This window comes from Luteibacter sp. UNC138MFCol5.1 (assembly GCF_900110505.1).
Lineage (GTDB): Bacteria > Pseudomonadota > Gammaproteobacteria > Xanthomonadales > Rhodanobacteraceae > Luteibacter.
Genome location: NZ_FODZ01000002.1, coordinates 173335 through 231005 on the forward strand (window position 1 = coordinate 173335; position 57671 = coordinate 231005).

Here is a 57671-nt window from a genome sequence, read left to right on the forward strand (position 1 = left end):
CGGGGGTCAACAATTTCGACATCCAGTACGGGCAGAGCTGCATCCTGACGCCCAGCGACTTCCCCTTCGCGCGCGACGGCATCGCGGCGGATTCCACGCCGAACATCGAAACCGTCCTGTTCGCCGACCTGCGCCTCGAGAACCTCGCCCGCGCGCGCAACTCCGGCGCGGTGCAGAACCTCAAGGACCGTCGCTACGACCTCTACGAGGTGCGCTGGGCGCGCGGCGTCGCCAGCGAAGGCCAGCCATGACGGACGACACGCGCTGGGACCACCTGCTCGTCGACGTGAGCCTGGCGACGATGCGCGACGACGGCGCGCCCTGCGGCGCCATCGAAGGCGCCGCCATCGGCTGGCGTGACGACCGCATCGCCTTCGCCGGGCCGATGTCGGCCCTGCCCGGCGATCCGCATGCGCTCGCGCGTCATGTCGAATCGCTTCCCGGTACATGGGTGACGCCGGGCCTCATCGACTGCCACACGCACCTGGTCTTCGGCGGCGACCGCGCGACGGAGTTCGAGCGGCGCCTGGAGGGCGCCACGTACGAGGAGATCGCCCTCGCGGGCGGCGGCATCGTTTCCAGCGTGCGCGCGACCCGCGCCGCGAACGAGGACGAGCTGCTGCGCCAGTCGCTACCCCGCGCACGCGCGCTGCTGGCCGACGGCGTCACGACGCTGGAGATCAAGTCCGGCTACGGACTCGAGCCAGACGCCGAGCGCCGCATGCTGCGGGTGGCACGGCGGATCGGCGAGGTGCTCGGCGTCGACGTGCGCACCACGTTCCTCGGCCTGCACGCGCTTCCGCCGGAATACGCCGGACGACGCGACGAGTACGTCGCGCTGGTCTGCGACATCATGCTGCCGTCGCTCGCGGACGAGGAACTGGTCGACGCGGTCGACGCCTTCTGCGAAGGCATCGGCTTCACGCACGCCGAGACGCAGCGCCTGTTCGAGAAGGCGACCGCGCTGGGCCTGCCGGTCAAGCTCCACGCGGAGCAGCTGTCCGACCTGGGCGGCGCGGCGCTCGTGGCGCGATACAACGGGCTCTCCGCCGACCACCTCGAATGGACCAGCGAGGACGGCGTGCACGCCATGGCCGCGGCCGGCACCGTGGCGGTGCTGTTACCCGGGGCCTATTACGCGCTGCGCGACACGCGTCCGCCGCCAGTGGGCGCGTTCCGCGACCACGGCGTGGCGATGGCCGTGGCGACGGATCTCAACCCGGGCACCTCGCCGCTGCTGTCGCTGCGCCTGGCGATGAACATGGCCTGCACCCTGTTCCGCCTCACGCCCGAGGAGGCCCTCCGTGGCACGACGGTCAACGCCGCCCGCGCCCTCGGCCTCGACGATCGCGGCGTCCTCGCGCCGGGCAAGCGTGCCGACATCGCGGTGTGGAACGTGAAGCACCTCCCGGAACTCTGCTACTGGATCGGCGGGTCGCTGCTTCGGGACCTCTGGATCGCGGGCGAGCGCGTCGCGACCTGAGTCAAATCCGGCACTTTTTTCAGAAAACTTCCATCGATCCCGTCGGGCTCCGCCGCATAACATGGTCGGACGTCGCCTCTGGCGCCGTCCGACCATGGAACGTCCGCGCAAGGCCATCGCGCGGCCGGAGGAAGATCGTTGAAGGACCCATCGCCGCGCCCCGACCGGCGCCACATCCGCCGCATCCCCGTGGCGATCGCCGGATTCCTGGCGATGACGGTCGCGGCCTGCACGGACGCGGTCGATCACGAGGCCGAGCACGCACGCCGCGCGCGGCAGATGCGCGACGTCAACCGCATGCTCGATGCGATGGAGGGTTTCGGCCAGGTCGCGTCCGCGACGTCGGCGCCGCCGGCGCCCGCGCCCTCCGCCGCCGTCACCACAGCCGCATCCCGGGAGACTCCCGACCACGAACGGGCCCCGCGCTGGCGATGGTCGCCGTGGGCGTTGCTGGCCGGTGGCGGTGGTATCGGAGCGCTCGCCTTCGTTCTCGTTCGTCGTCGGCGACGTCCGGTCGCGTCGCCGGCCCCGAGCATCGCCGCGTTCTTCGTCGACCCAGCCGACGATGCGCCGGAGCAGGCCCCGGGCGAACCGTCCGCGCCGCCGCCGACCGACACGGCCCCGATATCCACGCCGTCACCGACCTGGATTTACCAGCCGTCACGCTACGAAGCGCCCGGCCTGCACATGGTGGCGCCGGCCGTCGATCTGCTCGTCCCGCCGCATGACGACAGACGCTCCGTACCCGAGACGACGTACCCGACGCTGCACACGGCGCTGGCGAACGCGGCGGGCGACGCCGGCCCGTTCCTGGTCGGCGACCCGACGTACCCGCGCCTGAGACTCGCCGACGCGTCATCCGAGGCCTTGCGTGCGTGGCGCGACCTCATCGCCGACCACCTCGACGACAGTGGTGACGACGAGCACCTCGCCCGCTGGCTCGCCCCCGCAATCGACGCCGCGCTCGCCCTCGAACTACCACCACGCGACGCGGCGCGACAGATGACCGACATCGTGGCCGACGTGGCACGCGTAAAGGCGTCGATGGCGGAAACCGATCGCCCGCACGCCGAAGCCCTTCTGGTCCGGCTGCATCTCGCGAACATCGAGCGCCTGAGCGGTGCGACCCGCCTCTTCGCGATCCGTGAACTCGCCGCAGGGCTCGCCGGCGCCGTCGATCCGCTTCTCATCGACGCGCGCATCGACGTACTGCTCGCGTGGGCGTCGTGGTCGCTGGGAGCCGCCGCCAGCGCGCGGCTCGACGAGGCCGACACCGCCTGTGACGCATTGGCCAGCGAGGGCGGCGAAGGCGGCGACCGCGCGCGCCGACGCCGTGGCGAGATCCTGCTCCATCGTGCCGCCCTGTGCCGGACCGATGCGCGCCTGGCGCGACTCGACGAGGCGCAACGCCTGCTCGACGAGGCCTACCGATGCCAGCCCGATGCGGAAACGGCCCTGCTCCTCGCGACCGCCGCGGAGCGACGCGCGGCGCTGCTGCCCGCACCCGCCGCCGAGAACGCGTGCACGCACGCGCTGGTGCACGCCTTCCTCGCCGAGGCATCCCCCGCGTGGCGAAGCGCCGCGCTCGCGCGACGCCGCGCCGTCCAGCGTCTCTACGAAAGCCTTCCCTCCCCCACGGAAACCGATCCGCCATGATGACCGCAAGCTCCACGGGCGATGCCCGCCAACCGTTCTGGACCACCCGCTACGGGATCGCCACGCCCGTCGCCACCGAGACGGCGGCGGCCCGCTCGCTGCAGCTCTACGGCGAGTGGGCCGAACAGGAAACCACGCTGCTCAGCGGCCTCGTCGACGAAGGGCACACCGTGCTCGAATTCGGCGGCGACTACGCCGCACACGCCCTCTGGATGGCGCAGGCGGTGGGACCGGCCGGCCAGGTCCACGTGGCCGAACCGCGCCGCATCCGCTTTCAGCAGACCTGCGCGAACGTCGCGATCAATGGACTGGACAACGTCTTCACCCATCCCGTCTGGCTCGGCAAGGGCAAGGGCCAGGTGTCGCTCGCGTCGATGCTGCCGGGCGCGCGCGCCGGCGACGAGAAAGTCCGCCTGGCCACCGTCGACAGCCTGCGCCTCGACGCCCTGCATCTGCTGAAGGTCAACCAGTCGCACGCGCTGGTCGACCTGCTGGCCGGTGCGGGCGACACGATCCGCACCCACCGTCCGCTGGTCTACGCGCGCCTGACGGGCATCGACGAAGCGCGTGCCGAGGTGGACGCGCTCAAGGCGCTGGGCTACCGCGTCTGGTCGCACGTGCCCTATCTCTTCAACGTCGACAACCACGCCGGCAACGACACCAACGTCTTTCCGGGCATGGTCCAGCAGAACGTCATCGCCGCGCCGGCGGACGGAACGTTCGAATTCGCGGACCGGCTGGAACTCTGAGCAAAAAAAATCCCGCCGAGGCGGGATTTTCTTCACGCGTGGCGAAGGCTCAGGCCTTCTTGCGCGGCGCGGCCTTCTTGGCGGCGGCGGGCTTGGCGGCGGCCGGCTTCGCGACGGCGGCGCCGGAGACGACGTCCACGTGCGGACGGGCCTTGCCATAGCTGGAACGGTAGATCTTGCCGCGACGGGTGCGGCGGTCGCCCTTGCCCATGGGAAACTCCTTGATTCGTAATGATGAAGAGGAACGGCCGGACATCGTATCAGCGGCCGCGTAAAGCGCAAGGGGAGCCCCTCAATGCGCGTGCGGGCCCGCCTTGCCGCAGCCCTCGAGTTCGTCGGGGCACGGGCCCGGATCGAACTGGACCGTGGCGTGATCGACGCGCCAGCGATCGCTGAGCAACGTCTTGATCGCCGTCAGGACGCGCGCCTGATCCGCCTGCTCCGCGCCGGGCGCGAGCTCGGCGTGCAGCGTGGCCATGCGCGAGCCGGCGGTGACCTGCCACACGTGCACGTGGTGGATGTCCACGATGATCGCGTCGACGGCGTGGAGCTCGCGCTGCACGTCCCCGAGATTGACGCCCTCGGGCGTGCCCTCCAGCAGGATGTGGCCCGAGCGACGGACGAGCGACCACGCGCTGCGCAGGATCAGCAGCGACACGAGGATCGAGAGCACCGGGTCGGCCCAGTTCCAGTCGAGCCAGCGCACGGCGAGTGCCGCGAGCACGGCCGCGACCGATCCGAGCAGGTCGCCCAGCACGTGCAGGCTCGCGCCGGCCATGTTCACGTCGTCGGGATCGTGGCCGTGCAGCGTGCGCAGCACCACGACGTTTGCCACGAGGCCGAGCACGGCGACGACGAGCATCACGCCCGAGAGGATCGGCTCCGGATGGAACAGGCGCTGCACCGCCTCGTAGACGATGAAGGCCACCAGCGCGAACTGGGTGAGCGCGTTGACGAAGCCCGCGAGGACTTCGATGCGGCCGTAGCCATAGGTGCGCCGCGAGTCGGCCGGACGCGCGGCGAAACGCGCCCCCAGGAACGCGAGCAGAAGCGCGAGCGCGTCGACCAGCATGTGGCCGGCGTCGGCCAGCAGCGCCAGCGATCCGGACACGATGCCGCCGGCCGCCTCGGCGACCAGCATGAGCAGCGTGAGCACGAAAGCGAACAGCAGCTTGCGCTCGCTACCGCCCTCGACGTGGCTGTGGTCGTGATCGTGGGCGTGCGCGTGCCCGTGCGAATGGGAGTGGTCGTGTGCCATGGGAAGGAAGGCTAGGCGCGAGCGACGCGGTTACACAATCACGGGTGCGCGCAGGACGGCCCGTGGATGTGTCCGGCGTGCTCGCCGCGGTCGACGCGCAGGTTGACGAAGTGCGCCGCGGCGACGAGGAAACCGCCGCACGTGACGAGGACGCTGTGCACAAACAGCGAGCCACCGTGCAGGAACGTCACGCCGAGGATCAGCAGGAGAAGCCCCGGCACCGCGAGCAGCAACGGCAGGCGGCGGCGGTGACGCCGGAAGCCGGAAACGAGCGCGACGCTGGCCAGCACGCAGGCGAAACCGACGAAACCGGCTTCGAAGCGGTGGTCGGCCAGGAACGAAAGCCCGATGAGCGGCAGCAGCGCGATCACGAACGGCAGCGCGGCGCAGTGGATGGCGCACAGGAAGGACGCCGTCGCGCCCAGGCGGTCGGCGGCGTGCCACCAGCGGCGCGGTACTTCGGGTTCGGCGGCGGAGTCGGTCATGGAAGACATAGCGTGACTAGTTGCACGGGTCGAGGCAAGCGATGATACTTTATAACATTGCAAAACCCAACTGGAGCTCCACCCGATGCGCAGAACCCTTATCGCCCTGGCCCTGGCCGCGAGTTTCGGCACGTCCCTGCCCGTGATGGCGGACGACGCCGCCCAGGACGGGACCCCGCCCTCGGTGGGGGCGACCGACGCCCAGGGCAAGAGCCGCAAGCACGTCGACAAGCTCGACGCCATCGTGGTCAACGCCGTGCCGGGCGGTCAGAAGGCCGATCAGATCGTGGCGCCCGTGGCGGTGCTGGCAGGCTCGGCGCTTGACGACGCCAAGGGCGTGTCGCTCGGCGAGACGGTGTCCTCCATCCCCGGCGTGCAGAGTTCCGCGCTCGGTACCGCGGTGGGCCGACCCGTGATCCGCGGCCTCGACGGCCCGCGCGTGGCGGTGCTCGAGAACGGCCTCTCGTCCCAGGACGTGTCGAACGTCAGCCAGGACCACGCGGTCACCCTCGAGCCGTTCCTCGCCGACCAGATCGAGGTGCTCAAGGGTCCGGCCACCCTGCTCTACGGCTCGGGCGCGATCGGCGGCGTCGTCAACGTCGTCGACGGGCGCGTTCCCGAAAAGGCCCCGGACAACGGCTTCGCCGGGCGCGCGGAAGTGCGCGGCGATTCCGTCTCGGATGGCAAGACCGGCCTGCTCCGCCTCGACGCGGGCAACGACCGGTTCGCCATCCACGTGGACGGCATGCACCGCGACAACGAGGACTACGACATTCCCGGCGGCACGCTGGCCAACAGCGCGGTGAAGACGACCTCGGGCTCGGTGGGCGCGTCGCTGCTCGGTTCGTGGGGCTTCGTCGGTCTGTCGGTGTCGCGCTTCCTCGACCTCTACGGCAGCCCGGCCGAGCCCGGCGATCCGGCCGAAGGCGAGGATCCGGTCCACATCAAGATGGCGCAGACCAACTACACCCTGAAGGGCGGCCTGGTGAAGCCGTTCGACGGCATCGCGAAGGTCGATTTCAGCCTGGGCCATGGCGCGTACCAGCACGTCGAGTACGAAGGCGACGTACCGGGCACCACCTTCACCACGAACAGCAACCAGGGCCGCCTCCTGGTCACGCACGAGCCGCTCGCCGGCTGGGAAGGCGCGTTCGGCGTGCAGACGCAGCACCGCCAGTTCGCGGCCGTCGGCGAGGAGACCTTCGTTCCGGCCACCACGACCAGCGGCGTCGGCGTGTTCCTGACCGAGCAGCGCGACTTCGGCCCGTTCAAGGTCGAGCTCGGCGCGCGCCACGACAGGCAGAGCGTCGATCCGGACGACGGTCCGAAGCGCGACTACAGCCCGAACAGTTTCTCCGCCGGTGTCGCCTGGCGTTTCGCGGAGCAGTGGCATCTGTCGCTGAACCTCGATCATGCCGAACGCGCGCCGTCCGAAGAGGAACTCTTCGCCAACGGGCCGCACGAGGCCTCGAACACGTTCGAGATCGGCAGCGACCTCACGAAGGAAAAGTCGAACCAGGCGGAACTCGGCCTGCATTTCCACGGCGAGTTCGTCGAAGGCAAGATCGCCGCGTACTACAACCGGTACAAGAACTTCATCTACCTCGCCGACACCGGCGAGATCGAGGACGACCTGCCGGTGCGCATCTGGTCGCAGAACGACGCGACGTTCCGCGGCGCCGAAGCCGAAGCGACCTTCCACCTCGCCAAGGGCCCGTCCGGCCACTGGGACCTGCGCGTCTTCGGGGACACCGTGCGCGCGACGCTCTCGGATGGCGCGGGCAACGTGCCGCGCATCCCCGCCGGTCGCGTCGGCAGCACGCTGAGCTGGAACACCGACGGCTTCCGCGCGAGCGTCGGCGCCGTGCGTTACATGAAGCAGGACAGGATCGCCGCGTTCGAAACGGACACGGCCGGCTACACGCTCGTCAACGCCCACTTCGCCTGGACCTTCGTCAATGACGAACGCAGCCAGTGGGAAGCCTTCGTGGACGGCAACAACCTGACCAACCAGACCGCCCGTCCGGCTACGTCGTTGTTCAAGGATGTCGCGCCGCTGCCGGGCCGGAACGTCTCGGTGGGTCTGCGCGCGTTCTTCTGACCATCGATGCCTTGGTTGTAGGAGCGGACCTGGCCGCGACAGCTCTTCGCGACAGACTGACAGGGCCTGTAGCGCTGTCGCGAAAAGATGTCGCGCGCAGGGCGCGCTCCTACCACCGCGGTGTCAGGACTCGAGGCAGTTCCGGCAGATGCCGTGCACTTCGAGGGTCTGGGCCTGCGGGCGGAAGCCGAGGGCTTTCGCCTGCGCCTCGATCAGTTCGGCGACGCGTTCGTCGCAGACTTCCTGCGCGCACTGGCAGGTATCGCAGATGAGGAACGGCACCTGGTGCGCCTCGGCCGGGTGATGGCACGAGACGAACGCGTTGATGGATTCCAGCTTGTGGATGAAGCCGTTCTCGAGGAGGAAATCGAGCGCGCGATAGACCGTGGGCGGCGCGGCGTTGCCGTGCTTCTCGCGGAGGCGATCGAGCAGGTCGTAAGCTTTTACGGGCTTCCCCGCACCGGCGACGAGTTCGAGCACCTCACGGCGCAACGGCGTGAGGCGCAGGCCGCGCTCGGTCGACGCGATCTCCACCGCCTCGACGAAGCCGCGGGCGTCGTCGTGGTGCTGGTGAGCGTGGTGGTGGGCGGCGTGCGTGGTCACATCGGTATCCTCGTGTCCGTCATCCTAACATGAGGACCTTTCAGCGCTTTTTCGACCCCGGCAACGGTGGCGGCGTGCGCCGCGGAAGGAACGGGAAGATCCAGCCGATCGGCCCCAGCACGAGCGAACCGATCACACCGGCCTTCACGCGTCCGCGCCAGTAGCCGAGCACCGCGCCGACCACCACGAACGCGATCTGCCAGAGCACGAGCTCCGTCCACGGCACGATCGCCATCAGGTTCATGAAGATCCGCACCGACGCGTCCGGCGCATCCGGATCGACGCCCTGCATGGCTCTGGCTAGCAGTTCGTCCATGGGCGCCTACCGTCGGGTGGGAGCGGCCTTGGCCGCGATGGGTGCTTGCGGCAAGCACCCATCGCGGCCAAGGCCGCTCCTACAAGGGTTTGGGCGGGTGCCGGACAAATCAGCCCTGCGCTCGCAACAGCGCCTCGTCGATGCGCGCGATCGCGCCCTCGCGCCCGGCGAGGTAGATGGTGTGTTCGATCGACGGGGAGACCTGCGTGCCCGTCATGGCGACGCGCAGCGGCGCGGCGACCTTGCCCATGCCCAGTTCCAGCGACGCGGCGACGCGTTCGACCGCGCCGTGCACCGCTTCGGGCGTCCATGCCGCGACCGCGGCGAGTTCGTTCTTCGCGGCGTTCAGCGCGGCGGGCGCGGTGTCCGCGCGCAGGTGCTTCTCGACCGCCTTCTCGTCCCACTCGACGATCGGCCCGTACCAGATCTTCGCTCGCTCGGCCATTTCCTTGAATGTCTGCACGCGATCGCGCAGCGCGACCACGACATCCGCGGGATCCGGACCCTGCGCGACGTCGATGCCGATCTTCGCCAGATGCCATGCGAGTTCGGGACCGAGCGTCTCGGGCGCGTCGGTCTTGAGGTAATGCTGGTTGAGCCACGAGAGCTTGGTGATGTCGAAGCGCGACGCCGCCTTGTTGACGTCGGCGACGTCGAACAGTTCGGTCATCTGCGCGACGGAGAAGATTTCCTGATCGCCGTGCGACCAGCCGAGGCGGACGAGGTAGTTGAGCAGCGCGTGCGGCAGGAAGCCGTCGTCGCGGTACTGCATCACGCTCACCGCGCCGTGGCGCTTCGACAGCTTCTGGCCATCGGGACCGAGGATCATCGGCAGGTGCGCGAACTCGGGCACCGGCGCGCCGAGCGCCTTGTAGATGTTGATCTGGCGCGGGGTGTTGTTGACGTGGTCGTCGCCGCGGATCACCTCGGTGATGCCCATGTCGATGTCGTCGACCACCACGGCGAAGTTGTAGGTCGGGAAACCGTCGGAACGGAAGATGACGAGGTCGTCCAGCTCCTCGTTCGACCATTCGATGCGCCCCTTGACCTTGTCGTCGAACACCACGCTGCCCGAGGTCGGGTTCTTGAAGCGGATGACGCGGTTCGGGTCGTCGCGCAGCGGCTCGTCACGGTCGCGGTAGTATCCGTTGTAGCGCGGCTTCACGCCCGCGGCCATGGCCGCGTTGCGCATCTCCTCGATCTCTTCCTTGGTCTCGTACGCGTAGTACGCCTTCCCTTCGCGCAGCAGCTGGTCGGCCACTTCGCGATAACGGTCCATGCGCTGCGTCTGGTAGTACGGACCTTCGTCGTGCGCGAGGCCCAGCCACGACATGCCGTCCAGGATCGCCTGCACGGCTTCCTGCGTCGAACGCTCGCGATCGGTGTCCTCGATGCGCAGCACGAACTCGCCGCCGCGACGGCGCGCCTCCAGCCAGCAATACAGCGCGGTGCGCGCGCCGCCGATGTGCAGGTAGCCGGTAGGACTGGGGGCGAAACGGGTGCGGACGGTCATGGGGGCGGTTGGGGTTTGTGGGCAATGGGGGAGTTTAGCGTGGGTGGGGGGTGGGCGGGAGTTGGGGGATGTCTTGGGGATGGGACTTGGGAATTGGGGGCGTTGAGTTCGGGAGTTGGGGGTTGGGAATTGGGGGCGCTGTTCACGGCGGACGCTCGAGGGGGCCGGCGGCGTGACACTCGCCTCGAGGCACGCCAAACGCTGCGGCCCCCTCGGGCGCTCGTTAGTGCGCCCCCAATTCCCAACTCCCAACCCCCACCCTCCCCTGTCATCCACCGGTCATATCGCGATAACCGCCCCGACACGGCGGCGGGCCACCATGCCCCAAGCCAGGCAACGAGGGGCACCGCCATGCGCATCGGCATCGTCACCGAAACCTACGCACCGGACGTCAACGGTGTCGCCCTGACCGTCCAGTCCCTCGCCCGCGGCATCGTCCGCCGCGGCCACAGCGTCGACCTCGTTCGCCCCATCCACCCCGCGACACCACCGCTGGCCGACGCGGGCATGGACGTCCTCGCGGTCGACGGGGCGTCGGTGCCTCGCTACGCGGGCCTGCGTTTCGGGCTGCCCGCACGGTTTCGTCTCGAACGCCGCTGGCGTTCCGACCGGCCGGATGCCATCTATGTGGCCACGGAAGGCCCCCTGGGCTGGAGCGCCGTCAGTGCCGCGCGCCGCCTGGGCATCCCGGTCGCCACGGGGTTCCACACCCGGTTCGATTTCTACGTCGGCCATTACGGCTTCGGCGCGCTGACTCCGCTCGTGCGGCACTATCTCGCGCGGTTCCACCGGCGCGCGCAGACGACGCTCGTGCCGACCGGCCAGCTCGCCGCCGAACTCAACGATCTCGGCGTGCACGACGTGCGCGTGCTGCGCCGCGCGGTCGATACGCTGCGCTTCCATCCGGAACGTCGCGACGACGCGCTGCGCGCCTCCTGGGGCGTGACGGACGACGCGCCGGTCGTCCTCAGCGTCGGACGCGTCGCGCCCGAGAAGAACCTGCACGTCGTCATCGACGCCTACCGCGCCCTCGCCCGCCGGGTGCCGGGCACGCGTTGCGTCATCGTGGGCGATGGTCCCGGCCGCGCCGCGCTGCAGGCCGCGCATCCGGATGTCATCTTCGCCGGCACGCGCCGCGGCGACGAACTCGCGGCGTACTACGCCAGCGCCGACCTGTTCGTCTTTCCAAGCCTCACCGAGACGTTCGGCAACGTGGTGCTCGAGGCCATGGCCTCCGGCGTTCCGGTGGTCGCGTACGCCGAGGCGGCCGCGCGTGAATTCATCCGCAACGGCCAGAACGGCATCCGGGTCGCGCCCGGCAACGAAGGCGGCCTGATCGAGCGCGCCGCCGCCCTCGGCGCCGACGCCACCGTGCGCGCCGCGATGGGTCGTGCCGCGCGCGCCTCGGTCGCCAGCCTTTCGCCGGAGTCGGTCGTCGCCGCCTTCGAATCGATCATGCAGTCACTGGCCGAGGAGCACGTCCATGAACGCAGCACCGCCGTCGCCGCGTAGGGCGAACCTGGACCGGCGCATGTGCGTCGCGGCCAACCGCTGGGGCGCGCGTCGCGCCATCGGCATCTTCTTCGGCGCCATCAGCCGGCTCGGCGATGGCGTGTTCTGGTATGCGCTGATGAGCGTCATCGCCGTCGTAGGCGGGTGGCACGGTGTCGCCGTCGCGGCGCAGATGGCCGTGACGGGCCTCACGGCCCTCATGCTCTATCGCGTGCTCAAGCGCTGGACGCGGCGCCCACGCCCTTTCCGCACCTGTCCCGGCGTCATCGCCCACGTCCCGCCGCTCGACGAGTTCAGCTTTCCCTCGGGCCACACGCTGCAGGCCGTCGCGTTCACGGTCGTGGCGGTCGCGCACTACCCCGTGCTCGCGCCCTTCCTGATCGGATTCGCGGCGCTGATCGGCGCGTCGCGCGTGGTGCTCGGGCTGCACTATCCCAGCGACGTGATCGCCGCCACGGCGATCGGCGGCGGGCTCGGCACGCTGTCGCTCTGGGCGGAGCGCGTGCTGGTCTGAACTTCGTTCTTCGGGCGCGGTGGGAGCGGCCCTGGCCGCGACGCCGTTGGGGCCGTGAGTCACAAGGCTGATGCGTCCGGCGAAAAGCTGACGCGGCCGGGTCCGCTCCCACACGATACCTGTTGGAGCGGCCCTGGCCGCGACGCCGTTGGGGCCGTGAGTCGCAGGGCCTGATGCGTCCGGCGAAAAGCTGTCGCGGCCGGGTCCGCTCCCACACGGGAGCGGCCGGTATGGTCAGGCGAATCAGGCCGCCGCGCGCGGGGCCTTCTGCAGGATGCCCAGCATGGCGCCGAGCTTGTCGCGCATCTCGCGGCGGTCGACGATGACGTCGACGGCACCGTGCTCGACCAGGAACTCGGAGCGCTGGAAACCTTCCGGCAGCGTCTCGCGCACGGTCTGCTCGATCACGCGGGGACCCGCGAAACCGATCAGCGCCTTCGGCTCGGCGACGTTGAGGTCGCCCAGCATGCCGAGGCTCGCCGACACGCCGCCCGTGGTCGGGTGCGTGAGGACGGAAATGTACGGAATGCCGGCATCGCGCATGCGCGCCAGCGCGGCGGACGTCTTCGCCATCTGCATCAGCGAGAACAGGCCTTCCTGCATGCGCGCGCCGCCGGTGGCGGAAAAACACACCAGCGCGCTTTTCTCAGCGAGCGCCTTTTCGGCGGCGCGGGCGAACTTCTCGCCCACCACCGAACCCATCGAGCCGCCCATGAACGCGAATTCGAACGCCACGGCGACGACCGGGCGCTCGAGCAGGCGGCCGGACATCGCGATCAGCGCGTCCTTCTCGCCCGTGTTCTTCTGCGCGGCGGCCACGCGGTCCTTGTACTTCTTCTGGTCCTTGAACTTCAGGGCGTCGACCGCTTCCATCTTCGGCCATAGCTCGGTCGTGCTGCCCTCGTCGAAGAAGGCCGCCAGGCGCGCGCGCGCCGAGATCGCGTGATGGTGGCCGCACTTCGGGCAGACCATCAGCGACTTCTCGAGCTCGGGCTTGTACAGCACCGTGCCGCAACCCGCGCACTTCTCCCAGACGCCTTCCGGCACCTTGCCCTTGCCACCGGCCGCGCTGGGTGCGCGGGTCTTCGGCGTCATGATTTTCTGCAGCCAGTTCATCGTGTGTCTCCGGTACCTGTACGTCCGCTCGCCCGATCAGCGCGCGTCGAGAGCGGCGCGGATCGGAGCGAGGAAATCCCTTGCCCTGCCGACGGCATCGTCGGCCGAGGTCGCACCGGCGAGGCGGTCGACCAGGGCGCTGCCGATGACGACGGCGTCGGCGAATTCGCCGATCGCCTTCGCACCCTCGGCGTCGCGGACACCGAAGCCCACGGCGACCGGAGCCTTCGACCGGGCGCGGATGCCGGCGACGCGCTCGGCGATGTCGCCGGTGCTCAGCTGGGCCGCGCCGGTGATGCCGGCGAACGATACATAGTACAGGAAGCCCGTCGCCGCCTCGCAGAGGGCGGCCAGGCGCGTCTCGGCCGTGGTCGGCGACGCGAGCAGGATCTGGTCGAGCCCTGCCTCGCGCAGCGGTTCCAGGACGTGCGATTCCTCCAGCGGACAGTCGACCATCAGCACGCCATCCACGCCGGCTTCGACGGCATCTTCGGCGAACGCCGCGTATCCGTACATCTCCACCGGATTGAGGTAGCCCATCAGCACGATCGGGGTCTCGTCATCCGTCTCGCGGAACGCGGCCACCCAGGCCAGCACGTTCGCCAGGCCGACGCCCTTCGCGATCGCGCGCTCGCTGGCGTGCTGGATGACCGGACCGTCGGCCATGGGGTCGGAGAACGGCACGCCAAGCTCGATCACGTCGGCGCCGGCGGCCACCAGGCCATGGAGCAGCGACACCATGCCGTCCGGCGACGGATCGCCGGCGGTGACGAAGGGGATCAGGCCGGTGCGGCCGGCGGACTTCAGCGCCGCGAAGCGACGTTCGATGCGGCTCATCAGAGTTCGATTCCTTCGCGGGCGGCGATGGTATGCACGTCCTTGTCGCCACGCCCCGAGAGGTTGGCGAGGACGATGCCGTCCTTCGGCAGCTCGCGCGCCAGCTTCATCGCCTGGGCGATGGCGTGGCTCGACTCGAGCGCCGGCAGGATGCCCTCGGTGCGGGCGAGCAGGTGGAAGGCTTCGAGCGCCTCGTCGTCGGTGACACCGACGTACTCGGCACGGCCGGCGTCCTTGAGGAACGCGTGCTCGGGACCGACGCCCGGATAGTCGAGACCCGCCGAGATCGAGTGCGTCTCGACGATCTGGCCGTTCGCATCGGAGAGCACGTACGTGCGGTTGCCGTGCAGCACGCCCGGTTTGCCGGCGGCGAGCGAGGCCGCGTGACGACCCGTCTCGATGCCGTCGCCGGCCGCTTCGGCGCCGACGAGGCGCACACCGCCGTCGTTGAGGAACGCGTGGAAGATACCGATCGCGTTCGACCCGCCGCCGACGCACGCGGTGACGACGTCGGGAAGGCGACCGAACTGCTCGATGGTCTGCGCGCGGGCCTCGCGACCGACGATCGCGTTGAAGTCGCGCACCATCTGCGGATACGGGTGCGGGCCCGCGACGGTGCCGATGATGTAGAAGGTGTCCTCGACGTTCGTGACCCAGTCGCGCATCGCCTCGTTCAGGGCGTCCTTCAGCGTCTTCGAACCGGACGTCACCGGCACGACCTCGGCGCCGAGCAGGCGCATGCGGTAGACGTTGATCTTCTGCCGCTCGATGTCGACGGCGCCCATGTACACGACGCATTTCAGGCCCATGCGCGCGGCGACGGTGGCGCTGGCCACGCCGTGCTGCCCGGCGCCCGTCTCGGCGATGATGCGCGACTTGCCCATGTAGCGCGCCACGAGCGCCTGGCCGACGGTGTTGTTGATCTTGTGCGCGCCGGTATGGTTCAGGTCTTCGCGCTTGAGCACGATGCGCGCGCCGCCGACGTGCTTCGACAGCCGCTCGGCGTGATAGACCGGGCTCGGGCGGCCGACGTAGTGCTTGAGATCGCGATCGAGCTCGGCGATGAACGCCGGGTCGGTGCGCAGCTTCTCGTAGGCGGCGGTGAGCTCGGCCAGCGGCTCCATCAGGGTCTCGGCGACGTAAATGCCGCCGAAGTCGCCGAACCGACCGTGGGCGTCGGGCCAGGCGTGGAAATCCGTGATCTGCGTCATTGCCTTCTCGGTGTCTGCTGGGGGCCGCTCACGCGCTGGGGACGGCGCGCACGGCGGAAATGAAGCGTTCCATCTTAGCCCGATCCTTGATGCCGGGCGACGCCTCGATGCCGCTGGAGACGTCCACGGCCCACGGCCGGGCGACGCGGATCGCTTCCGCGACGTTGTCGGCGGTGAGGCCACCGGCGAGGATCAGCGGCTGCGCGAGATCCTTCGGCATCAGCGACCAGTCGAAGCGCTGGCCGCTGCCGCCCTGCTCGCCCAGTCCGTGCCCGTCGAGCAGGAGGCCGGCCGCCGCGGGGTAGTCGCGCAGGCGCGCGAGCGCCGGCGCGCCCTCGCCCATCGCGATGGCCTTCAGCCAGCGCACGCCGTGCGCCGCGCACTCCGCCTGGGTTTCCACACCGTGGAACTGGAGCATGTCCGGCCGGAGCACGCGCACGACCTCGGCCACGTAGGCGGGATCGTCGTCCATGACCAGCGCCACGATGCCGACGAACGGCGGCACCGCATCGCGCAGGGTCGCCGCAGTCGAAGGGTCGACGAACCGCTTGCTCTTGCGCGTCATCACGAAACCGACCGCATCCGCGCCGAGACGCGCGGCGAGCTGCACGTCGTCGACACGGGTGATCCCGCAGCACTTGATGCGCGTCATAGCGTCACCTCCGCCGGAAGGCCCCAGTGGGCTTCGTACATCGGTCCGAGGAACGTGAGTCCTTCCGCGGGCGCGGTCGCGCCGGCGACTTCGCGATCCCGGCCCTCGAGCAGTTCGGCCATCCATTCGACCGGGCGCTCCCCGCGACCGATGGGCAGCAGCGAGCCGACGATGTTGCGCACCATGTGGTGCAGGAACGCGTTCGCCTCGATCTCCACCACCACGTGGATGTCCTCGCGGAAGACGCGGATCGACCGCACGTTGCGCCGCGCATGCGCGGCCTGGCACGACACGGCGCGGAACGCGGAGAAATCGTGCTCGCCCACGATCGCCTGCGCCGCGACGTGCATCGCGTCGGCGTCGAGCTGGCGGCGCTCCCAGGCCACGAAACGCGCGTCGAGCGCCGGTCGCACGAAGCGCGGCAGGATGCGGTAGCGATAGCGCCGGGCCCGCGCCGAGAAGCGCGCGTGGAAGTCGTCGGCCACGGGCTGCGCCCAGGTCACCGCCACGCTGTGCGGCAGGTTCGAGCACGCGCCGAGGACCCAGCCACGCATGTCGCGCACGACGTCGGTATCGAAATGCACCACCTGGCAGCGGCCATGCACGCCTGCATCCGTGCGGCCGGCCGCCGTCACCTCCACCGGCGCGTGCGCGACGTAGGTCAGCGCTTCTTCCAGCGCGCCCTGCACGGTCTTGGCATGGCTGAGCCGCTGCCAGCCAAGAAAATCGGTGCCGTCGTATTCGACGCCAAGGGCGATGCGCATGGGGTGGGTCGGAAGTGGCGGGAGCCGCAAAGGGTACCATCCCGTCGCCAACGAGCCGCTGTTGGAGCGGACCTGGCCGCGACGCCGTTGAGGCCGTGAGCCGCAGGGCCTGCCGCGCCCCGCGAAAAGCTGTCGCGGCCGGGTCCGCTCCCACAACGCACCGATGGCTGTTGGAGCGGCCCTGGCCGCGACGCCGTTGAGGCCGTGAGCCGCAGGGCCTGCCGCGCCCCGCGAAAAGCTGTCGCGGCCGGGTCCGCTCCCACAACGCACCGATGGCTGTTGGAGCGGCCCTGGCCGCGACGCCGTTGAGGCCGTGAGCCGCAGGGCCTGCTGCGTCCGGCGAAAAGCTGTCGCGGCCGGGTCCGCTCCCACACGGGACCGATGGCTGTTGGAGGGGACCTGGCCGCGACGCGGTTGAGGCCGTGAGCCGCAGGGCCTGATGCGTCCGGCGAAAAGCTGTCGCGGCCGGGTCCGCTCCCACACGATGCCTGTTGGAGCGGCCCTGGCCGCGACGCCGTTGAGGCCGTGAGCCGCAGGGCCTGCTGCGTCCAGCGAAAAGCTGTCGCGGCCGGGTCCGCTCCCACATCGCACCGATGTCCGTTGGAGCGGACCTGGCCGCGACGCCGTTGAGGCCGTGAGCCGCAGGGCCTGCTGCGCCCGGCGAGAAGCTGTCGCGGCCAGGTCCGCTCCCACAACGCACCGATGGCTGTTGGAGCGGACCTGGCCGCGACGCCGTTGGGGCCGTGAGCCGCAGGGCCTGATGCGCCCGGCGAAAAGCTGTCGCGGCCGGGTCCGCTCCCACAACGCACCGATGGCTGTTGGAGCGCACCTGGCCGCGACGTCGTTGAGGCCGTGAGCCGCAGGGCCTGCTGCGCCCCGCGAAAAGCTGTCGCGGCCGGGTCCGCTCCTACAAGAAAAAAGCCCCGGCGGGTGGCCGGGGCTTTCTGTTCTGCCTGTGCTCGCGATCAGACGATATCGTCGAGGATCCGGCGGGCCGTGTCCTTCTGCATCTGCGAGCCTTCCGCGATCACCTCGTCCAGCATGAGGCGGGCGCCCTCGGCGTCGCCCATGTCCAGATAGGCGCGGGCGAGATCGAGCTTCGTGTCGACCGGGTCGTCGCTGAAGCTTTCCGGGCCGTGATCCTCGATCGGCTCTTCGTCGGCGAACACCGGCTCGTCGAAACGCGGCGGTTCGTCGAAACGCGGGAGCTCGTCCACGTGCTTCGGCGCCTCGAAGGCCGGCTCGTCGTGCGCCGGCGCGCGATCGGCATCCTCGTCGAACGACCAGCTCGAGCGCGGCTCGTCGTGGGCGGCCGTCTCGCTGGCGAGCACGTCGCCGAACGCCGCATGGCCTTCGTGCGTGCCGTGCGCTTCGGCATACGGCGATTCCGGCGCGTCCACGTCGAACACTTCCGGCGCGTGCGGACGGCGATCCGCCTCGGCGCGCTGCACCGGGGTAAGGTCGAAATTGAAGTGGTATTCGCTGTGCTTCTGCGGCGCGGGCGTCGCAGGGCGGGCCTCTTCATCCGGACTGGTCACGTACGTGCCGAGGTCGAACTCCTCCAGCGCCGCGGCGTGATCCGGGTGCTGCGGCGAGCCGGCCGTATACGTGTCGTCGTCGTACGGATCGTCGATCTCGTCGACCGGCACGCCGCCGAACAGCGGATGCGTCGGGGCGAGGTCCTCGCCCATCATCACCACCTCGCGCCATTCCGGCTGCTCGGGATCGGCGACGTGGGCGAACATGGCTTCGGCGGCGGCTTCGAAGTGATCGACGTCGCGGCGGCCGTAGTAGAGGCTGACCAGCTCGAGATGCAGGCCGATGTCGTCCGGGTGCTCCGCCAGCGCGTCGAGGATCTCGCGCTGGTCCTGGTCCATCGTGTCGGTGTGCTCGAAGTCGCCGAATGTGGGCTCCTGGCCGAAACGATCGGCGAGCGACGGCGTGCCGGCGACGGCGGCCGCGGCCTTCGGTTTCCTGCGCCCGAACACGGCCGCGACGAGCAGCAGGAGGATGACGATCGCGCCGCCACCCCAGGCCCAGGGCTGCATGAACCAGGGATCTTCCTCCGCGACGGGCGCCGTGGGCGTGACATGGGCCGGAGCCGGCTTCGCGACCGGTGCCGGCGGTGCGGCGGCAGCCGTCGCCGCCGCGGCGGGCGCCGGGGACGCGAGCGGGGTCGTGGCGACGGTCGCGGAAGCGGCCGGGGCTGCCGCGGTGCTGGCGGCGGCGGCCGGTGCCGTGGCGGCCGTGACCGGCGCGCTGGCGGCAGCCGCCGGTGTCGGTGCTGGAGCCGGAGTGGCCGCGACGGCCGCGCCCTTCTGCGCCTCGGCCAGCTTGCGCTGGAGTTCGGCGATTTCCGAATCCTTCAGGCTTAGCAGGCGCTGGTTCTTCGCGTCGATCGCCTCGAGCTCGCCGATGCGCGACTTCAGCTCGGCGCCCTGCTGCTTGAGCGACGCGACGCTTTCCTGCGAGGTCGCCAGTTCCTGACGGAGGCCGGCGACCTGGGCGTCGCCCGTGCCACCCTTCGTTCCGGCGCGGGTGGACGCGGCGTCGCCGCCGTCCTTCGACGGCACGATGGCGAGACGGTCGTCGGCGCTGGCCGCGGCCTTCGCCTTCGGCTGGCTCGCGCCCGTGGAGGCGGCATCGGCGACCGTCGACGGCGCGCGGGTGCTACCGGCGCGCCAGGATTCGTTCTGGCGGCGGACTTCGGAGAGCGCCGCGTCGGCGCTCTCCGCACGCACCTCGTCGGCAGACGGGATACGCAGGACCGCACCCGTCTTCAACGCGTTCATGTTGTCGCGATAGAAGGCGTCTGGGTTGGCCTTCTGCAGGGCCACGAGCATCTGGTTCATGTCCGCGCCGCCCGCATGCTGGCGGGCGATCGTGGACAGCGTCTGGCCACGCTGCACCGGGCCATAGGAGTCGGCGGACGCACGGCGCGGCACCGATTGGCGAGGCGCGGGAGCGGGAGCGGGCGCCGCGGGAGCCGGCGCCGGCGGCGCAGCTGTCTCGGCGGTGCGCGAGGGACGCGCGTCGCTGGCCGCCGGCACCCGCGGCGGCACGTCCGACGTACGCGAGGGCGGCGCGGCGGGAGCCTGCGGTTCGGCGGTCGACGCCGCCTGGTGGATCGGCGAGCCCGGCGGGTCGAGCAGCATGGTGACTTCCCGGACGACCTTGTTGCCGCCCGAGGAGACTTCGACGAGGAAATCGAGGTAGGTGTCGCGGACTGGCTCGGCACTGGTGACGCGAACCACGGGCTGCCCGGACGCGCCCTTGGCGACCGTGAAGTTCAGGGCGACGGGAAGGCCGCCGCGATTGAGCCCCGCCCGGCGGAAGGCGTCCTCCGACGCCAGCGCCACCTGGACGTTGCCCAGGTTGCCCGACACGCCGGTGAGCGGAATCTCGGCGACCAGCGGCTGATCCATGGTGGAACGCACCTGGACGGCACCCAGACTCTGAGCCAGGGCTGTGCCGCCCCAGCCGGCCAACGCCAGCATGATCGAAAGCTTCAACGTGCGGTTCATGTGTTACGTCCCCCGAACTGGATCCATGCCGGCGGCGCGCCTCTATCGGGCGATCGGCCGCGAAGGCGCCACTGTAGTGCACCCCGACAACAACTAACAATAGCGGCTACGGATAGTTACGCGACAACGTTGAGTCGTTCGCGAGGCCCGTACACGCCCCCCTTACATGTACTTCGGTCAATGGCCCTGCGCGGCCTCCAGCTGCCGCTGGAGCTCGGCGATCCGGCGATCCCGTTCCTCCAGCGCCTGCCCGGCCTCCTTCGAGTGCGACTCCAGCGTGTCCACACGCGTCTTCAGCTGGCGGACTTCGGCGTCCTCGCGTTTCTCCTGCCCGCGAAGGGCATCGAGCCGCGCGCGGGAGGACGACGAGTCCGCGCGCGTCGCCCGTTCCTGCGGCCGTTGTTGCGCCGCCGACGCGGCGAGCGCGGGCAGCATCAGCAGCAGGAAGGTGGCGACGCGAGGGTTCATTACAGGTAATCCTCGATCAGGATTTCCGCGATCTGCACGGCGTTGAGCGCGGCACCCTTGCGGATGTTGTCCGCGACGACCCACAGGTCGAGGCCGCGCTCGTGCGAGATGTCCTCGCGGATGCGGCCGACGAAGACCGGGTCCTTCCCGGCCGCGTCGCCGACCGGCGTCGGGTAGCCACCGGCCTTGCGCTCGTCCTGCACCACCACGCCCGGCGCCTGCTCCAGCAGTTCGCGCGCGCGGTCGGCGGTGATCTTGTCGCGGGTTTCGATGTGCACCGCCTCGGCGTGGCCGTAGAACACCGGCACGCGGACGGCGGTCGGATTCACCTGGATGGACGCGTCCTCGAGGATCTTCCGGGTCTCCCAGACCATCTTCATCTCTTCCTTGGTGTAGCCGTTGGCCTGGAAGTCGTCGATGTGCGGAATCACGTTGAACGCGATCTGCTTCGGGAACTTGGCCGTCTCCACGTCCTGGAAGTTGAGCATCTGGGCGGTCTGCTTGCCCAGTTCCTCCATGCCGCTGCGACCCGCGCCGGACACCGACTGGTACGTCGCGACGTTGATGCGTTCGATCCCCGCCTCGCGATGGATCGGCGCCAGCGCCACCAGCATCTGCATCGTCGAGCAGTTCGGGTTGGCGATGATGCCGCGCACCGTGTAGTCGGCGATGGCGTGCGGGTTCACCTCGGACACCACCAGCGGAATGTCGTCCTGGTAGCGGAACTCGGAGGTGTTGTCGATGACCACGGCACCCGCGGCGGCGGCGCGCGGGGCGTGCTCGCGGCTCACCGATCCGCCGGCCGAGAAGAACGCGATGTCGACGCCGTCGAAGTCGTATTTCGCAAGGTCCTGGACGGTATAAGGTTTTCCGGCGAAGTCGACGGTACCGCCCGCCGAGCGCTCGCTCGCCAGGGGAACCAGTTCGCTCACGGGGAAATCCCGCTCGGCGAGGATCGACAGGAGGGTTTCGCCGACCGCGCCGGTCGCGCCCACCATGGCCACCTTGTAACTCGTCTTCTTGCTCATGCTTCGCTTTTGTCAGGCGTGGATGGAAGGTCAGCTGGCGTCGGCCAGCACACCCGGATTGAGGATCGTGGGTGGCTGGCCGGCGTGTGGACCGTGTCCGAACGCCGCCAGCACATTGTCCACAGCCAGCGCCGCCATATCGCGACGTGTGTCGCGACTTGCGCTGGCGATGTGCGGACTGAGGACGATATTGTCCCGTTCGAGCAGCCCCGGATGGACCGAGGGCTCCCCTTCGAACACGTCGATGCCCGCCGCCGCGATCTCGCCGGTGGCCAGCGCATGCGCCAGCGCGGCGTCGTCGACGATGCCGCCACGGGCGATGTTGACCAGCGTCGCGGTCGGCTTCATCGCCTTCAGTTCGGCCTCGCCGATCGCGTGGTGGTTCTGCGCGGTGTACGGCAGCACCAGGATGAGATGGTCGGACCGGCCGAGCAGCGTGGCCTTGTCGACGTAGGTCGCCGCGCATTCGCGCTCGACCTCCGCCGGCAGGCGCGAGCGATTGTGATACAGCACCTGCGCCCGGAAGCCGGCCGCGCGGCGTGCAACGGCCTGGCCGATGCGGCCCATGCCGAGGATGCCGATGGTCTTGCCGTGGACGTCCGCGCCGAGCCAGCCCTCGAAGCGGGAGCCGTGCCACTGGCCGTCGCGCAGCCAGCGCTCGGCCTCGCCCACCCGTCGCGCGGCGGCGAGCATCAGCGCCCAGGCGTAGTCGGCGACGGTCTCGGTGAGGACGTCGGGCGTGTTCGAGGCGCCGATGCCCGCGGCGGTCAGGGCATCCAGGTCGAGGTTGTTGTAGCCCACCCCGAGGTTCGCGACGAAACGCAGGCGGGAGGCGCCGGCGATGGCGGCCGCGTCGATGCGCTCCGCGAGGCCGACGATCGCGGCGTCGGCACCGGCGAGGTGCTTCGCCAGGTCGGCGCTACCGAACTTCCGCTCCTCGGTTTCCGCCCGCACCTCGAAATGCGGCCGCAGGCGGTCGACGATGTCGGGGAAGAACGGGCGGGAAATCCAGACGACCGGTTGGTTCATGGGTTACTCCCGGACGGCCCCTGGAATCCGCGGCGGCACCTCGCCCACGTCGCCGCACTGGGCGCGATGGCGCAGCGCCTGGTCCATCAGCACGAGGGCCAGCATGGCCTCGGCGATCGGCACGGCACGGATGCCGACGCAGGGATCGTGGCGGCCCTTGGTCACTACCTCGGTCGGCTGGCCCGCGCGATCGACGCTGCGGCCCGGGATCAGGATGCTCGATGTCGGCTTGAACGCCATCGACACGACGACCGGCTGGCCGGACGCGATGCCGCCGAGGATGCCGCCCGCATGATTGGACAGGAAACCGTCGGCCGTGAGTTCGTCGCGATGCTGCGTGCCGCGCTGGGCCACGGCGGCGAAGCCGTCGCCGATCTCCACGCCCTTCACGGCGTTGATCGACATCATGGCCGCCGCGATCTCGCCGTCGAGCTTGCCGTAGATCGGCTCGCCCCACCCCGCCGGCACGCCCTCGGCGACCACGGTGACCTTCGCGCCGACCGAATCGCCCGACTTGCGCAGGGCGTCCATGTAGGCCTCGAGCTCGGGCACCTGCGCGGCGTCGGGCCAGAAGAACGGGCTGCCCTCGATCGCGTCGGCGTCGAAGCCGCGCGGTACGACGTCGCCGATCTGCGCGACGTGCCCGCGCACCGTCACGCCATGGCGCTGTGCCAGCCATTTCTTCGCGATGACGCCGGCCGCCACGCGCATGGTGGTCTCGCGCGCCGACGATCGGCCACCGCCGCGCGGATCGCGCACGCCGTATTTCTGCCAGTAGGTGTAGTCGGCGTGGCCGGGGCGGAACGTGTCGAGGATGTTGCCGTAATCCTTCGAACGCGCATCCGTATTGCGGATCAGCAGCGCGATCGGGGTGCCGGTGGTCACGCCCTCGTAGACCCCGGAGAGGATCTCGATATCGTCGGCCTCGCGCCGCTGCGACGTGTGCCGCGAGCGGCCCGTCGCGCGGCGTTCCAGGTCGGCGCGGAACTCGCCGGGCTCGAGCGTGAGCCCCGGCGGGCACCCGTCGACGACGCAACCGATGGCCGGGCCGTGGCTTTCGCCGAAGGTGGTGACGGAGAGGATCTTGCCGAACGTATTGGAGGACACGGTACTTCCGGTGAAGGTCAGTTTCTTGCGGCGCGAACGGCGGCGATGTCGGCGGCATGCTCGACGAGGTCGCGCCGTTCCAGCGCGAAGATCCCCATCTGGCCCACCTTGAACTCCAGCCACACGAACGGCACGCGGGGCAGCAGGTTGACCAGCGCATGCTCGCTGTCGCCCACCTCGACGATCAGCAGGCCATCCTCGCTCAGATGGTCGGCCGCCTCGTCGAGCATGCGCAGCGTGAGGTCCAGTCCATCATCGCCGGATGTCAGGCCGAGGACCGGCTCATGGCTGTATTCGGCCGGCATCGCGGCGTATTCGTCGTTGGTGACGTACGGCGGATTGGAGACGATCAGGTCGTAGACCTCGCCCTGGAGGCCGGCGAAGAGGTCCGACTTCACCGCGCGCACGCGGTCCTCGACGTGCTGGAACACGATGTTCTCGTTGGCCAGCGACAGCGCGTCGTCGCTGACGTCGGCGAGGTCGACCTTCCACTCCGGGTTGTACTCGGCCATGGCGATGCCGATGCAGCCCGAGCCGGTGCACATGTCGAGCGCGCGTTCCACGTGGCGATCGTCCAGCCACGGGGTGAAGCGGCTCTCGATCAGCTCCGCTATCGGCGAACGCGGCACCAGCGCGCGGCGATCGCTCTTGAACTTCATGCCCGCGAACCAGGTCTCGCCCACGAGATAGGCCACCGGCACGCGCTCGACGACCCGGCGCTCGATCAGCGCCAGCACGGCCTCGCGCTCGGCGGCGACCAGCTTGCCCGCGCCGTAGGCCGGCGGAATGTCCGGCGGCAGATGCAGCGCGGCCAGCACCAGATGCGTGGCCTCGTCGATCGGATTGTCGTGGCTGTGCCCGAAGGTCAGGCCGGCGGCCGAGAAACGGCTGGCGCCGTAGCGGATGAAATCGATGATCGAGGAAAGTTCGCTGGTCACGGTCGGGGGGATTCGGTGGGGCTGGCTCGTGAGTATAGCCGTCCGGGGACACGCGGCGGCCTTCGCCGGGCCGGGCGCTTCGCCGTGGGCACCGGCGTGCGCCGGTGCGACGGTGAGGGGAATCTCGCCGGACGCCACCCGCACCCTCGACGTCGCACCGGCGTAAGCCGGTGCCTACGGCGAGGAGATCACAAGAGCGTGGCGCCCGGCCGATCTTGTAGGCGGGACGTGCGGCGGTTCCGCGGAGCACTGCGAGGCGCTCTCGCCTGACCGCGCGCCCCGCCGTGGGCACCGGCGTTCGCCGGTGCGACGGTGAGGGGTACCTGGCCGGGCGCCACCAGCACCCTCGACGTCGGCACCGGCGTGCGACGGTGCGACGGTGAGGGAACCTTGCCGGACGCCACCCGCTCCCTCGACGTCGCACCGGCGCACGCCGGTGCCTACGGCGAGGCGCTCAAAGGAGCGGAACGTGCCGGATCGCTGGTCGCGGGCTTCCCGTCCTCGTGATGCCCCGCGTAGCGACGGAGGTAACGCGGCGCGGACGGCGTCAGGATCGACACGTCGAACCATCCGGCGCTCGCGGTGAGATCCAGCGTCAGCGTCTGGCTCGCACCGGCCGGGAGCGCGAGTTCGTGCCGCGTCGGCCCGTAGGCCTCGGAGATCGCCACCGCGACCGGGGCCGGGCCGCCGTTCGTCACGACGACCTCGACGGCACGCTTGCCCTCCACGCCCCGGACCCACGCCTCCAGCGCATCGTCGGCGAATCCGCGCACCGCCGCGTAGTAGCCATTCGGGCCATGGATACGCCGGTCGTAGGCGTCGCCGGCCTTCGCGAGCGGCCACGCGTCTTCGATCGCGGTCCCCGCGCTGGCCGCATAACGACGCGGCGGCGCATCCCGATCCAGGCCGTCGTAGACCATGAACGCCGCGCCGAGCCGGCCGTGGTTGTCGAAGGAAAGACGGCTGGATCCGTCCTCGATGCGATGGCGCAGGTGCCACGCGTAGCCGAGCGCGCGTGCCGGCCGCGTGCCCGGCTCCTGCACCGGCATCGTTTGCGTGCCGGGCACCGCGACCGGCGCCTTTCCGCTGAAGCCGGTCGGCACGCGCAACGCGGGCATCGACGGATCGGACCGGCCGGCGAAATCGAAGGCACTGGTCAGATCGCCGCAAACGCTGCGCCGCCACGCGCTGATGTTCGGCTCCTCGACGCCGAAGCGCTTCTCCAGAAAACGCAGCACGGACGTGTGGTCGAACGTCTCGGAGCAGACCCATCCGCCACGCGTCCAGGGCGAGACGACGATCATCGGGACGCGGTTGCCGAGACCGACCACCTGTTCCCCGCCGGGATCGCTGCCGGGAACGAGCGGCGACGCGATCCGGCGGTGCCGGTCGAGGTCCATCGTTTCGTCATCCAGACCTCCGACGAGATCGGGAGACACGATGCCCTCGCCATCCTCCAGCGGCGGCGCGGGCGGGACGACGTGGTCGAAGAACCCATCGTTCTCGTCGTAGTTGAGGAACAGGACCGTACGGCTCCACACCTTCGCGTTCGCGGTCAGCGCCTCGATCACGCGCTTGATGTACGCCGCGCCATCGGCGGGCGACGAGGTGGGATGCTCGCTGTACTTGTACGGCGCGACGATCCAGGCGACCTGCGGCAGGCGGTCGTGCAACACGTCGTCGCGCAGGTCGCGCAGCGTGTGCGTGGACACGCCGTTGCGCACGAGCGCGCCGGACGGATCGGCGCCCTCCTTCACCTGGTACGCGGCGAAGAACTCGAGCGAGTTGTCCGTGTAATTGTCGGTGGGCGAACCCGGATCGCCGGTGCCGCCCTGGTACACGCGCCACGTCACGCCCGCCCTCTCGAGTCGCTCCGGATACGTCGTCCACGTATAACCGTTCGCGTCGGGCCGTTCCTCGGTACCGGGACCGTTGTCCTTGCGTCCGAGCCGGCCCGACGGATCGGACGTGCCGCTCCACAGGTAGATGCGATTGATCGCGGTGTCGGCCAGCGCGGACGCGTGGTACGCGTCGCAGATGGTGAAGGCATCGGCGAGCGCGTAGTGGAACGCGGCGTCCTCGCGACGCAGGTACGCCATCGTGAGCACGTCCTGCTTCTGTTCGATCCAGCGGTCGTTGCGGCCGAGGTTCCACGCACCGTGGCCGGAGCTCCAGCCATGATCGGTGCCCTCGTGATGGTCGCCACTGCGGTGCGTGTCGAGATGGAACGGATAGACCCATGCGACGTCGTCGCCGATGCCGCGCGATTTCCAGTATTTCGTGCGCGCTGCCGTCACCGGCTGGCGCCAGACCGGATCGCCGTTACCGAGCTCGAGCACGCGTGGATCCGCGAAACCGCGAACGCCACGCAGGCTGCCGAAATAATGGTCGAACGAGCGGTTCTCCTGCATCAGCACCACGACGTGACCGACGTCGGCGAGCGTGCCCGTGCGGCGGTCGGGCTCCGTCGCCAGCGCCTTCGCGATGGCCGCGGGAAATCCCTGCGCGACGAGCGAGGCCGCCACGGTCGCACCCGCGGCATGGAGGAAACGGCGGCGATCGTGGGAGACCATGGCCGTATCAGTCCCGCCCGAGCGATTCGATCAGCGCCGCGTGCAGCGCCGGCGTGGCCGCCGCGACCACGCGACCGCCGCTCTCGAGGCCCAGTTCACGGCCCTCCCAGTCGGTGATGACGCCGCCCGCGGCCTGCACGACGGGAGCGATGGCGAGATAGTCGTACGGCATGAGGTTCGATTCGATCACGGCGTCGATGTGGCCCGACGCGAGCATGCCGTAACCATAGCAATCGCCACCGAAGCGGCGCGTGTAGGCGGCCCGGCTCGTGCGATCGAAGCGCACCCATTCGTCGGGCGTGAACATGTCCGGCGTGGTGGTGTAGAGCGTCGCGGCATCGAGCGTCTCGCAAGCGCTGGTACGGCAGCGCACGCCGTTCATGGTGGTGCCGACGCCGACGTGGCCGATCCAGCGCTCATCCAGCGCGGGCATGTCGAGCACGCCGAGTACCGGTCGCCCGTGCCGGAGCAGCGCCAGCAACGTGCCCCACAGCGGCCATCCCGAAATGAAGCTGCGCGTGCCGTCGATCGGATCGATGGACCAGACGAATTCGGCGTCCGTGCGCGTCGCGCCGTATTCCTCGCCGAGCAGCCCGTGCGCCGGCCACGCGTGCTCGATGCGATCGCGCAGCATCGATTCGACGCCGCGATCGACGGCGGTGACCGGACTCATGTCGCCCTTGAGCGTCACGTCGACCGGACGGCGGAACCGGGGCAGCGACAACGCGCGAGCGTTGTCGGCGATCGCCAGCGCGAACGTTTCGAACTCTTTCCGCTCGGCGGCGGACAACGATTCCATCTTGCGGGACTCCCGGATGCGGAAAGCGTGCGCGATCTAACGGTTACACGTTTCGGATTGATGACAAAAACGAAAATTCTCTGGTGGACGACGACGCCACAGGTTTGCAAATATACCCAAATCGCCACACCGGTGGGTGGTCGTTTCCGCCCCGGTGACACGTAAAGCGAACCGCCACCCGTCGAGCCGGCCATGCGTCCATACCGCCAAATCGGAAGCGCCATCCTGCTGCTCGCCGGCTCCGCCGCGGCGCACGCGGGCACCGTGACCGTGTACTCGGCGCTCGAGAGCGACGAGATCGCCGTGTACCTCGACGCCGCGAAGCAAGCGCTCCCCGACATCGACATCCATGTCCTGCGTCTGTCCAGTGGCGACCTCGCCGCGCGACTGCTCGCCGAATCGGCGCAGCCGCGCAATGACGCGATCTGGGGCATGGCGGTGACCGACATGCTGGAGCCTCGGATCGCCGCGCTACTCACACCCGTGCGGGGCACCCACATTAATCGCATGCCGTCCGCGTTCCGCGCCGCGGACGGCCGCTGGTTCGCGCCCACCGGGTTCCTCGCCGCGCTGTGCGTGAATCGCGAGGCGCTCGCGGAACACGGCCTGCCGATGCCGCGCACGTGGACCGACCTCGCGTCGCCCCGCTATCGCGGGCAGGTCGCCATGCCGGACCCCGCCTCGTCGGGCACCGGATACATGCTGCTCTCGTCGCTCTCGGACGCCGGTCGCGATCCGAAGGGCATGCAGGTCGTGCTCGACATCGCGCGCAACGTCGGACAGGTCACGCTTTCCGGATCCGCGCCGTGCAAGCTCGCGCGCATCGGTGAATTCCCCATCGGCATCTCGTTCGCGTTCTCGGCCATGCAGTCGATCCGCCAGGGCTATCCGGTCTCGATGGTGATTCCCGAAGGCGCCAGGGGTTACGAGCTCGAAGCGTCGGGCCTCATGGCGAAAGCGTCGAACCCCGGCGACGCGCGACGCTTCCTCGACTGGACGGCGTCGCCCGAGGCCGCCGTTCTGTATCGCGGTTACAAGGAAATCGTGGCGGCGCCGGGCAGTGTGCCGAGTGCCGAACAGCAGCGGGAAGGCCTTCCCGCCGACCTCGTCGCGACGCTGCCCGCGCGCGACTTCGCCACGGCGGCGCGCGAACGCGCGGCGCTCATCGCCCGGTACAAGCGGCTGACGCGCTGACGCGCCGGCCGAAGGGGAACCAACGCGACATGCATCTGCGGATCGACGACCTATCGAAGGCATGGAACGGGCACACGGTGCTCGACGACGTATCCTTCAGCACCGCCGAGGACGAGTTCGTCTGCCTGCTGGGACCGAGCGGCTGCGGCAAGACCACGCTCCTGCGCATCGTCGCGGGGCTGACGACGCCCGACGCCGGACGCATCGCGCTCGGCGGACGCGACATCACCGCCCTCCCCGCGCGCGAGCGCCGCATGGGCCTCGTCTTCCAGGCGTATTCGCTGTTCCCGGACATGACCGCCGCGGCCAACGTCGGCTACCCGATGCGCCTGCGCCGCGAGTCGCCGGCGAAGATCGCCGCGCGCAGCAGCGAGCTGCTCGAGCGCGTCGGCCTGGGCGGCTTCGGTGCGCGCTTCCCCGACGAGCTCTCCGGCGGGCAGCAGCAGCGCGTGGCGCTGGCCCGCGCACTCGCCACCGAACCCGCGATGCTCCTCCTCGACGAGCCCCTTTCCGCGCTGGATCCCGCGATCCGGGCGCAGCTTCGCACGGAGATCCGCAGTCTCCAGCGGGGGCTGGGCATCCCCACCATCATGGTGACGCACGACCAGGACGAAGCGCTGGCGATGGCGGACACCATCATCTGCATGAACCATGGACGCATCGAGCAGTCCGGTTCGCCGCGCGACCTCTACGAACGACCGCGCACGCGTTTCGTGGCCGAGTTCGTGGGCCGCGCGAACCTGCTGCCCACCGCGTTCGTGCGCGAGGCCCTGCCCGGCTTCCTCGAACGCCGCCCTCCCGGCGCCGAGGCGACGTACGAGCTCTGCCTGCGTCCCGAGGACATCGTCGTCGTCGCCGACCCGCGCGGCGAAGGCGTCATCGAGGAAACGACGTTCCTCGGCAACCTGACGCGGATGACGCTGTCGTGGCGTGGCCGCCGCCTCCTGGTGGAGGTATCCGGTCGCAACTCGCTGCCGCGCGGCCAGATCGTGACGGTCGACGCCCTGCGCGGCGCCTGGGTATGCGCATGACGGTCGTCGTCGCCGCCGCGCCGCGATCGCGTTCGCGCCCCATCGCGGCGACGCTGCTCCTCGCCGTGCCGGTGGCCGGCCTCGTCCTGTTCTTCCTCCACCCGCTCGCCACCGTGCTGTGGCGCGCGGTCACGGACGCGGACGGCACGCCGACGCTGGCCAACTTCGCACGCCTCCTCGACGATCCCGGCCTGCCCCGCGCGGCGTGGCGAAGCCTGGCGATCGGCCTCGCGACGACGGCGACCACCGTGCCCCTGGGCCTGTGCCTGGCCATGGCGCTGCATCGCTCCCGCCTGCGCGGCAAGTTGCTCATCCGCGGCGCGCTGCTGTTGCCGATGCTCGCGCCGTCGCTCGTGCTCGGCCTCGGACTCGTCTGCCTGCTCGGCCGGAACGGCCTCGTGCATCGGCTCACCGGCCTGCCGACCGACATCTACGGATTCTGGGGCCTGCTGCTCGCGAACACGCTCTATGGCCTGCCGCAGGTGACGATCATCGTTTCCGCCGCCCTCGCGCGAACGCCCGCGCGCCACTACGACGCGGCCACGTCGATGGGCGCGGGCGACGGGAGGCAGTTCCTGGACGTGACGCTGCCACGCCTGCGCTACGCGCTGCTCGCCGCCGCCTTCCTCGTCTTCACCGAAACGCTCACGGACTTCGGCAGCGCGGTGGTCGTGGGCGGCAGCTACCGCGTGCTGGCGATGGAGATCTACAGCGAAGTGGTGGGCCAGCTCGATTTCGCCATGGGCGCGACGCTCGGGGTCCTGCTGCTCGCTCCCGCGCTGCTTTCCGTCGGACTCGCCCGCCTCGCGAAGCGGCGGCAGGACAGCGGCGACGCACGCCCGGGCCAGCCGCTCGTGCCACGACGCAACGCGCCGCGCGATCTCTTCCTGGGCGTGGTGTCCGTCATCGCGTTGCTGCCGCTCGTGGCCATCGTCGCGACCGTGGCCTATGTCAGCGTCGTGAAGCTCTGGCCTTACGACCGCACGCTCACGCTGGCGAACTACACGACCGGCATGCCCGACGGTTACGGACCGGTCGCCACCTCACTCGGCGTCGCCCTGGCCGCCGCCGTGGCGGGCACGCCGCTGGTCTTCGCACTCGCCGCCGGCCTGCGCCGTGCGCCGGCGACGCTGTCGCGCCCCGTGCAGTTCCTCGCCTCGCTGCCCGCCGCGGTGCCGGGCATGGTGCTCGGCCTCGGTTACGTGCTCGCCTTCAACCACGGCGCGCTGTCCGGCGTGTTCTACGGCAGCGCCGCGCTGGTGGCGGCGTGCAGCCTCTACCACTACCACGCGCAGTCGTTCCTCACGATGCAGACCGGCATGCGCCAGGCGCCCGAGGCGCTGGAAGACGCGGTCGTGACCTCCGGCGGCGGCACGCGGCACGTCCTACGCGACGCCATCCTTCCGTTCACCGTGCCCGCCGCGGTGTCCACCTTCTTCTACCTGTTCATGCGCTCGCTCGTGACGCTGTCGGGCGTGATCTTCCTCGTCACACCGACGCTCGGCCTCGCCTCCGTGACCGTGATGCGCCTCGACGAGAACGGCTTCCTCGCCCAGGCCGCGGCGTATGCGATGTGCGTCGTGATCGCCGGCGCCCTCGCGCTCGGCGCGATGCGCCTCCTCCTCCACGCATTCAAGGACCGACACCATGTGGCATGAAGAACGGCATTCCCGCATCCGCGATCTGCTGCGCACGAGCGGCCAGGTGTCCGTCGAGCGTATCGTCGCCGAGCTCGGCGTGTCGCGCGAGACCATTCGCCGCGATCTCGTGGAACTGGCGGAACGCGGCGAGATCCGTCGCGTGCACGGCGGCGCCGTGCTCACGGGCGACGAGCCGCCGATCGACGTGCGTCATGCCACCCGCGTGCGCGAGAAGCGCGCCATCGCGAAGAAGGTCGCCAGCCTGGTCGAAAGCGGCCAGACGATCTTCATGGACGCGGGCAGCACGATGAATCTCGTCGCCGAGGCGCTCGCCACGCGCAGCGGCCTCACCATCGTGACGAACGCGGTGGACGTCGCCGCGCGCTTCGCGACGCGCGACGCCAACGAGGTGCACCTCCTCGGCGGGCGGTTCAACGCGCAGATCGGCTGCACGCAGGGCTCGGCCACCGTCGCCGAGATCGCGCGCTACCAGCCGCACGTCGCGATTCTCTCGCCCGTCGGCATCGACGCGAAGGCCGGCGCCAGCAGTTTCGAGATGGAAGAAGCCGAGATCGCGCGCGCCATGTGCGCGAACGCCCGCCGCATCGTGATCGCGGCCGACCATTCCAAGATCGGCGTGCGCAGCCGCGTCGCCTGGTGTCCCGCCGACCGCGTGGACGTGCTCGTCACCGACCGTCGCAGCGAGAAGTCCCGCGCGATCGCCGCCATCCGTAAGGCCGTGGGCGAGATCGCCTACGCCTGAAACAAGACGCGCCAGGAAGGCCGCCTGATCCACGCTTTTTCAATCGATACAACCAACCACCCACGATGCCTTCCCGGAGCCTTCCCATGCACCCCCGCCCCACCCTCCGTCATACCCTGTTATGCGCCGCGGTCGCCGCCGTCCTCTCCGGCACCGCCTTCGGCCAGGCCACCACGGGCCGCATCGCCGGCTCCGCGCCGGCAGCGGCCGGCGAAACCGTGCTGATCGAAGGCAGCAACGGCATCGTCCGCGAGGTCCAGGTCGACCCGCGCGGACGCTACTCCGCCGATGCGCTGCCGCTGGCCACCTATAAGGTGTCGCTGAAGTCCAACGGCAACGTCGTCGATTCGCGCGACAACGTCACGCTGCGCGTCGGCGCCGCGACAGACGTCTCCTTCGCCCCCGCCGCGGCATCCGCGCAGGACGCACAGCAGCTCGATCAGGTGACCGTCTCGGCGACGCAGCTGCCGAAGATCGACGTCGCCACGGTCGCCTCCAGCACCGTCATCACGGCCGGCGACCTCGCGCGCCTGCCGCTGCAGCGCTCCGCCGAAGGCATCGCCCTGCTCGCGCCCGGCGCGAGCCGCGGCAGCACCAGCTTCAAGGGCGCGATGGGCAACACGCTCGTCAGCTTCTCCGGCTCGTCGGTCACCGAGAACGCCTACTACATCAACGGCATGAACACGACCGATCCGCTCAGTGGCTTCGGCGGCATCACGCTGCCGTACGGCGCGATCGACCAGCAGGAAGTGCTCAGCGGCGGCTACTCCGCCATGTACGGCCGTTCGGACGGCGGCGTCATCAGCCAGGTGGGCAAGCGCGGCACCAACGAATGGCATGCGGGCGCGCAGGTGCTCTGGGAACCCGACTTCGCGCGCGCCAGCGCCCGCAACATCACCTACGGCCACGGCAATCCGCATCCGCCGGGCACGATCGTCCAGCGCAACGACCGGAACCACGAGTGGACGTCCACCGTGAGCGCGTACGCCGGCGGCCCATTGGTCAAGGACAAGCTCTACGCCTTCGCCGCCGTGGAGATGGAACGGAGCGAGGGCAACAGCATCGGCGACGTCAACCACGCGTACGACACGAAGTACACGTACAAGGACCCGAAGTGGTACGGCAAGCTCGACTGGAACATCACGGACAGCAACATCCTCGAGCTCACCGGCGTCAACCAGACCCATCGCACGAACGGCAACAAGTACGACTACGACTACCAGACCGACGAGGTCGGTGACTTCGCCAATACCGATTCGACGTACAAGACCCGGGCCATGGTCTACGTCGCCAAGTTCACCAGCTACATCACCGACGACCTGACCCTCACGGCGCTCTACGGCAAGTCGAAGCTCACCTACTACAACGAGCCGCCCGATACCGGCGTGACCGGTCCCTTCATCGGCGGCCTGAACCAGCAGAACCCGGCGCTCAACGGCGGCACGCCGCGAGGCAACGGCCAGACGCTCGACACGATCGACAACCCCGATCACGAGTCGACCAACCGCAACCTGCGCGTCGACCTCAACTACCGCATCGGCGACCACTCGATCACCGCGGGTATCGACAACCAGGACTCGCGCGACATCGACGACGGCACGACCATCGGCGGCGACGGCTACGAGCTGTGGTACGGCCATCAGGATCCGAACCTCAACATCAGCGACAGCCCGTTCGTCGACAAGCCGGCCAACTACCCGGGCGGCGGCACGGGCTACTTCGCGTACATCCGCCACTACAACACGCTCGCCTCGGTGCGCGTGAAGCAGCGCGCGCAGTACGTGATGGACGACTGGCAGGTGACCGACCGCCTGCTGCTTTCGCTGGGCCTGCGCAACGACCAGTTCACCAACTACAACCCGTCCGGCCAGCCGTACCTCAACCTCACCAAGCCGCAGTGGGCGCCGCGCCTGGGCTTCAGCTGGGACGTCAACGGCGACTCCACGATGAAGATCTACGGCAACGCCGGCCGTTACTTCCTCGCGATGCCCGCCTCCGTCGCGTTGCGCACGTCGGCCGGCTCGCTGGCGACCAACCAGTACTTCACGTACACGGGCATCGACGGTAATGGCCTGCCCACCGGCATCACGTACATCGCCTCCTCCACCGGCGGCGCCGTCTCGCCGAACGGCGAATACGGCCAGCCGCCCGACCCGAAGACGGTCAGCGCCAAGAACATCAAGTCCGAATACCAGGACGAGTTCATCCTCGGCATGGATCAGCAGCTGAACAAGGAATGGATCTGGGGCGCGAAGGCCACGGTGCGCAAACTGCGCAACGCGCTGGACGACGTGTGCGACAACGGCGCCATCACGCGCGCCGCGGTCGCTCAGGGCGCCGACATCGACGTGGTCACGGTGGGCAGCTGCTACCTCTCGAATCCCGGCCGCGCCAACGTCTACCAGCTGAAGAAGGAAGGCGGCGGCTACTACGACGTGACCGTGACCAACGCCGACTTCGGCTTCAGCCACCTGAAGCGGAACTACTACGGCCTGAACCTGTACCTGTCGCATCCGTTCGACGGCAAGTGGGCGGCCAAGATCGACTACCTCTACTCGCGCAGCTACGGCAACACCGAAGGCCAGGTGCGTTCCGACGTCGGCCAGGGCTCGGTGTCGGCGTCGCGCGACTGGGATTACGCCACGCTGATGGACTACGCGAACGGTTATCTGCCGAACGACCGCAAGCACCAGCTGAAGCTCTACGGCTCGTACCAGCTCGCCGCCGAGTGGCTGCTCTCGGCCAACGTGACCGTGCAGTCGGGCACGCCGAAGTCCTGCCTGGGCCGCTATGGCGCGAACGAGAGCGATCCCTCGGGCTACGGCAGCTACTATCACTTCTGCTTCGGCGAACCGTCCGCGTACGGCGCGAAGGGTCGCGAACCGTGGCAGCAGCTGGTCGACCTCAACGTCGAATACCGTCCGCTCTGGGCCGACCGCAAGCTGGCCTTCAACGTCTCGGTGTTCAACGTGCTGAACCAGCAGCGCGCCGAGCAGCGCAACCCCGTGTCCGGCAGCAGCAAGTCGATCAACGATGGCTACAACCAGGTCATCAGCTACACGCAGCCGCGCTACGCCCGCTTCGGCATCACCTACGACTTCTGACGGAGACGTCATGCAAGCACTGTTGCGACTCGGTTTCGTCGCGCTCGCCGCCGGGGTCCTCGCGACCCCGGCGGCCGGTGGCGAGCGGACCTACAAGGAGCTGCCCACGGAAATCCCGGCGACGTTCACGCCGGTGACCTCGGGCTTCGATTACGAACGGCGCACGATCGACATTCCCATGCGCGACGGCGTGAAGCTGCACACCGTCATCGTCGTGCCGAAGGGCGCCCGGCACGCCGGCATCCTGCTCACGCGCACACCCTATGGAGCCGACGGCATGGGCCATCGCTCCGACAGCCCGCGGCTCGACACGATGCTGCGCGGCTACGACAACCCCGCCGACATCGTCGCGCAGGACGGCTACATCCGGGTGATCCAGGACATCCGCGGCAAGCACGGTTCCGAAGGCGACTTCGTGATGAATCGTCCGCCCAGCGGCCATGGCAACCCGACGCCGATCGACGAATCGTCCGACATCTACGACACGATCGACTGGCTCGTGAAACACGTGCCCGAGTCGAACGGCAAGGTCGGCATCATCGGCATCAGCTACGACGGCTTCGAGGCGATGGTCGCCACGATCCGCCCGCATCCCGCCCTCAAGGTGGCCGTGCCGATCAACCCGATGATCGACGGCTGGATGGGCGACGACTGGTTCCACCGCGGCGCCTTCCGCCAGCAGATGATCCCCTACATCTATGGCATGGTGAACTCCCGCGGCAGCGACATCGGCTGGTCCAGCGGCTACCGCGACGACTACGATCTCTACCTCCGCGGCGGCTCGGCGGGCGACATCGGCCGCGCCTACGGCATGGAGGCGCTGGGATTCTGGCAGAAGCTGCTCGCGCATCCGGCCTACGACAGCTTCTGGTCCGAGCAGGCGCTCGACCGCATCGCCGCGAAGGAGCCCATGACGGTACCCACGATGCTCGTGCACAGCCTCTGGGACCAGGAAGACAACTACGGCGACATGGCGGTCTACCGCGCGCTGGCACCGCGCGATCCGAAGCACGAGAAGCTGTGGCTGGTGATCGGTCCGTGGCGGCATGCCAAGACCTGGGAGAAGGCGAACACGATCGGCGCCCTCGATCTCGGCAGCGACACCGGCACGACGTTCCGCCGCGAGATCCTCCGCCCGTTCCTCGCGCAATACCTCAAGGATGGGGCGCCTCGAGCGGATATCGCGCCGGTCAACGCGTTCGCGACCGGCGACAACGTCTGGCGCAGGCTCGATACCTGGCCGTCGTCGTCCCGGCACGGTGGCGCGCCAGTGAACCACCGCTGGTACGTGCAGGCCGATGGCGGCCTGGGCGAAGCGCTGCCCGTCTCCGGCTCCGACGAATACGTGTCCGACCCGGCGAAACCGGTGCCCTATCGCGTGCGCCCGATCCAGCCGTGGTCGCACGGTGTCCCCGACCAGGTGGAAAGCTGGCCCGAATGGCTGGTCGACGACCAGCGCCAGTTCGCCACGCGCACCGACGTGCTCACCTATGTGTCGCCCGTGCTCGACAAGCCGATGGGCGTGGCCGGCGAACCGCTCGTGCACCTGCTCGCCGCCACCAGCGGCACGGACAGCGACTGGGTCGTCAAGCTGATCGACGTGTATCCCGACGAGGTCGAAGAGAAACCGTCGATGGGTGGTTACCAGCTGCCGGTGGCGATGGAGATCTTCCGTGGCCGCTACCGCGAGGGATACGACCGGCCTAAGGCGCTCACGCCCGACCGGCCGCTGCCCTACGAGATCCCGCTCCCCACCGTGAACCACGTGTTCCAGCCGGGCCATCGCGTGATGGTGCAGATCCAGTCGACCTGGTTCCCGCTTTACGACCGCAACCCGCAGACCTTCGTACCGAACATCTTCAACGCGAAGCCGGCGGACTACCGCAAGGCGACGCAGCGGATCGTTCGCGATGGGGCGAACGGTACGTATGTGGAGCTACCGGTCACCCGATGACTCCTGTGGGACGCGCGCTGGCGCGCGAAGGGTGCTCGCGGCAAGCACCCATTCGCCCGCCAGCGGGCTTCCCACAAACCGCATGATCTCTTCTGGGCCGCTCATCTTCGAGCGGGCTCCATCAGCCCAGCTGGCGGATCGCCTCGGCCACGCCCTGGCCGTACTCCGGATGGCAGGCGGTGCAGTTGGCGATGTGCCGATCGACGACCTGCTGCGACGCGCCCTTGATCGCCCGCGCGGTATTGCCGAACAGCACGTCGCGCTGCTCCGCCGACATCATCTCGAACAGCTTGCGGGGCTGCGAGAAGTAGTCGGTGTCCTCGCGGTGGTTCCAGCGCTTGGCCACCGTTTCACCCAGATCCAGCGGCGGCTCGGAGAAGTCCGGCTGCGCCTGCAGGGCGCCGTAGCTGTTCGGCTCGTAGTGCGTCGAACCGCCACCGTTGCCGTCCACGCGCATGGCGCCGTCGCGATGGTAGCTGTGCACCGGGCAGCGCGCGGCGTTCACCGGGATCTGCGCGTAGTTGACGCCGAGGCGGTAGCGCTGCGTGTCGCCGTACGAGAAGAGACGACCCTGCAGCATCTTGTCGGGCGAGAAGCCGATGCCCGGCACGATCACCGCCGGCGAGAAGGCCGCCTGCTCGATGTCCTGGAAGAAGTTCTCCGGATTCCGGTTCAGCTCCATCACGCCGACCTCGATCAGCGGATAGTCGCCGTGCGGCCACACCTTGGTCAGGTCGAACGGGTTGTACGGCGTCTTCGCCGCGTCGGCCTCCGGCATCACCTGCACGTAGAGCGTCCACTTCGGGAACTCGCCGCGCTCGATCGATTCGTAAAGGTCGCGCTGGTGGGTCTCGCGATCGCCGGCGATGGCGGCGCCCGCCTCGGCGTCGGTGTAATTCTGGATGCCCTGCTGGGTCCGGAACGTGAACTTCACCCAGAAGCGCTCGTTGGCCGCGTTGATGAAGCTGTAGGTATGGCTGCCGAAGCCATGCATGTGACGGAACGACTTCGGGATGCCGCGCTCGCTCATCACGATGGTGACCTGGTGCAGCGCCTCGGGCAGCAGCGTCCAGTAGTCCCAGTTGTTGTTCGCGCTGCGCAGGCCGGTCCGCGGATCGCGCTTGATCGCATGGTTGAGGTCGGGGAACTTCAGCGGATCGCGGATGAAGAACACCGGCGTGTTGTTGCCGACGAGGTCCCAGTTACCCTCTTCCGTGTAGAACTTCAGCGCGAAGCCACGAATGTCGCGCTCGGCGTCCGCCGCTCCACGCTCGCCGGCCACCGTCGAAAAGCGGGCCATCATCTCGGTCTTCTTGCCCACTTCCGAGAAGATCTTCGCGCGGGTGTACTTCGTGATGTCGTGGGTGACGGTGAACGTGCCGAACGCTCCCGCGCCCTTGGCGTGCATGCGACGCTCGGGGATGACCTCGCGATCGAAGTGCGCCAGCTTCTCGAGGAACCAGACGTCCTGCAGAAGGGCCGGGCCACGCGGCCCCGCCGTCATGGTGTTGTTGTCGTCGACGACGGGGGCGCCGAAGGCGGTGGTCAGCTTGCTCATCCAGGTATCACCCTTGCGATAGGTCGTGCCGCGGCGGTCGCCGCGGCGAGGCTGCAACGTTAGGTACAGCCGACCCGCAAGGGAAATTCATTCTCTTCATCGCGTCGATAGGGGCCGGCTATGGGGAGGATGCCGACCGAAGTGACATCCTCGCTTACGTTGCACGAACCGCCGCGCTGCTGGCTTGTGGAATCCACTCATTCCGATTCGCTCAGGTGCGTCAGTGGACCCTGACGCACCTCATTAGATAAGCACGAATCAACGGCAGCCTCCATCCGGGACCTCGATCCTGATGTTGTCGATGTAGCCGACCGGCTCGTGCGGCGCGCTTGTGACACTATGCGAAACGAGGATCTGGTCCAGCGGGAACTGGTAGGAGATCGATACCCGTTTCGTATCACGAAAAATGTTCTGTCCCGTCACGAGTCCGCCCTCGTGCGCCACCCCGTAGGCGGCCCCCGAATCCTCGCTCCAGTCGGTATCGAACGACACGCGGCATGCACCCGTCTTGGGCAAAGTGATGAGGACGCCAGCGTCCTTGCCCGCGATGACGAGATACTTGCCTTTGAAGACCTTGCCGTCGGCGCCCTTGGTCGTGAAACCGGCATGCGGCAAGTTGATCCACCGCTTGAACTTGACGCCGTTTTCCGTGTATTCCCCGAGTTCACCGATCTTCGCACCCTCGAACTCAACAATCGTCGGGGGGTATTCCGCCTTCGACCGCGACACGTCGGCCGCACCGGTCGGTGACGAAAGAGCCGGGTGCGATGCCGTCGCCGCACCTGAGCAAACCGTGGCTACGCATGCGACGAAACCCATACAGGCGATTTTCATAACGCACTCCTTGTCATTGCCCCTGTCCATCGCCGGGGCATGGCGATTCCGACACGTTCACTTTCTCTCGAATCCTGACTCCACACAACGCGGAACGAACGGTCCACAGCGACAATTCGTCTGCATAAGCGGCACCACATCGACAAGTGACTGCGCACCAACCCTCTTGTCGTGTCGTCGTCATTCATCGCGGCTGGCGCCGCCCGGATTCTGCTTCACCCTGGGTGCACAGGGCGCCCGCTCCACGCCGCCGCCACCGCCGCGGCCTCCAGCAAGCGGACGTAGCCATCCACGTCCTGCGAACCGGCGAAGAGCAGCCGGCCGCCGGTCATGTAGCTCGGCACCGCCGTGATACCCGCATCGCGTACGGCTCGTTCAAGGCGGGGAATCTCGGCGCGCAGCGGGATGGATCGCTCCACGGCGCCTGGCGACATGCCGCTATCCACGGCGACGGCGTCGAGCACCGCGTGGTCGCCGATGTCCCTGCCTTGCGCGAAGTAGGCGACGAACAGCGCGTCGATCACGTCGTGCTGCAGCGACGAACCACCTTCGGCGTACGCGAGTCGAGACAGGGCGTGGGCGGCGAGCGTGCTGGGTGTGCGGGTCTGCGCGTCGTAGTCGAAGACCGCGCCGACGGCGCGTCCCGCCGCGACCGCACGGGCGTCCATCGCCGAGGCGTTCGCCCAACTGCCGAAACGTGCGCTACGGAACGTGCGGCGATCCATGCCTTCGGGCGGCATCGTCGGATTGAGCTGATACGGCATCCATTCGACATCGATGTCGATGCCCTTCTCGGCCAGTCGCGCCAGCGCCTTGTCGAGGCTGCGCTTGCCGATGTAACACCACGGGCAGATGACGTCGGAGGCGATCTGCAGGGCGAACGGTGTCGGGTTGTCACTCATGGGAAATCCTCGTGGCATCGCGAGGGTGCACCGGACGTGCACCCTCACGGTATCGCGGCCTGCCCCGCGACGGGTGGGAATCAACGACCGGCGTTCTGGCCGCCGTCGACGTAGAGCACTTCGCCCGTCGCGAAGCCCGCCGACTCCAGGTAGAGCACCGCGTCGACGACGTCGCTCACCTCGCCCACGCGCTTCTGCGGATTCAGCGTGCCGAGGAACTCGAGCGCCTCGGCGCTGTGCAGCGGCGTGCGGATGAACCCGGGGGCCACGGCGTTGACGCGGATGCCCTGCTGCGCGTACTCGACGGCCAGCTCCTTCACCACCGAGGTCAGACCGCCCTTCGTGATGTTCGCGAGCGCAGCCGGGATACCGGCGATGGCCTGGTTGACGAAGGGCGTCGTGATGTTCACCACGTGGCCCGAGCCCTGCACGAGCATCTGACGGATGGCGCGCTGCGTGATGTGGAAGAACCCGGTGAGGTTCGTACCGATCATCGCGGCGTAGTCGTCCGCCGTGTAGTCGGTGAAGGGCTTGGCGACGAAGATACCCGCGTTGTTGACCAGCGTATCGACGCGGCCGAAGCGCGCGATGGCTTCGCCGATCACACGGTCGGCCGTGGCCGGATCCGCGATGTCGCCGGGGATGGCGAGCACGCCCGCGTCGGGGCCCTGCGTGATCGAACGTGAGGTCGCGACGACGTTGTATCCGCGGGCGCGATAGCCCTCGACGAGGCCGGCGCCGATGCCCTGGGAGCCGCCGGTGATGACCGCTACTTTCTGAACGTTGCTCATGATGTTTCTCGCTGTGTGGTGGATGAAAGGCAAAAAAAACCCGGATCGCGAGATCCGGGTCGGGGATGTCGCTGGTGTGACGCGTCATTTTTCGGGCGTCGTGCCCGTCAAACGTCCGGTGTAGACCGGCAACCGCCGCTCGACGTCGGGATTCTTCTGCAGGCCCTCTTTCATGAGTTCCGTGATGCGTGTCTGTGCCGCCGGACGCTGGACGGACTGGATGAAGCTGTCCCAGCCGCGTGCGATGCGCTCGTTCGATGGGAGGCTCACCGCGTCGACTTCCGCCTTGATGTCGGCGAGCGTCTGCTTGTCGAAGCGCGAAATCCGCTGCGCCATCGCATCGACGAAAGCATCCAGCTGCGCGTCCGGCAGCGACCGGTTCACGTAGCCGTAGCGCTCGGCGAGATCGCCGTCGATGTCGCTACCGGTGAGCACGACTTCCAGCGCCCTCCCGCGACCCATGAGTTCCGGGAGCCGGGCCATCGGGCCGCCGCCCGGCACGAAGCCCGCGCCAACCTCGAACTGGGAAAGCAATGCCTTTTCCCGGCTGGCGAAGCGCATGTCGCTCGCCAGCGACAATTCGCTTCCGACACCGGAGGCGCGTCCGCGAATCTTTGCGATCGATACCACCGGGGCCTTGCTCAGGCGGATCAGCATGTCCGGCAGCGGCGGCATGCCCAGAGGTCCGTTCGGCATGCTCGTGGTGGCCTTCAGCGGCGGAACGAAGTCGTAATGCGTGAGGAAAAATCCCGGCACATCGCTTTCGAACACCACCACGCGCAGCTCCGGGTCTTTTTCGATAGCGGTGATCACCTCGTTCAACTGCGGGATCGTCTCCGGCCCGAAGATGTTGAACGGCGGGTTGTGCAATGTGACTCGCCAGTACGCCGGCGACACCTTGTCCACGAGGATCTCCCGTCGACCGGTTGCCACGGGCCCGTCAGCATCGTTGGCAAAGACAGGTGAGGCGGCGAACGTGCCGACCGCCAGGAGCATGGCGAGGAAGGGCCTTTTCATGACGTAACCTCCGCGGGTGGATGGGAGCCGCTCCCGTCCCGGTGCGAGCAGGGAGGGATATCCCGGAAACGCTCCGCCAAGCTTCCGGCGGCCGTGACGTGGGGCTTGGAAAGACGTTCCCGGACCGCCTTGTTCCTTACCGTCACGCAGGACCGGGATCCGGCCCTCTGAGCGTCGAGGTGGGCACGCCGCGGTAGCCCCAGTCCTCCATCGCGACCTCTTCGATCACGATGTGGGTGAGCTCTGGCGCCTTGCCGAGGACCCGTTCCATCGTGTCCGTGATCTCCTTGATCACCTGCGCCTTCTGGGCCGGCGTGTTGCCCTCTTTGGTGATGCGAACGCTGATGAAAGGCATGGCATGTGCTCCGCTGCAGGTTCACTGATCCGGGTTGGCCCCCGGGCTGGTGAATAATCTATTGATGCGCGACCTGCGGATAAATAAGATCGGAAGCAATTGAATCGTTACATGGTGTAATCCATGCACAGGCAATTCGACGACCTGATGCTGGGCAGCGTCGAGCTCTTCTGCCTGGCGGGCGAGCTGGGTGGATTCACGGCGGCGGCCACCGCGGCAGGCGTCACGCCCGCCGCGGTGAGCCGCGCGGTGGCGCGACTCGAAGCGCGGCTGGGCATTCGCCTGTTCGTACGCAGCACGCGACAGATCCGGCTCACCGACGCCGGCCGCGTCTACATGGAGCAGTGCCGCCAGGCGCTCGCGCAGTTCGCCGACGCCGAGCGCATGGCGACCGGCGAGGAAACGCGACTATCGGGGCGGCTGCGCATCAGCGTGCCGACGACGTACGGCCATTACCGTCTTCTGCCGCTCCTGCCGGCATTTCATCGCGAACATCCCGACGTCCGTCTCGACCTGCACATCAGCAATCGCAACATCGGCTTCGCCGACGAGGCCTTCGACCTCGCCATCCGCGTCCGCCCGCAGGCGGACTCGACGATGATCGTGCGGCATCTCGAAGACGCGCCGCTGGTCGTCGTCGCATCGCCCGCGTATCTGAAGGAGCGGCGCGCCCCGAAGACGCTCGCCGACCTCGCCGGGCACGAATGCATCCAGTTCGACCTGCCCAGCAGCGGACGCCGCATCCCATGGCTGTTCCGCGAGAACGGGCAGGATGTGGAGTACGAGGCCGAGAGCGCGTACACGGTGGCCGAGGACGTCCTGGGCGGCGTGACGCTCGCCCGCGCCGGCGCGGGGCTGTTCCAGGCGTACCGCTTCGTCGTGCAGAAAGACTTGGCCGACGGCACCCTGGTCGAGGTATTGCCGAAGCTCGGCGGCCGCTCGCGCCCCTACAACCTGCTCTATCCCCACAGTCGGTTCGTGCCACCCCGCGTCCGCGCCTTCATCGACTTCCTCACCACCGAGGTCGCGACCGCGTCGTCGTAGCGCGTCAGAACGTCCAGCGCACGCCGATGTTCGCGGACCAGCCGCGTGCGCCGGCGTCGCCGAGGTTCTTCTGCCAGTCGGCTTCGCCGTAAATGGCCAGCCCGCGAATCCACGTGTACGTACCGCCGAGGCCGAATTCCAGCAGCCTGCCGAAGCGCCCGCCCGCGAACCGCCGTGATACGTCGTATCCCGCGGCACCCACGGTGACGTCCGGACGACCGCCCCATCCGCGTACATAGTTCATGCGCGCGTAGGGCGTCGCCCTGTCGCCCGAGTCCGCAAGCCATGTGCGGTCGATGCGCAGCCCCGCCCGGCCGACGGTCTGTTCGAACGCGTCGTAATGCGTGGTCGTGGCGTCACGATCGGTCTGGTCGCGCAGCGCGATGTGCTGGCGGGCGAGCTGCAGCTGCGGCTCGATGCGCCAACCGCCGTCGAGGGTGAACGGATAGCCCGTCTCGACCGAGCCTGTCCAGCCACTGCCGCGTAGCCGTGCGACATCCTTCGCACGCGCGGTATCGATGTCGCCACGATGCCGGTCGCCCGAGGCCACGATGTCGACGTAGTAACCGCCGCGATGCTGCCAGGTCACGAACATCGCGATCGAGTTCGAGGCGAACTTCGCGTGGCTGTAGCCGTCGGCGGCTTTCGGATCGAGGCGTATCGTGCCGTGCGTGTAGGCGACTCCCGCGCGCAGCACCGAACGTTCGGCGTCCACCGCGAGCACATTCGCACCCACCTGCACCGCGCGCATGTCGAGATCGTAGTCGTAGCCGAAATCGCGGAACGACCGGTCGGTCGCGTAGTGGTAATCGCCGCCCAGGTAGCGCGCGAACGTATCGCCGCCGAGCCCCTCGTCGCCCTCCGCATCGCGGATCTCACCGAGGCGCCGGTGCAGGTTGTCGATCGTGCGGTACCCATACATCGCGAGCGCTGAAGGTGACACCACGTACGCGGGCACCTGCGGGACGACGGCCGCCCGCGCCTCGACGTGAACCGGTGCCGCAACACTCGTCGCCGGCGCGACGTACGGCGTGCCTGCGGCTGGCGTCGGGGCGGGCGACGCGGTCGTCGGCGCGGGGCACGGTCCATCGCAGACGATCACGTTGGCCAGCCGGTAATCCCAGAAGCCACCGCCGCCGCCGACGACGCGCTGCGCCGCGTCGCTCGCTTCCGGCGCGAACGCGTAGAGCCCGTATTGCCAGGGGCCGAAGGCGAGGTATCCGCCGTCGAGACGGAACGCGCCGCCCGCGGACGCGCCGGCGACCTGCACGATCGAGATGCCTTCGCCGGCAGCCACGTATCCGCTCGCATCCGTATCGGTGAACGCGCCCGTGCTCGCGGTGGCGGCGATCGCGTCGATGCGCGTCTCGCCGGACGCATCGCCCTGCACGAGCAGGCGGTCGGTCGCCTGTGCCGCGAGGGACCCGCCGGCGTCGAGGCGGCTGACGAGGCGAAGGCGGCCGGGCCCGCCGGCATAGTTTCCATCGATGGTGAGGGAATTCCCCGGCGAGCCGCTGCCATTCGTGAGATCGATCAGGCCCGCGTTGGCGACGCTGGCCGAACCGGCCGTCGCGCCGGCGATGACGGGATGCACGCCATCGCCGGCGAACAGCGTCGAGGACGCGTCGATCGTCACGTCGCTGTTCGCGAGGCGCAGGTGATCGGTGAGCGTGAACGACGCGCCGTTGGTGAACGCGATGGTGTTCCAGCCCGAGCCGAGATTGATGCCCCTGGCGAGCGTGTCGGCCGTGAACGAACCGCCGCGGGCCTGCGTGCCGTCGAACGTCAGCGTGTTGCCGCCACCGTCGCCCGCCACGAGGTGATACGTGGCGGAGGTATCGACGGCGGCGATGGTCGCCGCGTTGCCTGCGCCGTCGCCCATCGTGAGTCCGCCGTCGAGCGTACCGCCGGTCCACGCGAACGTGTCGCCGCCGTCGCCTGTCGCCACGTCGCCGCGCACGGTGCCCGAGGACAGCGCGATCGCGTCGCGTCCCGCGGCGCCACGCACGGCGATCGCCGAGGGCGTGGTGGCCACGATGACGCCGCTGTTGGTGAACCGCGTGCCGCCACCGTTGGCGAGGTCCACCACGGGCGACACCGTGCTCGACGAAATCAGCGTGCCGCCGTTCGTCGCGGACGATGCCGTGCCGGCGACGAGCGCGGAGCCACCCGCGGCGTCACGGACGTCGACGGCGGCCGCCGAGACCACGGCACCGGTAGTGAGTGCCTGGATACCCGTCGCGCCGGGGCCATTGCCATGGATGACGAATCCCTGACCGACGGTGAGGTCGCCACCGGCCACGCCCCCGTCCGCCCGTCGGAACGCGTAGCCGGTTCCCCTGCCCTCGATCCACCGTCGCCGTCGACGCGGGATCGATCGCCGTCGCCGTGCGCAATCCCGCGCCGTCACCGACGCGCAGGGTGGCGCCCCTCAGCGTGATCGCGGCGATCTCCGCGGCGTTCTCGATCGCGCTGCCCGAGCCCAGCGTCGCGATCGACGTGCCGTTGGCCGATAGCGACGCGGCCCCGGTATCGAGGAGCACGCCGTGCGCGCCGCCTCGCGTGACGATCGCCGAATCGCCCGCGCCCAACAGCAGGCCCGCCCCGTCCAGCAGTTGCACGCCCGCGACGCCGTCGTCCACGGCGATGGAGCCGGCCGGATTCAGGCGCTGCGTTCCGGCGCCCTCGACGCGGACGCCGGTGCCGCTGCCCACGTGGATCGAACCGTCGTTCGCGAACGTGCCGCCCGAGCGCAGCAGCGCGCCCGTCGCGGCGGGCCCGGAGAGATCGACGGTCGCGCTGTTCGTCGCGCGCGCGCCGGTTTCCACGATGAAGCCCGTGGCGTTCGCGCCGGTGAACGTCAGGGTGCCGGCGTTCGACAGCGCCGCGCCGTTACGTGCGATGTAGCCGGTGACGCCGGCCTGCGACGCTTCGAGCGCCGCGAGACTCGTCAGCGACGTCGACGCCAGCGGCGAGCCCGTCGCGGCGCCCGTCAACGCGTGCTTCTGCCCATCCGCGATGCCGGCGATCGCTCCCGCACCGGTCAGCGACATCGTGGTGGCGGCATCGATCGTCGCGTTGGCGCCGCCCTCCGCGATCACGCCTTGCGCGGCGGCGCCCGATACGGTGATCACCGCGTTCTTCGTGTTGAGCACCGAGCCGGTGCCGCTGCCGAGTATCCCGATGGACTGCGCGCCGGACGCGCGCATGGTCAGGCCCGTGCCGTCGAAATCGGCGCCCGTATCCAGCCGGAACAACGTCGACTGCGCGGTGGACACGTCGAGGGTGGAGCCGCCGTTGACGTTGATGTGCGCGTCGTTGCCAAAGGCGAAGAACCCGATCTGCCGCGTGCCCGACGCGAACGCCGGGGCCGCGCCGGCCGCGACGTCGACCGTCGCGCGACCCCGCGCGTGGATGCCGATGGCCCCGTCGCCCAGCAGGTTCACCGCGCCGCGCACATCGGCTCGCGCCGTCGCCGCGCCCTGTCCCTCGGCCCAGACGCCGTAGTTGCGCGTGCCGCTCGCGGGATCCGCACCGCCGGCGACGTTGATGATGCCCGTCGACGACACGAGCGAGGCGACGCCGGCCGTCGACAGCGCCTTGATGCCGGTGCCGTTGACACCGGACAGGTTGATCGTGCCGCTGTGGGTGACGCCGCCCGCCGCGCCACCGTTCTGGACGAGCAGTCCGACGTTCTCGCGCGGCACCGCCGCGGCGCGCCCGCCGACGTCGATGATCCCCGCGTTGTTCACGACGGCGGTCGGCGACGTCACGAGGATGCCCGCCGCGTTCTGCGTGAGCGAGCCGATCGCGACGCGGCCGAGGTTGGTGACGTTGCCCGCGACGGGCACGTTGATGCCGGTCGTGAGCGTGCCCTGGTTCACGGCGATGTCGAACGACGGCGCGGCGGGATCGGTCTGCGGACCTCGGCCGATGTAGATGGTGCCCGTGGCCGCGTTGGTGAAGCGCGCGGTCGCGTCGTTGATATAGACGCCGTCCATCGAACCGTTCGAACGCGAGCCGGTGACGCCCACGTTGACGATGCCCGCGTTCGTGGCGACGCTCCCCGCCCCCACCCGGATGCCCGTCGACTTGCCGGCGCCGTTCGTCGCGCCGGTGGCGAGGTTCAGTATCCCCGGATTGTCGAACGTGCTGCCGGCGACGACGTCGACGACGTTCGAGCCGACCTGTCCGTTGATGATCAGCCCCGCCGCGTTACGGAAGAAGTTGCCGTTGATGACGCCGTTGTTGGTGCCCGTGCTGCCACCGGTCAGCAGGAGCGCGGTGCCGTCGCCGGTGGCGTGCACCGTGGCCAGCGTGCCGTCGATCACGGCGCTCGCCCCACCCTCCGCGCGTACCGCGCCGTTGTTCGCGTTCTGCACCTCCAGCATCGCGCCGGCCGCGACGTGCCCGTGGGCGTTCGATCCGACGAGGTGCATCGCGATGCGATTGCCGATCGGCTGCGCGACTTCGTCGGGCGGACTGTCCGCGGTGATGCCATAGACGATCTGCTCGGTCGTCGACGTGTACCCGAGGGCGAAAAGCGCGCCGTAACGGACGGGATCGAGGTTGCCCGCCTGCATCTGCGCGATGAGGAAATCGTTGTACGCGCGCAGTTCCGCGTCGTTGGTCACCGTGTGCGTCGTACTGGCGCCGTCGGTGGTGGTGACGGCGAACGTGCCGCCGTAATGCGAGACGAACGTGACGCCGAACGTCTGCGGCACGCTGGGCTCGGCGACCTGGCCGATGAAGATGATGCGGTTGCTGGAGGTCCACTCGATGTCGCTGGCCGCGCCGCCCGTTCCGTCCGCGAAGAACAGCGAACTCTGCTTCGCCGCCATCGTCCACGCGTTGGTCGACGCCCCGCTTTCGGCGCCGGGCTGCCCGATGGCGACGTTCAGGCGGCCACCCGCCGATGTCACCGTTCCGATGCGCGCGTCGAGGTATTGCTGGTCGTTGACGTTCACCGTGTCGGGAACGGTGTTTTCGTACGTATAGGCGGCGAGCGGCACGAGGTTCGCGGAGTTGTAGGCCGACACGACACGCCGTCCACCCGTGATCGGGTCGGGCACGCTCACGCCGAAGTTCTGCGTGCCGGGATTGAGCCGCGCCACTCCGATCCATTCCTTGCCGGACTGGATCCGACCCAGCGCGTCGAGGGCGCCGAGGGTCGTCTCCTGCCCGCCCGCGACGCCGGCTACGAACTGCTGGTTACCGCTGAGCGTGACGGCTCCGCCGGGGTCGACGACCGTCTGGCCGACCTTCGCGTCGTTGTCGACCGGGTTGTATGCCGGCAACGTGACGGTCTGCGCGCTGGCGTCGACCGGAGTGCCGAGGAGCGCCAGCGCGATGCCGGCGGAGAGAACGCGATGCATCCCGATACCGCCCCGCGAGGAGCGTGCTGCCGCGTGCCACGATTCCATGTCGTCTACCCCGTCGCGACCACCGGTATCCGGTGGTTCTGGCGCGCGTGGTACGTCCAGATACGGCCGCAGGCTCCCGGCTGCTCGCCCACGCCCCGGCCCTCGTGGCCGCTGCGCGGCATCGGCCCGTTGCGCAGCGAACGGGTCGTCCCGGCGCGGTTATCGCGCGCGAACCATTAAGCGGGCGTGGAGGAATGGTTATGTCGGGCGATCGGGTGCGAGGGTGGTGGATCGGGCGCGCTCCCCTATACTCCCGCGCATGAAGCCCAACGTCCTGCTGCAGTACATCCTCCCCCACCGCTTCCTTTCCCGCATCGTCTACCAGGCGACGCGCTGGGAATGGGCCCCATGGAAGAACTTCCTCATCGGGGAGATCGTCAAGCGCTACGACGTGGACATGAGCCAGGCCGCGCAGCCGGATCCGTTCGCCTACCAGCACTTCAACGCGTTCTTCACCCGCAAGCTGAAGCCCGATGCGCGGCGCGCGGACCCGGACCCGCAGGCGATCGTTTCACCGGCGGATGGCCGGATCAGCCAATCGGGGCGCATCCGCGACGGCCGCATCTTCCAGGCCAAGGGCCAGGAATACACCGCCGCCGAGCTGCTCGGGGACGAGGCCGCGGCGGCACCCTTCCGCAACGGCAGCTTCGTCACGATTTACCTGTCGCCGCGCGATTACCACCGCGTGCACATGCCGCTGGAAGGCGAGCTCACGGGCACGACGCACGTGCCCGGCCGCATCTTCAGCGTCGCCCCCTTCGCCGTCGAGGCGATCCCGCGCCTGTTCGCACGCAACGAGCGCCTCGTCTGCCACTTCGACGGTGCGCATGGCCCGTTCGTGTCGGTGATGGTCGGCGCCATCCTGGTGTCCAGCGTGGCCACCGTGTGGGACGGGCTGGCGATTCCGCCCTACGCCCATGAGATCCGTCGCAACGACTGCCGGGGCCGCGGCGTCCGCCTCGAACGCTTCGGCGAGATGGCCCGCTTCAACATGGGCTCGACCGTGATCCTGCTCCTGCCGGAGGGCTACGAACTGGACGAACTTCAACCGCAACAACAGGTTGTCGTCGGCCAGCGGCTCGGACGCTGGGCTGGCGAGGCCTGAGGGACTGACCGCCCGCGTCACAATGTGACGAAAACGTCTTACATTTGACGCATGGCCAGCGTATTCTTCGTCGACCATCGCCTCCGGGGAAAGGCGATCGGTCCGATCGAAGCATCCGTACTAGGGGAAGTCGTCCATGCGTCTGGTCAGTCATCTCATCGCCGTCAACCGCGAAATCCGCCTCCGCCGGCAGCTCGCCGACATTGAACGCGTCGTGCTCGCACTGCCCGTGCGCGCCCATGCCGATCTGCAGCAGCTGGTCCGCCGGGAGATGGAGCAGGCCGCCGCCTGCGATTTCCCCCACCTCTACGGCACCCCGCCGGAAGAACGCTACAGCACCTATGGCCATGGCCCCGATATCGGGCTGGGTAAGGCACGCTCCGACAACCCGCTGATCGCCACGCGCGGCGTCGCGCTGTGGATCGCGTCCGTCTATCACGAGACGCTGGATGCGCGTCGTCCGGGCATGGAAGACCTGCACCGGCAGATCCTGCGCCTGATGCGCCAGATCAAGGAGCTCTCGGCGGCGGAACGACGTGACCCCGCCGCCGCGTGGATGAGCCAACCGCAGGCGGTGGCGTAACGCCTCCTAGCGACACACGGGCACGCGCAGTGCCTGCCCCACCTTGAGCTGGTGGCCCTTGAGGCCGTTCATGCGGGCGATGTCCTCGACGTCGGCGCAATTGCTCTTGCGCGCGATGCTGACGAGCGTGTCGCCGCGGCGAACCGTGTAGCTCTTCGACGCGCTCGACGACGGTTTCGCGGCCGGCGACGGCGACCCGTTGGCCAGCGCGGCCGAGGTCGACGCCGGCGGCGGCGGTGCGACGATCTTCACCGCGTTGTGCAGATCGCTGGCGAGGATCGGCCAGGGGCCGTCCGTGCAGCTGGTGGCATACGCCTTTTCGAGTTGCTTGGGCACTTCCAGCCGCGCGCCCACGGGTTGCGTCACCTGCGGGTCGAGCCGCGGATTGAGGTTCCGAAGCGTACGGAACCAGCCCTGGGGCATGCCCTGCGCGGAACCCAGGCACACCGTCAGCTCGCTGAGCGACGCGGGCCGCTTCAGCACGATCTGGCCGGCTTCGCCGTCCACCTTGGGCCAGGTCAGGTGATAGCTGTCCGGATGCAGGAACAGCCAGGCGGCCGCCAGCACCATCGGGACATAGTCGCGCGTCTCGGCCGACATCTGCCCGTAGATCTGCGGATCGTAGAAGCTCGCACCCGGACTGGTCGCCGCGATCCGGCGCATGCGGCCCTCGCCGCCGTTGTACGCGGCGAGCGTGAGTTCGAGGTTGTTGTTGAAGGCGCCGAGCTGTTCGTCGATGTATTCGGCGTTCGCCTGCGCTGCCATCGTGGGATCGAAGCGCTGGTCGAAGCCGTCCGAATTGGACAGACCGAAGCGCAGGCCGGTCGCGTACATGAACTGGAGCGGGCCCGACGCGCCGGAACGCGATACCGCGTGCACCTTGCCGCCGGACTCCTTCGCCATGATGCCGAAGAGCAGCGCCTCGGGCAGGTCGGCCTTCTTGTACGCCGGCCACATCTTGTAGCGCATCATCTGGTAGTTGACGTAGGCGTCCATGAGGTTCGGGCGCAGCTGCGTCAGCCACATCTCGAGCGCGGCCTTGACCGGACCGTTCATCACCATGAGGTCGGAGAACTGCTGGCCCTTGAGCATCGTGACGCTGCGCTGCGCCTGCGGCAGAGCACCCAGCACCACCGAACCCTGCGCGTCGCCGGGCTGCGCACCCACTTCGGCGCCCTGCTCCGTGTCGTCGGAATCCTCGCCCTCGATGAAGCTGCCGTCCTTCAGACGCAGGAGGCGATCGAACACGGCGGCGAAGCGCTGCTGGTCGCAGCCGGGTGTCAGCGCGCAACGGGCCGAGGCATCCTTTAGTTGATCGAGCGCCTGCTTGCGGCTGCGGTCCGCCGCGGGCGTATCGCCCCGGCGGGCCTGGTCGATGGAGGCCTCGTACCCCTTGCTCGCCTGGTTCATCCGGTCGTACAAGGCATTCACCTCCGGCGTGGCCTTTCCGGGCCGGGGCGAACCACCGGAGGAAGCGCAACCCGCGAGGATCGCCAGGGGCAGGAGAAGAAGGGAACGCGGGACGCGGACGGGCATGAACTTACTCGGGGTCGGGCAATGCGGGCCACGTTACCGCCGGGGGCCTGTGGACTCAAGCGGCGCGGCGAAAAAACTCCCGCAACGGCGAGCCGTTGCGTAGACTTGTTCAGCATTTTCTTAAGGACGAAAACTCATGGCGAGCATCCTCGTGGGACGCAACGAAGAGACGGCCGTCGAACTCGATGCCCGCTACGGAAACCGGCACGGCATGATCGCGGGGGCCACCGGCACCGGAAAATCGGTCAGCCTGATGCTGCTGGCCGAAGGCTTCTCGCGGCTCGGCGTGCCGTGTTTCCTCGCCGACGCCAAGGGCGACCTCGCCGGCCTCTCCCAGGCGGCCGGCGCGCCGTCCGACAAACTCGCCGCGCGCCTCGCCCGCCTCGGCCTCGCCGACTGGAAGCCGCAGGCGAATCCGGTGATCTTCTGGGACATCTACGGCAAGTCCGGTCACCCCGTGCGGGCCACGGTGTCCGAGATGGGCCCCACGCTGCTCTCGCGCATCCTCGAGCTCAACGACACCCAGGAGGGCGTCATGGAGGTGATCTTCCGCGTCGCCGACGACGAGGGTCTGCTCCTGCTCGACCTGGCGGACCTTCGCGCCATGCTCGGCTTCGCCGCCGATCACGCGAAGGACATCTCCGCGCGCTACGGCCTGATCAGCCCGCAGAGCGTCGCCGCCATACAGCGCTCGCTGCTGAAGCTGGAGCAGGACGGCGCCGATGCCTTCTTCGGCGAGCCGGCGCTGGAGCTGGCCGACCTGATGCGCCAGGACATGAGCGGCCACGGCGTCATCAGCGTGCTGGCGGCCGACACGTTGATCCTCAAGCCACGACTGTATTCGACCTTCCTGCTCTGGCTGCTCTCGGAACTGTTCGAGCAGCTGCCCGAGGTGGGCGATCTCGACGTGCCGAAGATGGCCTTCTTCTTCGACGAAGCGCACCTGCTGTTCGACGACGCCCCCGCGGCACTGCGCCAGCGCGTGGAACAGGTGGTGCGCCTGATCCGCTCCAAGGGCGTCGGCGTCTACTTCTGCTCGCAGAATCCCGACGACGTGCCCGGTGACATCCTCGGCCAGCTCGGCAACCGCGTGCAGCACGCGCTGCGCGCGTTCACGCCGCGCGACCAGAAGGCGGTGAAGGCCGCAGCCGAAACCTTCGCGCGCAATCCGAATCTCGACGTGACGGAAGCCATCGGTACGCTCGGCACCGGCGAGGCGCTCGCGTCCACGCTGGGCGATGGCGGCGTGCCGTCACCGGTGCAGAAGGTGCTCGTGTCCACGCCGACCTGCCGCATCGGCGCGATCACGCCGGACGAACGCGCGACGGTCCGCGCGAGATCGCCGGTCGGCGGAAAATACGATACGTCGGTCAACCGCGAATCCGCCGAGGAACGCCTCGCCGCCCGCGCGTCGGAAAAGAATGCGGCCGACGCGCCTCCCGTGCCGTCGGGGCGCGGGTCCGCCGCGGGTGCCGACGAGGGCGCGGGCTGGGGCGGCGTGGTGCGCGATGCCGTGTTCGGCACGAAACGTCGGCAAGGCATGATCGAGACGATGGCCAAATCCATGGTGCGGACCGCGGGCTCGCGCGTCGGCCAGCAGATCGTGCGCGGCATCCTCGGCAGCATCTTCGGCGGAAAGCGCTGAGCATGCCGCGACACGAGCTCGCCGACGCGGCCACGCCATTCGCCGAGCGCGTCCGCACCGGCTGGCGTTATCCGATGCGCGGGGCCGCGCCCTACACGATCGGCGCGATCACGCTGTTCGAGGCGATCGCGTTCCTTCCCATCACCGGCCTGAAGCTGCTGGTGATCGCCATCGGGTGGGTCGCGCTGTACACCTACGCGTTCGAATGCCTTCGGCACACGGCAGACGGCTACGCCGATCCGCCGGAGCTCGCCGTGAACGGCGGCGACGGCACCAGCGTCGCGCTGATCCTCATCCAGCTCACCGGCAACGCCATCGCCGTGCTCGCGCCGATCCTGTTCGGCGTCCCCGGCCTCGCCGTGGCGCTGCTGTTCGCGTTCGTGCTGCCGGTGATCACGATGTCGCTCGCCTTCGATGGCGTGGGCGCCGCGCTGAATCCGCTCACCTGGTTCGAGGCCGTGCGCCGCCTCGGCGCCAGCTATGTCATGCTCTTCGCGATGGTGCTGGCGAGCAGCCTGCTGCAGGCCGCCGCGCAGTACGCGATGGCCGATCACGGCCCGACGTTTTTCGGTACGCTGGGCTATTACGCGGTGGCGAATTACCTCACCTTGTACAACTTCCACCTGATGGGCGCGCTGATCCACCACAAGCACGAAACGCTCGGGTACCGGCCCGCCTCGGTCGAGATCGCGGCGCTCATGGAACCCGACGACGATCAGGCGCTGCTGGCGCACGCCAACCTGATCGCGCGCGACGACGTGCCGGCCGCCACCGACATCCTGACCGAACGCCTGCGCGAAGGTCTCGCGCCCGCCGCGATGCACGCGCGCTACCGCGAACTGCTTCGCGCGCAGGACCGCCTGCCCGAACTGCTGGTGCACGGGCAGATCTGGATCGCCGCCCTCGTCGTCGCGCGCGAAACGCGCCGCGCCCTCGGGGTGGTGCAGGATTGCATCGGCATCGATCCGGCCTTCCTGCCCGACGCGACCGTCACCTGCGGGCCACTGGCCGACACGGCGGCGCACGGCGGCATGACGCGACTGGCGCTGCACCTCGCGGAAGGCTACGTGCGCACGTGGCCGCAGGACATCGGCGCGCCGCACTACGGACTGCTCGCCGCGCGCATGCACTGCCATCTCGGGCAGGCCGACGAAGCGAAGGCCATCGCGCGGCGTCTCCAGGCCGAACATCCCGGCCATCCGCTGGGCGTGGATGTCGAAGCGCTGCTCGCGAGCCTGGACGGCGCGCGCACGGTGGCACCATGAGCCGCTGGCGTCCGCCATCGCCCTCCTCCACGGCGATCATCACGCGCGAAGGATTCGAGCGCCTGAAGGCCGAGCTCGATCATCTGTGGCATACGGTGCGGCCCGAGGTGGTCAAGGCCCTCGCGGCGGCGGCGGCGGAGGGTGATCGGTCCGAGAACGCCGAGTACACGTACCGCAAGAAGCAGCTCGGCGAGATCGATCGCCGCGCGCGCTACCTGAGCAAGCGCATTCCCGTGCTGAAGGTGGTCGAGGCCGCCCCGTCGCAGCGCGACGCGGTGTTCTTCGGCGCCACGATGGAGCTGGAGAACGTCGAATCCGGCGAGACGGTGCGCTATCGCATCGTCGGCCCCGACGAGACCGACGCCCGCAAGGGCTGGATCAGCATCGACTCGCCGATGGCCCGCGCGGTACTGAAGAAGCGCATCGACGACGAGTTCGAGGCGGACCTGCCCGGCGGCAGGACGCGGTTCGCCGTGGTCGCCGTCGAGTACTGATCCACATCGACCGGGTGAGAGTGGGCTCCTCCCGCGTCATCGTGCAGCCATCCTCCGCGACAGCCGCTCCAGGCCGTCCGCGAACGTCGCGACGTCGGCCGCGAACGCGTCCACCGCCACGAGATCGACCTCGCCGCCGTCCCGCAGCGCGAGTTCCATTCGCTCGCCGCGTTCGCCGACGTCCGAATGGCCGAACACGTTGATACCGCCGAGGATGTGATGGATCCATCCCGCGACCTCGCCGGCATCGGCGCGATCGAGCACCTCGGGTAATCGCGCCAGCGCCGTGCGCGTCGCTTCCACGCCGGCACCGATCACGCTGACGATGTTCTCGTCGGAGCCGAACGCGCGGCGCAGGCGTTCCATGTCGACGGATGGCACATCGTCGCGCACCGGTGCGAGCCAGCGCGTCAGCGCGAGGTGGAACGCGTCGAGCCGTATGGGCTTGCGCAGGAGGTCGTCCATGCCGGCGGCGAGGCAGACCTCGCGTTGATCGGCGCGCGCATCCGCCGTCATCGCGACGATCGGCAGATGGCGCCCGGTGCCGGCTTCACGCCGGCGCACCTCGCGCGCGAGCTCGTAGCCGTCCATCCGCGGCATGTGGCAATCGACGAGCAGCAGGTCGTATGCCTTTTCGTCCAGGGCTTCCAGCGCGGCGACGCCGTCGTCGACGATGTCGCACTGGAAGCCGCGCATCGCCAGCTGCACGCGCACCAGCTCCTGGTTCACCGGATGGTCCTCGGCGAGCAGGATGCGCGCCGGGTGCGGCGCGTGCACGGGCGGCGTCACGTCCAGTGCCTCGGGCTGGCGCGGCACGCTCGCGGCATCGGCCACGGGAAGCTCCAGTGTCACGGTCACCGACGTGCCCCGCCCCGGCTCGCTTTCGATGGCGATATGACCGCCCATGCGCTCGATCAGGCGCCGCGCGATGCTCAGGCCCAGTCCGGTGCCGCCGAAGCGGCGCGTGGTGGACGATTCGGCCTGGCTGAACGGCGCGAAGACGTGGCGCAGCTTGGCTGCATGGATGCCGATGCCCGTGTCGGCGACCACGATGCGGACGCGCTGGCGCCCGCCATGTCGCTCGTCCACGTGGACACCCACGCGCACCTCGCCCGAGGCGGTGAACTTGATCGCGTTGCCGAGCAGGTTGAGCAGCACCTGGCGCAGGCGGCCGTCGTCGACGATCACGGCCGGCGC

48 protein-coding genes (2 of these 48 only partly in view) are annotated in these 57671 nt (G+C 69.0%); 19 read left to right on the forward strand and 29 right to left on the reverse strand.

Annotation, left to right across the window (positions count from 1 at the left end):
* The 4 genes from BMY69_RS05140 to BMY69_RS05155 all read left to right on the forward strand — a co-directional run.
* Positions 1-251 carry the final stretch of a GNAT family N-acetyltransferase gene (locus BMY69_RS05140; RefSeq protein WP_090055631.1) on the forward strand. Its footprint begins 1330 nt before the window's first position, so the window shows 251 of its 1581 coding nt (coding positions 1331-1581); its start codon lies beyond the left edge, outside the window; its stop codon occupies positions 249-251.
* Positions 248-1483 carry an imidazolonepropionase gene (hutI, locus tag BMY69_RS05145; protein ID WP_090175804.1) on the forward strand — a complete coding sequence of 412 codons (1236 nt, stop codon included), beginning with the start codon at positions 248-250 and terminating at the stop codon, positions 1481-1483. The genes BMY69_RS05140 and hutI overlap by 4 nt, the downstream gene beginning before the upstream one ends.
* 138 nt (positions 1484-1621) lie before the next feature.
* On the forward strand, positions 1622-3139 hold the full coding sequence (locus BMY69_RS05150) for a hypothetical protein (RefSeq protein ID WP_090175806.1): 1518 nt from the start codon (positions 1622-1624) through the stop codon (positions 3137-3139).
* A complete protein-coding gene (locus BMY69_RS05155) occupies positions 3136-3888 on the forward strand; it encodes a class I SAM-dependent methyltransferase (protein WP_090175807.1) in 753 nt (250 codons plus the stop codon). Before BMY69_RS05150 ends, BMY69_RS05155 begins: the two co-directional genes overlap by 4 nt.
* A 49-nt stretch (positions 3889-3937) precedes the next feature.
* Here the strand turns inward: BMY69_RS05155 and BMY69_RS19975 are convergent, their stop codons facing one another.
* The 3 genes from BMY69_RS19975 to BMY69_RS05170 all read right to left on the reverse strand — a co-directional run bounded on the left by BMY69_RS19975 (position 3938) and on the right by BMY69_RS05170 (position 5631).
* Complete coding sequence (locus BMY69_RS19975; protein WP_090052854.1) at positions 3938-4099, reverse strand: 30S ribosomal protein THX; 162 nt, start codon at positions 4097-4099, stop codon at positions 3938-3940.
* 81 nt (positions 4100-4180) lie between these two features.
* Positions 4181-5146, reverse strand: a complete 966-nt coding sequence (locus BMY69_RS05165) for a cation diffusion facilitator family transporter (RefSeq protein WP_090175809.1) — start codon at positions 5144-5146, stop codon at positions 4181-4183.
* Positions 5147-5184: 38 nt separating this feature from the next.
* On the reverse strand, positions 5185-5631 hold the full coding sequence (locus BMY69_RS05170) for a MerC domain-containing protein (protein WP_090175811.1): 447 nt from the start codon (positions 5629-5631) through the stop codon (positions 5185-5187).
* An 85-nt stretch (positions 5632-5716) separates the two neighbouring features.
* On the opposite strand from BMY69_RS05170, the gene BMY69_RS05175 reads away from it, so the two are divergent.
* The gene (locus BMY69_RS05175) at positions 5717-7732 is read left to right on the forward strand and encodes a TonB-dependent receptor domain-containing protein (protein WP_090175812.1); all 2016 of its coding nucleotides are present in this window, start codon (positions 5717-5719) and stop codon (positions 7730-7732) included.
* 123 nt (positions 7733-7855) lie between these two features.
* On the opposite strand, the gene BMY69_RS05180 is transcribed toward BMY69_RS05175, so the two are convergent.
* From BMY69_RS05180 to gltX, 3 genes are all read right to left on the reverse strand, one after another.
* A complete protein-coding gene (locus BMY69_RS05180) occupies positions 7856-8335 on the reverse strand; it encodes a transcriptional repressor (RefSeq protein WP_090175814.1) in 480 nt (159 codons plus the stop codon).
* A gap of 40 nt (positions 8336-8375) precedes the next feature.
* Positions 8376-8651 carry a hypothetical protein gene (locus BMY69_RS05185; protein ID WP_090175816.1) on the reverse strand — a complete coding sequence of 92 codons (276 nt, stop codon included), beginning with the start codon at positions 8649-8651 and terminating at the stop codon, positions 8376-8378.
* Positions 8652-8760: 109 nt separating this feature from the next.
* Complete coding sequence (gene gltX, locus BMY69_RS05190) at positions 8761-10164, reverse strand: glutamate--tRNA ligase (protein ID WP_090175818.1); 1404 nt, start codon at positions 10162-10164, stop codon at positions 8761-8763.
* A gap of 351 nt (positions 10165-10515) precedes the next feature.
* Between gltX and BMY69_RS05195 the strand changes: the two genes are divergently transcribed.
* Both BMY69_RS05195 and BMY69_RS05200 read left to right on the forward strand, forming a co-directional pair.
* Positions 10516-11676 (forward strand): glycosyltransferase family 4 protein, encoded by a 1161-nt coding sequence (locus BMY69_RS05195; protein ID WP_090175820.1) that lies wholly within the window; start codon positions 10516-10518, stop codon positions 11674-11676.
* Entirely contained in the window at positions 11648-12190 is a 543-nt protein-coding gene (locus BMY69_RS05200; RefSeq protein ID WP_090052843.1) for a phosphatase PAP2 family protein, read from the forward strand. The genes BMY69_RS05195 and BMY69_RS05200 overlap by 29 nt, the downstream gene beginning before the upstream one ends.
* 243 nt (positions 12191-12433) lie before the next feature.
* Here the strand turns inward: BMY69_RS05200 and accD are convergent, their stop codons facing one another.
* The 13 genes from accD to hisN all read right to left on the reverse strand — a co-directional run bounded on the left by accD (position 12434) and on the right by hisN (position 28236).
* Positions 12434-13306, reverse strand: a complete 873-nt coding sequence (accD, locus tag BMY69_RS05205; RefSeq protein WP_090175822.1) for an acetyl-CoA carboxylase, carboxyltransferase subunit beta — start codon at positions 13304-13306, stop codon at positions 12434-12436.
* A gap of 36 nt (positions 13307-13342) precedes the next feature.
* Complete coding sequence (gene trpA / locus BMY69_RS05210) at positions 13343-14143, reverse strand: tryptophan synthase subunit alpha (protein WP_090052840.1); 801 nt, start codon at positions 14141-14143, stop codon at positions 13343-13345.
* Positions 14143-15354 (reverse strand): tryptophan synthase subunit beta, encoded by a 1212-nt coding sequence (trpB, locus tag BMY69_RS05215; protein ID WP_090175824.1) that lies wholly within the window; start codon positions 15352-15354, stop codon positions 14143-14145. Before trpB ends, trpA begins: the two co-directional genes overlap by 1 nt.
* A 28-nt stretch (positions 15355-15382) precedes the next feature.
* Positions 15383-16006: a phosphoribosylanthranilate isomerase gene (locus BMY69_RS05220; protein ID WP_090052837.1), complete on the reverse strand. Its 624-nt coding sequence runs from the start codon at positions 16004-16006 to the stop codon at positions 15383-15385.
* Complete coding sequence (gene truA / locus BMY69_RS05225; RefSeq protein ID WP_090175826.1) at positions 16003-16770, reverse strand: tRNA pseudouridine(38-40) synthase TruA; 768 nt, start codon at positions 16768-16770, stop codon at positions 16003-16005. The genes BMY69_RS05220 and truA overlap by 4 nt, the downstream gene beginning before the upstream one ends.
* A 965-nt stretch (positions 16771-17735) precedes the next feature.
* Positions 17736-20294, reverse strand: a complete 2559-nt coding sequence (locus tag BMY69_RS05230) for a motility hub landmark protein FimV (protein WP_090175828.1) — start codon at positions 20292-20294, stop codon at positions 17736-17738.
* A gap of 177 nt (positions 20295-20471) precedes the next feature.
* The gene (locus tag BMY69_RS05235) at positions 20472-20762 is read right to left on the reverse strand and encodes a hypothetical protein (RefSeq protein WP_090175830.1); all 291 of its coding nucleotides are present in this window, start codon (positions 20760-20762) and stop codon (positions 20472-20474) included.
* The gene (locus BMY69_RS05240; RefSeq protein WP_090175832.1) at positions 20762-21790 is read right to left on the reverse strand and encodes an aspartate-semialdehyde dehydrogenase; all 1029 of its coding nucleotides are present in this window, start codon (positions 21788-21790) and stop codon (positions 20762-20764) included. The genes BMY69_RS05235 and BMY69_RS05240 overlap by 1 nt, the downstream gene beginning before the upstream one ends.
* Before the next feature lie 30 nt (positions 21791-21820).
* Positions 21821-22819 carry a 2-hydroxyacid dehydrogenase gene (locus tag BMY69_RS05245; protein ID WP_090175833.1) on the reverse strand — a complete coding sequence of 333 codons (999 nt, stop codon included), beginning with the start codon at positions 22817-22819 and terminating at the stop codon, positions 21821-21823.
* Positions 22820-22822: 3 nt separating this feature from the next.
* A complete protein-coding gene (aroC, locus tag BMY69_RS05250; RefSeq protein WP_090175835.1) occupies positions 22823-23926 on the reverse strand; it encodes a chorismate synthase in 1104 nt (367 codons plus the stop codon).
* A gap of 17 nt (positions 23927-23943) precedes the next feature.
* On the reverse strand, positions 23944-24864 hold the full coding sequence (prmB, locus tag BMY69_RS05255; protein ID WP_090052824.1) for a 50S ribosomal protein L3 N(5)-glutamine methyltransferase: 921 nt from the start codon (positions 24862-24864) through the stop codon (positions 23944-23946).
* A gap of 440 nt (positions 24865-25304) precedes the next feature.
* The gene (locus BMY69_RS05260) at positions 25305-27437 is read right to left on the reverse strand and encodes a phosphocholine-specific phospholipase C (RefSeq protein WP_090175836.1); all 2133 of its coding nucleotides are present in this window, start codon (positions 27435-27437) and stop codon (positions 25305-25307) included.
* 7 nt (positions 27438-27444) lie between these two features.
* Positions 27445-28236, reverse strand: a complete 792-nt coding sequence (gene hisN / locus BMY69_RS05265) for a histidinol-phosphatase (protein WP_090175838.1) — start codon at positions 28234-28236, stop codon at positions 27445-27447.
* Between the two features lie 192 nt (positions 28237-28428).
* Between hisN and BMY69_RS05270 the strand changes: the two genes are divergently transcribed.
* The 6 genes from BMY69_RS05270 (at position 28429) to BMY69_RS05295 (ending at position 37922) form a co-directional block, all read left to right on the forward strand.
* Complete coding sequence (locus BMY69_RS05270) at positions 28429-29430, forward strand: extracellular solute-binding protein (protein ID WP_090175840.1); 1002 nt, start codon at positions 28429-28431, stop codon at positions 29428-29430.
* Positions 29431-29459: 29 nt separating this feature from the next.
* Complete coding sequence (locus BMY69_RS05275; protein ID WP_090175842.1) at positions 29460-30461, forward strand: ABC transporter ATP-binding protein; 1002 nt, start codon at positions 29460-29462, stop codon at positions 30459-30461.
* A complete protein-coding gene (locus BMY69_RS05280) occupies positions 30458-32119 on the forward strand; it encodes an ABC transporter permease subunit (RefSeq protein ID WP_177191080.1) in 1662 nt (553 codons plus the stop codon). Before BMY69_RS05275 ends, BMY69_RS05280 begins: the two co-directional genes overlap by 4 nt.
* A complete protein-coding gene (locus BMY69_RS05285; protein WP_090052815.1) occupies positions 32109-32864 on the forward strand; it encodes a DeoR/GlpR family DNA-binding transcription regulator in 756 nt (251 codons plus the stop codon). The genes BMY69_RS05280 and BMY69_RS05285 overlap by 11 nt, the downstream gene beginning before the upstream one ends.
* A gap of 86 nt (positions 32865-32950) precedes the next feature.
* A complete protein-coding gene (locus BMY69_RS05290; RefSeq protein ID WP_255364468.1) occupies positions 32951-35968 on the forward strand; it encodes a TonB-dependent receptor in 3018 nt (1005 codons plus the stop codon).
* Positions 35969-35978: 10 nt separating this feature from the next.
* Positions 35979-37922: a CocE/NonD family hydrolase gene (locus BMY69_RS05295; protein ID WP_090175845.1), complete on the forward strand. Its 1944-nt coding sequence runs from the start codon at positions 35979-35981 to the stop codon at positions 37920-37922.
* A 121-nt stretch (positions 37923-38043) separates the two neighbouring features.
* On the opposite strand, the gene BMY69_RS05300 is transcribed toward BMY69_RS05295, so the two are convergent.
* From BMY69_RS05300 to BMY69_RS05325, 6 genes are all read right to left on the reverse strand, one after another.
* On the reverse strand, positions 38044-39480 hold the full coding sequence (locus tag BMY69_RS05300) for a catalase (RefSeq protein WP_090055627.1): 1437 nt from the start codon (positions 39478-39480) through the stop codon (positions 38044-38046).
* A 258-nt stretch (positions 39481-39738) separates the two neighbouring features.
* Positions 39739-40314, reverse strand: coding sequence for a hypothetical protein (locus BMY69_RS05305; RefSeq protein ID WP_143070388.1), 576 nt, complete (start codon positions 40312-40314; stop codon positions 39739-39741).
* A 215-nt stretch (positions 40315-40529) separates the two neighbouring features.
* Positions 40530-41216, reverse strand: a complete 687-nt coding sequence (locus tag BMY69_RS05310) for a DsbA family oxidoreductase (RefSeq protein ID WP_177191081.1) — start codon at positions 41214-41216, stop codon at positions 40530-40532.
* Between the two features lie 80 nt (positions 41217-41296).
* Positions 41297-42007 (reverse strand): SDR family NAD(P)-dependent oxidoreductase, encoded by a 711-nt coding sequence (locus BMY69_RS05315; protein WP_090052810.1) that lies wholly within the window; start codon positions 42005-42007, stop codon positions 41297-41299.
* A gap of 84 nt (positions 42008-42091) precedes the next feature.
* On the reverse strand, positions 42092-43003 hold the full coding sequence (locus BMY69_RS05320; RefSeq protein ID WP_217642586.1) for an enoyl-CoA hydratase/isomerase family protein: 912 nt from the start codon (positions 43001-43003) through the stop codon (positions 42092-42094).
* Between the two features lie 163 nt (positions 43004-43166).
* Positions 43167-43379, reverse strand: coding sequence for a tautomerase family protein (locus BMY69_RS05325; RefSeq protein WP_090052806.1), 213 nt, complete (start codon positions 43377-43379; stop codon positions 43167-43169).
* A gap of 123 nt (positions 43380-43502) precedes the next feature.
* On the opposite strand from BMY69_RS05325, the gene BMY69_RS05330 reads away from it, so the two are divergent.
* A complete protein-coding gene (locus BMY69_RS05330; RefSeq protein WP_090052804.1) occupies positions 43503-44423 on the forward strand; it encodes a LysR family transcriptional regulator in 921 nt (306 codons plus the stop codon).
* Between the two features lie 4 nt (positions 44424-44427).
* Here BMY69_RS05330 and BMY69_RS05335 read toward each other — a convergent pair whose 3' ends face one another.
* The gene (locus BMY69_RS05335; protein ID WP_255364498.1) at positions 44428-46305 is read right to left on the reverse strand and encodes an autotransporter family protein; all 1878 of its coding nucleotides are present in this window, start codon (positions 46303-46305) and stop codon (positions 44428-44430) included.
* Between the two features lie 295 nt (positions 46306-46600).
* Complete coding sequence (locus BMY69_RS19845; protein ID WP_255364469.1) at positions 46601-49798, reverse strand: beta strand repeat-containing protein; 3198 nt, start codon at positions 49796-49798, stop codon at positions 46601-46603.
* A 307-nt stretch (positions 49799-50105) separates the two neighbouring features.
* On the opposite strand from BMY69_RS19845, the gene asd reads away from it, so the two are divergent.
* Both asd and BMY69_RS05345 read left to right on the forward strand, forming a co-directional pair.
* Positions 50106-50951, forward strand: a complete 846-nt coding sequence (asd, locus tag BMY69_RS05340; RefSeq protein ID WP_090175852.1) for an archaetidylserine decarboxylase — start codon at positions 50106-50108, stop codon at positions 50949-50951.
* Positions 50952-51087: 136 nt separating this feature from the next.
* Positions 51088-51534 carry a hypothetical protein gene (locus BMY69_RS05345; RefSeq protein ID WP_175472740.1) on the forward strand — a complete coding sequence of 149 codons (447 nt, stop codon included), beginning with the start codon at positions 51088-51090 and terminating at the stop codon, positions 51532-51534.
* A gap of 6 nt (positions 51535-51540) precedes the next feature.
* Here BMY69_RS05345 and BMY69_RS05350 read toward each other — a convergent pair whose 3' ends face one another.
* Complete coding sequence (locus BMY69_RS05350) at positions 51541-53070, reverse strand: transglycosylase SLT domain-containing protein (RefSeq protein ID WP_090175854.1); 1530 nt, start codon at positions 53068-53070, stop codon at positions 51541-51543.
* A 136-nt stretch (positions 53071-53206) separates the two neighbouring features.
* Here BMY69_RS05350 and BMY69_RS05355 point away from each other — a divergent pair, with 136 nt between their 5' ends.
* Genes BMY69_RS05355 through greB form a run of 3 tightly spaced genes read left to right on the forward strand, consistent with a single transcriptional unit; the run spans position 53207 to position 56474 of the window.
* Positions 53207-54715: a helicase HerA-like domain-containing protein gene (locus BMY69_RS05355; protein ID WP_090175855.1), complete on the forward strand. Its 1509-nt coding sequence runs from the start codon at positions 53207-53209 to the stop codon at positions 54713-54715.
* Between the two features lie 2 nt (positions 54716-54717).
* Positions 54718-55980: a DUF4013 domain-containing protein gene (locus BMY69_RS05360; protein ID WP_090175857.1), complete on the forward strand. Its 1263-nt coding sequence runs from the start codon at positions 54718-54720 to the stop codon at positions 55978-55980.
* Positions 55977-56474 (forward strand): transcription elongation factor GreB, encoded by a 498-nt coding sequence (gene greB, locus BMY69_RS05365; protein WP_090052793.1) that lies wholly within the window; start codon positions 55977-55979, stop codon positions 56472-56474. The genes BMY69_RS05360 and greB overlap by 4 nt, the downstream gene beginning before the upstream one ends.
* A 36-nt stretch (positions 56475-56510) precedes the next feature.
* On the opposite strand, the gene BMY69_RS05370 is transcribed toward greB, so the two are convergent.
* On the reverse strand, positions 56511-57671 hold the 3' portion of the coding sequence (locus tag BMY69_RS05370) for an ATP-binding protein (protein WP_177191082.1). Its footprint extends 2391 nt past the window's final position; only the last 1161 of its 3552 coding nucleotides appear in the window; its start codon lies off the right edge, out of view; it ends in the stop codon at positions 56511-56513.

Coding starts and splice junctions, on each gene's coding strand:
- BMY69_RS05350 (WP_090175854.1), bottom strand. CDS start 53,070: ATGCCCGTCCGCGTCCCGCGTTCCCTTCTTCTCCTGCCCCTGGCGATC.
- BMY69_RS05355 (WP_090175855.1), top strand. CDS start 53,207: ATGGCGAGCATCCTCGTGGGACGCAACGAAGAGACGGCCGTCGAACTC.
- BMY69_RS05170 (WP_090175811.1), bottom strand. CDS start 5,631: ATGACCGACTCCGCCGCCGAACCCGAAGTACCGCGCCGCTGGTGGCAC.
- accD (WP_090175822.1), bottom strand. CDS start 13,306: ATGAACTGGCTGCAGAAAATCATGACGCCGAAGACCCGCGCACCCAGC.
- BMY69_RS05310 (WP_177191081.1), bottom strand. CDS start 41,216: ATGAGTGACAACCCGACACCGTTCGCCCTGCAGATCGCCTCCGACGTC.
- BMY69_RS19975 (WP_090052854.1), bottom strand. CDS start 4,099: ATGGGCAAGGGCGACCGCCGCACCCGTCGCGGCAAGATCTACCGTTCC.
- BMY69_RS05230 (WP_090175828.1), bottom strand. CDS start 20,294: ATGAACCGCACGTTGAAGCTTTCGATCATGCTGGCGTTGGCCGGCTGG.
- BMY69_RS05165 (WP_090175809.1), bottom strand. CDS start 5,146: ATGGCACACGACCACTCCCATTCGCACGGGCACGCGCACGCCCACGAT.
- BMY69_RS05305 (WP_143070388.1), bottom strand. CDS start 40,314: ATGAAAATCGCCTGTATGGGTTTCGTCGCATGCGTAGCCACGGTTTGC.
- BMY69_RS05335 (WP_255364498.1), bottom strand. CDS start 46,305: ATGGGCGACGGCGCAGGCAACGCGGCGACCATCGCCGCCGTCGATACC.
- BMY69_RS05155 (WP_090175807.1), top strand. CDS start 3,136: ATGATGACCGCAAGCTCCACGGGCGATGCCCGCCAACCGTTCTGGACC.
- trpA (WP_090052840.1), bottom strand. CDS start 14,143: ATGAGCCGCATCGAACGTCGCTTCGCGGCGCTGAAGTCCGCCGGCCGC.
- BMY69_RS05235 (WP_090175830.1), bottom strand. CDS start 20,762: ATGAACCCTCGCGTCGCCACCTTCCTGCTGCTGATGCTGCCCGCGCTC.
- BMY69_RS05240 (WP_090175832.1), bottom strand. CDS start 21,790: ATGAGCAAGAAGACGAGTTACAAGGTGGCCATGGTGGGCGCGACCGGC.
- BMY69_RS05325 (WP_090052806.1), bottom strand. CDS start 43,379: ATGCCTTTCATCAGCGTTCGCATCACCAAAGAGGGCAACACGCCGGCC.
- BMY69_RS05360 (WP_090175857.1), top strand. CDS start 54,718: ATGCCGCGACACGAGCTCGCCGACGCGGCCACGCCATTCGCCGAGCGC.
- BMY69_RS05280 (WP_177191080.1), top strand. CDS start 30,458: ATGACGGTCGTCGTCGCCGCCGCGCCGCGATCGCGTTCGCGCCCCATC.
- BMY69_RS05290 (WP_255364468.1), top strand. CDS start 32,951: ATGCACCCCCGCCCCACCCTCCGTCATACCCTGTTATGCGCCGCGGTC.
- BMY69_RS05330 (WP_090052804.1), top strand. CDS start 43,503: ATGCACAGGCAATTCGACGACCTGATGCTGGGCAGCGTCGAGCTCTTC.
- BMY69_RS05315 (WP_090052810.1), bottom strand. CDS start 42,007: ATGAGCAACGTTCAGAAAGTAGCGGTCATCACCGGCGGCTCCCAGGGC.
- BMY69_RS05270 (WP_090175840.1), top strand. CDS start 28,429: ATGCGTCCATACCGCCAAATCGGAAGCGCCATCCTGCTGCTCGCCGGC.
- BMY69_RS05200 (WP_090052843.1), top strand. CDS start 11,648: ATGAACGCAGCACCGCCGTCGCCGCGTAGGGCGAACCTGGACCGGCGC.
- BMY69_RS05295 (WP_090175845.1), top strand. CDS start 35,979: ATGCAAGCACTGTTGCGACTCGGTTTCGTCGCGCTCGCCGCCGGGGTC.
- truA (WP_090175826.1), bottom strand. CDS start 16,770: ATGCGCATCGCCCTTGGCGTCGAATACGACGGCACCGATTTTCTTGGC.
- BMY69_RS05185 (WP_090175816.1), bottom strand. CDS start 8,651: ATGGACGAACTGCTAGCCAGAGCCATGCAGGGCGTCGATCCGGATGCG.
- asd (WP_090175852.1), top strand. CDS start 50,106: ATGAAGCCCAACGTCCTGCTGCAGTACATCCTCCCCCACCGCTTCCTT.
- BMY69_RS05220 (WP_090052837.1), bottom strand. CDS start 16,006: ATGACGCGCATCAAGTGCTGCGGGATCACCCGTGTCGACGACGTGCAG.
- greB (WP_090052793.1), top strand. CDS start 55,977: ATGAGCCGCTGGCGTCCGCCATCGCCCTCCTCCACGGCGATCATCACG.
- trpB (WP_090175824.1), bottom strand. CDS start 15,354: ATGACGCAGATCACGGATTTCCACGCCTGGCCCGACGCCCACGGTCGG.
- BMY69_RS05260 (WP_090175836.1), bottom strand. CDS start 27,437: ATGGTCTCCCACGATCGCCGCCGTTTCCTCCATGCCGCGGGTGCGACC.
- BMY69_RS05275 (WP_090175842.1), top strand. CDS start 29,460: ATGCATCTGCGGATCGACGACCTATCGAAGGCATGGAACGGGCACACG.
- BMY69_RS05345 (WP_175472740.1), top strand. CDS start 51,088: ATGCGTCTGGTCAGTCATCTCATCGCCGTCAACCGCGAAATCCGCCTC.
- BMY69_RS05195 (WP_090175820.1), top strand. CDS start 10,516: ATGCGCATCGGCATCGTCACCGAAACCTACGCACCGGACGTCAACGGT.
- BMY69_RS05320 (WP_217642586.1), bottom strand. CDS start 43,003: ATGCTCCTGGCGGTCGGCACGTTCGCCGCCTCACCTGTCTTTGCCAAC.
- hutI (WP_090175804.1), top strand. CDS start 248: ATGACGGACGACACGCGCTGGGACCACCTGCTCGTCGACGTGAGCCTG.
- BMY69_RS05300 (WP_090055627.1), bottom strand. CDS start 39,480: ATGAGCAAGCTGACCACCGCCTTCGGCGCCCCCGTCGTCGACGACAAC.
- gltX (WP_090175818.1), bottom strand. CDS start 10,164: ATGACCGTCCGCACCCGTTTCGCCCCCAGTCCTACCGGCTACCTGCAC.
- BMY69_RS05285 (WP_090052815.1), top strand. CDS start 32,109: ATGTGGCATGAAGAACGGCATTCCCGCATCCGCGATCTGCTGCGCACG.
- BMY69_RS05175 (WP_090175812.1), top strand. CDS start 5,717: ATGCGCAGAACCCTTATCGCCCTGGCCCTGGCCGCGAGTTTCGGCACG.
- hisN (WP_090175838.1), bottom strand. CDS start 28,236: ATGGAATCGTTGTCCGCCGCCGAGCGGAAAGAGTTCGAAACGTTCGCG.
- BMY69_RS05245 (WP_090175833.1), bottom strand. CDS start 22,819: ATGAACCAACCGGTCGTCTGGATTTCCCGCCCGTTCTTCCCCGACATC.
- BMY69_RS19845 (WP_255364469.1), bottom strand. CDS start 49,798: ATGCATCGCGTTCTCTCCGCCGGCATCGCGCTGGCGCTCCTCGGCACT.